The organism is Micromonospora sp. NPDC005161 (assembly GCF_053599855.1).
The window spans coordinates 1-57671 of the sequence record NZ_JBSFYQ010000041.1 but is presented as its reverse complement, the minus strand read 5'-3'; the positions used below and the strand labels follow the sequence as shown (position 1 = coordinate 57671).

Sequence of the window (57671 nt, the reverse complement as noted above, 5' to 3'; positions counted from 1 at the left end):
TGCTCCAGGCCGAGGCCGAGCGGGCCGACGCCGCTCCACCCGCCGACGCGGACCGCGACCTGCCCGACGACCGGTTGGCGCTCTTCTTCACCTGCGCCCACCCGGCCCTGCCCGCCCAGGACCGCGGCGCGCTCACCCTGCGCTTCCTCGCCGACCTCACCACGGCCGAGGTCGCGCGGGCGTTCCTGGTGCCGCCCGCGACCATGGCCCAGCGACTCGTCCGGGCCAAACGGAAGATCCGCGACGCCCGCATCCCGTTCCGGGTGCCGGGCGCCGACGAACTACCCGAACGCCTGCCCACGGTGCTCCAGGCGGTCTACTCGGTCTTCACCGAGGGGTACGCCGCCAGCTCCGGCCCGGATCTCCAGCGGACCGACCTCGCCGAGGAGGCCATCCGGCTGGCCCGGATCCTGCGCCGGCTGCTGCCCGCCGAGCGGGAGGTCGCCGGGCTGCTCGGGCTGATGCTGCTCATCCACGCCCGACGTGCCGCGCGTACCGGGCCTGACGGCGGGATGGTCCTCCTCGACGACCAGGACCGCGGGCAGTGGGACCACCGCATGATCGACGAGGGGCGCCGGCTGGTGCTGGTCGCGCTGACCGGCGGACCACCCGGGCCGTACGGATTGCAGGCCGCCATCGCCGCGCTGCACGACGAGGCCGCCGACGTGGCCAGCACCGACTGGGCCCAGGTGGTGGCGCTCTACGACGTACTGCTCGGCCTGGTCCCCTCGCCGGTCGTCGCGCTCAACCGGGCCGCAGCGGTGGCCATGCGGGACGGGCCGGAGGCCGGCCTCGCCCTGCTGGACGAGTTGGCCGATGATCTGCGGCTGCGGGGCTACCACCTCTATCCGGCCACCCGGGCCGATCTGCTGCGCCGGCTCGGCCGGTACGGCGAGGCCGCGGCGGCGTACCGCAGCGCGCTGACGCTGGTCGGCACCGAGCCGGAACGGGCGCACCTGCTCCGCCGGCTGGAATCCGTCACCGCCGAGGAGCCGGCCGACTGAGCGGATCCGCTGGTTGGACGGCGTCCGCTGTAGCCTGCTCGGGTGAGTCTGCCTCTGCCCCCCGGCCAGTTCGCGGCGTACCTGTTCGACTGCGACGGCACCATCATCGACTCGATGCCGCTGCACTACCTGGCCTGGCAGCGGGCTCTGGACGAGTGGGGCTGCGAGTTCCCCGAGGATCTCTTCTACGCGTGGGGCGGCCGGCCGGCCGTCGACATCATCGTCACGCTGAACGAGCAGTACGGCCTGGCCATGCCGGTGGCGACCGTCGACGAGCGCCGGGAGAGCTACTACCAGGAGTTGCTGCCGCAGCTCGCCGCCGTGCCCGAGGTGCTGGCGCACATCCACGACGCGCACCGGCGGGTTCCGTTCGCTGTCGTCTCCGGCGGCACCCGGGCCTCGGTCACCGCCTCGCTCGGCGCGCTCGACCTGCTCGACCGGTTCGACGTGCTGGTCTGCGCCGGCGACTACACGCGGGCCAAGCCCGACCCGGAAGCCTTCCTGCTCGCGGCGGAGCAGCTCGGCGTACCCCCGGGCGCCTGCCTGGTCTTCGAGGACACCGACCTGGGCATCCAGGCCGCCACCGCGGCGGGCATGGCATCGGTACGCGTCCCGCGACCCCGGGACCGATCCGAGAGGTGACGCGGCCGGCCGGCGCCGGGATCAGTCCGGGCGGTGCTGGCGGTCGAGCGAGCGTCGGTGCCGCCGCAGCGCCCGGTGATGCGCGTGCGCGAGCAACCGGTCGACCTCGGCCAGGCTGCGCGGACCCGGGTTGAGCACGCAGGCCCACCCGTGGGTGCCGTACGCGGGATGGGGGACGACCTGGTCGAGGGCGGTGAAGTCGACCGCGTAACGATGCTCGGCGGACTGCGCCGGCGGGTAGCCGAACCGGCGCTCGAACTCCTCGCGGCCGAGGTCCAGGCTGAGCCGGAAGACGCCGGGCCGGTCGAGTTTCGAGTCCTCGTCGAAGCCGGCGGTGTCCTGGCCGACGAGGGTGGCGAACGGCCGGCGACGGTCCGGCCCGACGAAGAAGAACCGATCGCCCCAGCTGGACCGCGGGGCGCCGGACGCCTCGTCGGCCTGCACGACGGCCACCTCGGGCAGCGCGAGGATGAGCTCGGCGACGTCGTCGGGGCCGAGGTCGAACGACCAGGCGGCGGGCAGTGATGAAGAAGCCATGACCTTCACCGTATCGTTGAACCACCCGTTGAGACTTCTGCGTCGATCGCCTGAGGAGTGACAGCTGAACCCTCAAACCGCAGGACGTGCCTACCGGCCGGTGGACCTGGCTCGCGCGCACGGCATCTCCAGCCAGGCCGTCCGCAACTACGAGCGCGACGGCGTCATCCCGTCCGTCCGGCGCACGCCGAGCGGCTATCGCGCGTACACCGAGGTACACGCCGCGGCGCTGCGCGCCTACCTTGCCCTCGTCGCGGCGCACGGATACGCGACGGGCGGCGAGATCATGCGGGCCGCCGTTCGCAGCGACCTGGACACCGCCCTGCGCGCCGTCGACACCAGTCACGCGCAACTGCTGCGCGACCGCGAAACGCTCGACGCCGTCGAGACGACCATCGGGGTGCTCACCGCCGCACCGACGCCGACCCCGCCGGGCCGGCCGCTGGCCGTCGGCGACCTCGCCCGCCGGCTCGGCGTGACACCGGCGACGCTACGGAAGTGGGAACGGGCCGGCGTCCTGTCCCCGGCGCGCGACCGCCCCTCAGGGCAGCGGCAGTACGGCCCCGAGGACGTCCGCGACGCCGAGCTGGCCCATCTCCTGCGTCGGGGCGGTTACCTGTTGGACCACATCGCGACCGTGATGCGGCAGGTACGCGCGGCCGACGGCCCGGGGCCGTTGGCGGCGTCCCTGCACACCTGGCGGCAGCGCCTGGCCACGCGCGGACACGCGATGCTGGTGGCCGCCGGTCACCTCGCGAGCTACCTGGCGACGACCGAGCCGAGATCGCCCTAGCGAACCGTCAGCAGCAGCTTGCCGGAAAAGGACGTTTTGAGCCGCCGGTGCGCCTCCACCACCTTGCCCAGCGGGAACGTCTCGGCGACGTGCACCTCGAACGGTCCCGCCTCGATGAGCTCGTTGAGGCGCTGCAACTGCTCGGGGTTGGCGACGCCGTCGTACGCCCGGACCGGCGCGCCCGGCCGCTCGCGCGGCTCCGGCTGCACGCCATGGGGGTACGCGACCACGCCACCGTCGGACAGCGTTTCGGTGAGCCGGTCGAGCGTCCCGCCGCCGGCCATCGCCAGGATCCCGTTCACGCCAGCGGGGGCCGCTTCCCTGATCCGCGCGATCACCTCGGTCGGGTCGCCGTGACCTTCGAGGGACACGTCGGCGCCGAGTCGGGTCACCAGCGCCACTCCCTCCGGTCCGGAGGCCACGGCGACCACGTTCAGACCCTGCCGCTTGGCCAACTGCACGGCCAGGTGGCCCTGACCGCCGCTCGCGCCGAAGATCAACAGCCAGGCGCCCGCCGACAGGCTGAGGGCGTCCAGCCCGGCCAACGCGGTCAGCGCGTCGGTGGGCATGGCGCCCGCGTGCTGCGCCGACACACCCTCGGGCAGCTTCGCGGCGTACTGCGCCTTCGTCACCGCGTACTCGGCGTAGAAACCGCCCTTCGGCCGGGTGGTGGCGGCGACGTAGACCAGGTCACCGACCGCCACGTTGGTCACCTTGCTGCCGATCGCGGCGACGGTTCCGGCACCGTCGGAGCCGGGCACGATCGGGAACGCCGCGCCCTCGGGCACCAGCACGCCCTCCCGCTCGTACACGTCCCACACCCCGACGCCGGCGTTCCACACTTTGATCAGCACCTCGTCGGCGGCGACCTCCGGCACCGGCAGGATCCGCAGGGTGATCACCTCCGGCCCGCCGAACTCGTCGAAGGCCGCGGCCTGCATCTGCTCGGGCACATCCCCGTCAACCATGTGGATTCCCTCTCCGTGCCGGCGTCACCGTCGCAGCATGCCGGCTCCGGGACGGGCCGGGTCCGGGGCTGAGCCGCGTTCACCCACAAGGGCGACCGACGGCGCTCGGTCACCTCGGCGCCCTGGCGCCGCGCCTGCACGGGACGGCTGGTGACGCTCAGGACGTCTGGGGCTCCTGGCCGCGGAGCGCCTGCTCGACGGCGTCGCGCACCCGGGCCTCCTCACGCGTGCTGCGCCGGACCCGGTTGCGGCGTCGGTACCGCAGCGCCGCGACGAGTGCGGCGACCAGTACGAGGAGCACCAGCGCCAGCATCCACGGCAGGGCCCAGCCGTGCGTCGTGGCCTGGACCGGCTTGAGGGAGGTGGTGGAACCCGACGCGTCGGTGAGCCGGGGCGTGAGGGTCGCGGTTGCCGCCAACCACACGGCGGGCGCCACGCCACGTACGGGCACCGTCACGGTCCAGCTCTCACCGGGAAGCAGCTCCGGCGGAGCCGCGACATCGCCCGCCCCGACCCGCAGCGAACCGAACGGGCCCGAGACCGACACCGCCTGCTGGCCGGAAAGGGCCGCGTTGCCGGAGTTGTGGATCTTGTAGGTGACCGTGGCGTCGCCCCTGCGGAACGGGTTGAGCGTTCCGCCGTACGTCACGTGCAGATCCTCGATCGCGAGGTTCGGCTTCAGTTCGCCGCCGACCCGCAACTTGATCCGGATACCGAGGCGCCGATCCACGTTGATGCCCTCGGCCTGGTCCGCCTGTGTCAGCGAGGTGAGGATGCCGCCGACGTAGTCGCCGGGCGTGGCGTTGTCGGGAACGCTGATCTTGAAGGGGACCTGGGCGGTCTTCCCCGGCTGGATCGTGACGCTGCCGCGATCGGCGTGGACCCAGGCGCCGACCGCCACGGACTTCCCGTCCCTGGCGAGCAGGTCGAGCTGGCCCGCGCCGGTGGTGAAGCCGTCGGCGGTGTACACGGCCAGGTTGAGCGGGACCGGGCCGCGGTTGGCGACGACCATCGCGTCCTCGACCCGTCCACCGGGGTTCACGGCGTAGCTGAAGCTGGACCGGGCTGCGCCGTAGCTGTTGGAGGCCGTCCGGACCGTCCAGGCGACGTCACCTTCCGCCGCCAGCGCGGGGCCTGAAGCCAGGCCGGCGACGGCGGAGGTGGCGAGCAGAGCCACGGCGGCGGTACGGAGGAGGGCGGCGACGGTCGTTTTCCGGCGTGTTGGGGTCGTAGACATCTCGGGGTCCTCAGGCGGTCTGGGTTTTTCCGGAACGAGCGGCGGGGTAAACGCCCGAAGGTGCCTACCCCGCCAGCTCAGGCAGGTCTGATCAGCTGCTCAGCGCAGTGATCGTGAGGGTGGTGCGGTAGCTACCCTTGGCGATGCTGTCCGGGATCTTCAGGTCCAGGTCAGCGCCGAGCTTGGCGCCACCCCGGGGGTGACCCTGCGCGGCAGCACCGAGGCCGCTGGAAACCGAGAGGCCCTTGCCCTGGTCGTCGAGGGACGACAGGACGGGAGCACCGGCCTCGGCGCCAGCGCCGCCGTCGAGCACGTACGGAGTCCAGCCCAGGTAGGAGCCGGAGAACGTCTTGTCGCCGTCCTGGAAGTCACCCACGTTGGCCGAGATCGACCACGGAGCGAGCGAGCGGCGGCTGTCCGACACGAGGATCGGGTTGATCTTGCCGGTCGCTTCGAAGTAGGTGCCGTTGCGCTCCTGCGCGACACCGAGGTCCACCAGGCCGTTGTAGCCGTCGATCGTCCAGCCGAACTCACCCGGGGCCGGGTTCGGCACGTTGACCTGGATGGCCTGACCGTCGCCGTGGTACGGGTGCACCGTCACCTTGTCGGTGACCGAGCCGATCGGCTGACCGTCCGGGGTGTTGACGCAGGAGAGGCCGTTCTCGACAGCCGCGTTCGGCGCCGCGCAGGTGCCGCTGCGGACGTTCGCCAGAACCAGCTTGTCGCCGCGCACCTGCACCTTGACGTAGCTGCGGACGTGCTCCTGGTTCTGCGTCGAGTTGTACCAGTACTTGGCCGGGTCCAGCGGGTCCGGGCCGTTGCCGCGGATGCCGGTGCCGGTGTCGTCCGGCTTCTTGATGTCGTAGTACTTCGAGCCGGAGGCCGAGTTCGCCGTCACGTAGATGACGCCACCCGGGCCGGGGAAGACGTCGGCAGCACCGGGCTGCTCGGCCGGGTTCTCCTTCTGGCCGTTCTTGATGGAGTAGCTGCGGGAGTAGCTGTGGTCGTGACCCTGCAGCACCATGTCGACGCCCAGGTTCGAGAAGGCCGTGGTGAAGTCTTCCCGCCGCTGCTTGTTGTCGTTGTCGGTCGCGTGGCTGGCCGGCGAGTAGATGGAGTGGTGGTAGACCAGCACCTTCCACTTGGCCTCGGAGCCGTGCTTGTTGATCACGTCGGTGACGTACGCGACGTGCGCCGCGTCGCCACCGGCGGAGCCGTCCGCCGGGTTGGCGTAGCTGTTGCTGTTGAGGTCGATGAACAGCACATCCTTGTGGATGAACCAGTAGTCACCGCCGGACCGGGTCGCCTGGTCCCCGCTGTAGTACTGGGACGAGCGGTCGGTGTTCGGGGTGAAGTGGTGCTGCTCGTAGGACTTGCCGCCGACGTCGTGGTTACCGATGGTGGCGACGAGGGGGTACTGGCGCAGCTGCTCAGGGGCCAGGAACGAGGTCCACTGCCCCTCGTCGTTGGCGCTCTCGACGTGGTCGCCGGCGGACACCAGCAGCTCGGCGTTCGGGTTGGCCGCGGTGGCGACCTTCAGGGTCTCCTCCCAGCCGGCCTGGTCCTTCAGCCGGTCGCCGGAGGAGCCGATCTGCGGGTCGCCGAAGAACAGGAAGTCGTAGTCGCCCTCGAAGTCCTGCGTCTTGAAGGCGTACGCCGGGGACCAGCTGCCCTCGGCACCGACCCGGTACGAGTACGCCGTGTTCTCACGCAGGTTGGTGATCGTGGCGTGCCGGTTGAAGCCGGTGGTGGAGGTGTTCGCCGCGCCGACGGCGTCGAAGCTGAGCGCGCTGGCCGGGAACTCGCCGTTGACGATCTCGGTGGTCGGGGCGAGCTGGATCTTCTGCGCGGTGTCGGCGGAGGAGTACCAGGTCACCACGCGCTGGGTCTCGTTGGCGCCGACGCCGAGGATGACGCCCGTGATCGTGGTGGACTCGGCCGCGCTGGCGATGGCCGTCAGGCCGCTGCCGATGGCTGCGGTCATTCCGAGGAGTCCCGCTGCGACCCCGGCGACCACACGCCGCCGCACGAGCCCGGGGGCTCGTGTCGAGGTGCTCAATGTCATTGACATTGTTCCCTTTTCGAATAGAGAAATGGATGGTCTTCCCCCGACGTTGGGGAAGCGAATCCAAGCTTTCGTCGCGTGATGAACCAACCGTGAACGTGATCTTGCGGATGGCTGCACTTCGCGCATTACTTAGCCGTGCTCAGGATCCCGACACACGTTGCGCGAACCAAACGATCCCCATAATGGACACGCAGGCGGAAATGGCTCCGGTCGCCCAGAGTCCCGTTTTCGGCGCTCGTCGCCGCAGCACGATCAGCAACGGGAAGACGATCGCGATGATCGCCAACTGCACGACCTCGATGCCGACGTTGAACACCAGCAGGGACCACAACAGGGTCCACGACCACGCCTCGTCGATGCCCAGCGCGCCCGCGAATCCCAGGCCGTGCACGAGGCCGAAGCAGAACACGACACCGAGGCGGATCCAGCCGGAGCGGTCCAGGCTGAAGTGGCCGCGGCCCGCCGGATCGAGGTCGGTGGCGTGGTCGCCGCGCCGCCAGATGCCCCACAGGTGCCAGCCGGCGACCACGGCGATCGACAGCGCGATGATCGGTTCCACGATCCTCGCCGGTACGTCGACCAGACCGAGGGCGGCCAGCATGAACGTGACCGAGTGCGCCAGGGTGAAGCTCGTCGCCGCGAGCACGATCTCCCGCAGGCGCCGCGACCCGGCGATGAGCGCCAGCAGGAACAGGATGTGGTCGATCCCGGACAGCAGGTGCTCGGCGCCCAGTAGGAAGAACTCCCCGAACCGCTCGTGCCAGGACTGGCCGGTCGAGAAGGAGGGGTTGCCGGCGTCGAGCGCAGCGCTGCCCGAACGGCCGTCGATCTCGTAGGTGACGATCGTCTTCGTGCCCTTGACGTAGCCCTCGTCGTCCGGGAACAGGCCGCTGCGCACCTCGTGCTCGCCGGTCCGCTGGGGACACGCCCAGTCGAGCAGCAGGTCCGCGTACGGCACGCCCTCACGCTCACCGATCGTCGCGTCGCCCACCCGCGTGGGCTGGCACGCCGCACCCTGCGCGGTCACCGCGAAGCGATCGGCGACATATCTGAGGGTCGTCTCGGCATGCTTGTTCAACGCTGCGGCCTGCGCCTCGGAGTCACCCGCGTCGAACGCGGCGGTGCCCTCCTGGAAGAGCGGATCGTTGTGACCGGCATCGGCGGCGGACACGACCAGGAGGTCGTATTCGAGCTCCACCGCAGTGCCAATGTGACCCTCGTCTCCCGGTGTGATTTTTGCGTAGACGGTCGACGAGAAGCCGTGCGCGGAGGCCGGCCCGGTTCCTAAAAAGGGGATAACCGCCGCAGCGATCCCGACAACAATGACGATAACGGTGCGGCGGACGCGCCCGAACATGCGACTCCCTCGGTTGGCCAGTGCACGCTGCATGCCGTGGGTGAACAGGAGCCCGCCCTCCGACGAACCGGTGGAAAACAAAATCCTGGAGCGACGACGCACGCATCGGCAGTGGCTGGAATTGGGATAGGAATACGCAGAAGTACGAGCACCTTTTCCACCACCACTCGGAGGACGATCGCCTTGCGCCCCCCGCTTCGGGCGGTTGCCATGCTGGCCGCCGCCGCCGCGCTGGTCACCGGATGCAGCTCCGGCGACGACTGGTCAGAGCCGCACCCCAGACCCACCGCCGTCGGCTCCCTCGGCCCGGGGTTCGTCGACCCCTCCGCCCCGCCCGCTCCGGAGGGGACGGTCCGGCCGCGGCCCGGTTCGTGGACTGGTGTCCACCCGTCCCGGGAATACCGGGTGGTGCTGCTCACCGCCGGCGACGACCAGCCGACCAAGACTCTCGTGACGGCCGTCGAGGGCTGGGCCGACGACGAACACCTCGATCTAAGGAAGGCCGTCGTGGGTGACACCCACGATGCCGTTCCGAGCATCACCAAGGCCATGGGGATGCACCCCGACCTCATCGTCAGCGCGGGCAACGACCTCATCGACGCCCTTGCGCTGGTCACCCCGAACCACCTGGACCAGCAGTTCCTCGTGGTCGGGGCGGAGCTGGCCGAGCCCACCCACAACGTGACGGCGGTCGACTGGGCCGGCGCGTCGTTCCGTGGTGAGGGGCTCGGCGCGTCGTCGACCTACGACCCCGCCTCGTTCACGGCCGAGCGCTGCGCGGCGGCCATCCGGGCGGGCGTGGCGGCCGTGCTCAACGACCTGACCGGGATCGTGGTCTGGCTCGACCAGCCCGAGTGATCGGGGTAAGCGACGTCCAGGGGCCCGGTGTGGAGACTGATGCCTCCACACCGGGCCCGGGAGATCGCCGAGCGGATCTAGGTCGCGGAGCAGGTGGGGGTCATTCCCCCACCGGTTCCGGTGCCCTGGTAGCCGAACTCGGTGAACTGGCCGGGGGCGATCGAGCCGTTGTGACCGACGTTGGTGAACCGCACCGCTCCGGTGTCCCCGCTCCGGTTGGCGTTCCAGGCGTTGGTGACGCTGGCGCCCGGCGGCAGGGTCATGGCGACCGTCCAGCCGTTGACCGGCGATGATCCCGCGGTCACCCGAACCGTGGCGACGAAACCGCCCGTCCACTGGTTGATCGACACCGTCGCCGAGCAGCCGGCGCCGGTCGGAGGCGGCGTGGTCGGCGGAGGGGTGGTCGGCGGCGGCGTGGTGGTGGGCGGGGTGGTCGGGCCGTCGGTGAGGGTCGGCGTCTGCCAGTCCCGCCAGTCGGCCAACCTGCCCAGCGCCCTGCTCGAAATCCTGATCACACCCGGATCGGTCCCCGTCTTCAGCAGGAACTTCCTGATGTTCTTCTGCAACGGGTCGCGCCACTCGGGCCGGTTGGCGCAGTGGCTGCCGTCCTGGACGTCGGACCAGTAGGTGATGTTGTCGCCCGCACCGAGCGCCCGGTAGACCTCCGCGCCGCCCAGGGCCGCCACACTCGCGGACCGGGGACCAAGGTTGGCGATGTGCGGGTTGTCCATGATGAACAGCCCTCGCGGCGCCACCATGGCCACCATCTCGTGCGTGTCCACCGGAAGCCTGGTCGGGCTGCCCGTGAACGAGCCGAACGCGTCCCCGAGCCACGGCTGCTCGCCGTACGCGCTGCTCAGACTCTGGGCGCCCTCACCGGGGATCCCTCGGAAGATGGGCACACCGGCGCTACCCGACTCGATCGGCATGGTCAGAGCGATGCGCTGGTCGAACACACCGATCGCGAACGCGCCCTTGCCGTACCGCGAGCAACCCGTGACGCCCATCGCGTCGGCCTTGAGAATTCTGCCGTCCGACTGCTCGATGACGTCGATGATCCGGCTCACGCCCCAGCCCCAGGCGGCGAGCAGCCCGGTGCTGCTCGAGGAGCCGTAGATGCTGTAGAAGGCGCCCTGCTTGTTGTTCCGGGGCGTACCCTCTCGCCCGACCGCCAGGGGGTCGTAGCTGATGACGGCGGCGCCGGCGGCCTTGATGGTGGCCGTGTCCGCGCCGAACCCGCCCACGACCACGACGGCCGGGAAGGGTCCGGAACCACTCGGCAGCTCGACCCTCGCCGAGAAGCTGGCGCTCCTGCCGTTGTGATTCACATTCACCGTGATGGTGGTGTTCGAGACCGTCCCCGTGACGGTCGCCGGCTTCGCGGGCTTCTCGCCGTAGACGAACTTCTCCGCCAGTTCCCTGATCTCCGCCCGGCGGCACCGCCAGTCGGCCTTGGTGGAGATGGTCGTACCGTTCAGCTTCCTGAAGGGTTCGGGAAGCTTGGCGTTGGTGGGCAGGGATCCCAGGTCAGGCAGGCCCGACACCGCGCAGTCGGCGCCCTCATCCTCCACTGACGCCGCGGCGACGAGGCTGTCGACGGCGGCCTCTGCCGTGGGGGTTCTCGCAACTACCGTCACCGATCCAGCGACCGTGAGCGCTGTTATCGCCAGCGCGACGACCACGGAACGGGTCCTGGAACGGCCCCTGGTGCCACCAACCAGGACGCCACCACACCCCGGATGTCGTTGATCGCTGCGGATGGAGCCGGCCGGACACTCCCGGATATCGAAAGTTTTCGAAGCAGATGGGTGCCGGCCCCGACGCCCCCGTTCGGCCCGACCGTCAGTAGGCCCGGTGCCAGAGGGGGAGGAGCCCGGCGAGGATCAGCGCGGCGCCGACCGGCAGCAGGTCCAGGTTGATGGCGATGGACACGAAGCCGAGCAGTACCAGCGGCGGGCCCCAGCCTGGAATGAGTCGCGGACGGCCGACAGCGGCCCGCACCAGCAGGGTGAGTAGCCCGAACTGAAACAGCAGCGGGCCCACCGCCAGCACCGGATCCGGAAGTGGCACGGCATCGCCCAGCCGGGGAAAGAGGTCGCCGAGGATCACCCAGAGGAACGCGGCCACGCCGACCAGCCCGGCGGCCGTCGCCACATCCAGAAGCACCCGGAGCCCGGTGCCCGGCGTGGTGCTCGAACCAGCGGCACCGGCGGACCCGAGCAGCCGCCGCAGACCGACGACCAGACCCGCGAAGAGTACGAACGCGACCAGGAACAGGGCGTGGCCCAGGTCCCACGCCCAGCCCGGGCCGTGGTCGCCGTCCAGGCCGTCGATGATCCGCAGGATGCCGTAGAGCAGCAGGAGCACGGGGGCGCCGACGGCCGCCGTCCGCACCAGGTGGAACGGCTGACGGGAGACCCGTACATCGGTGTCGGTCATCGCCTCAGCCTGGCAGGGCGCCGCCCGACCCTCCATCGGGATGTTCCTGTATCGGTCCCGGAGATGCCCACCCTGAGGTCTCTCGTCCACGGTCAGCATCCGTGTCATCCTGCTCGCATGGTGATCAAAGACGAAGACGTGGCGATCAGGGCAGCGCAGGCGGGAGCCGCTGTTGTGCGGGCCATGTACGGGGCCTCGCTGGCGCGCTTCGACAAATCCGGCGGAGATTTCGCCACTGCCGCGGACCTCGAAGCGGAGAAGGTCATCCTCGACGTCCTTCGTTCCACCCGCCCGCAGGATGCCGTCACAGGTGAGGAGAGCGGACGTACGGGCGACAGCGCCGCCGAGCGGATGTGGCTGGTCGACCCCCTGTGCGGCACGCTGAACTACGCCGCGCGCACCATGCTGGTCGGAGTGAACGTCGCGCTGCGGACGGGTTCGACAGTCACTGCGGCTGCCTCAGCCGACCCGTTCGCCGATGAGGTGTTCTGGACTGACGGCACCCGTGCGTACCTGCGCCGCGACGAAGTGGACGAGCAGCTCAGGCCGTCGGCCGAGTCGGCGTTGGTGGACGTCACTCGATCCGCCGTTCCCGAACGCTCCAGAGTTCCGGGCTGTGCGGCTGCTCGCCGACGCGGGGTTCGTCGAGCGGTTCCGCCCACGCGTGGTCTCCACCAGCCTGGCGTTGGCGTGGGTGGCAGCCGGCCGGCGAGCGGCGTACGTGACCGACGGCGACATGCGGGACAGCGTGCACTTCGCCGCTGGAATCGGCCTGTGCCGGGCAGCGGGATGCGTGGTGACCGACATCCAGGGGCAACCGCTGCACAGCGGCGCGGGCGGGCTCATCGTGGCGGCAGATCAGGAGACGCACGCCGCCCTGCTGGCGCTGGTCGAACATCAGGGGGAAGGGGTCGCGCGGTGACCAGCCGGGCCGGTGAAGCGTTCGAGACCGACCGTGCCGTGTCCGACATCGAGGTGCTGCTCGCCGCGGACCTACCCACCGGTGGCGCGACGGTCAGCGAGGGGGACCCGGTCACCGGGGAGTGGACCGCCACCAGGGGCGAGGGCTTCCACATCAGCCCGCTCTGGGAGAGCGACGACCTCGTTGGGGTGTACGGGACGGAGTGGAACAAGGCGGAGGAGGCCGCGGCGGAGAACCTGGCCCTCGTCGTACGCGACTTGGACAGCCGGTGGGGACCGCACCGGCGGGTTTCCATGCGCGTGCCGCTCTTTCGGAATCAGGCGGGCGAACCCATGCCGGCGATGTTCCAGGCGTTGTGCGATGTGGACTGTTACGGCGATCTGGCCGTCTGGGGGCCGCTGACGGTGAGCGGGCGATGGATCGCGGTCTCCGTCAACCAGTGCGACGGAGACGCCCCGATGATCCTGACGGCGGTCGTCAGCGACCGGCCCATCATCGAACTGGCGGACTGACTCCTGCCGCCTTGCGGGCAGCGATGCCCGAGGCCATCAGCTAGGGTGCGGACCCACCATCCCTCACCGGAGAGCACATGAATCGCAAGAAGGCCACCTGGCCTCGTGTCGCGACAGTGGCAGCAGTGCTGGCGACGGCCACGCTGTTCAGCACCCCGCCGGCAGCTCTTGCCGCCGAGGCACTGCCCGACTTGTTCGTCTCCTTCGACCGCGAGCCCGTTGCTGAGATCGACAACAACGGAGCCACCGTCGGCATGTTCGTCTACAACGACGGTGAAGCCACCGCCACCGGGGTAACCGTCACCCTCGACCTGAGCAAGGTCTCCGATCGGGTCACCGCATCCGTGCCCGAGTGGACCGACATCTGCAAGCTGGCCGGCACCAAGGTCACCTGCACCGTTGGAGTGCTCGAGGCTGGTCAAACCACCACCCTGCAACCCCTCTCGCTGGCCAGCAAGACAGGTGCCGCCCCCGGCGACGCGGGGTCGGTGACCGTGACCATCGACGGCGCCGAAGACGACATGTCCCCGGGCAACGACACCGAGTCGTTCCCGGTCACGGTGGTCGCGTCCGGCCCGGATCTGGTGGCCGCCGCGCAGGCCCTGAACGACAAGGGCAACCCGGTCGGCCCCGGCGACACCGTTCCGCTGTACGCGGGCGTCGGGAACGAGGGCGACACCGCCGCGACCGACTTCACGGTGCGGGTCAGTGTCCCCACCGGTGCGACCTTCGCCGAGCGGTACAGCGACTGCACCTACACCGACTACTACCCGAAGGACACCGGCCTGCCGTACGTGTACGGCCCGGGCGAGGTCAGCTGCGTCGTCCCGCTGACCCTCGAACCCGGCAAAGGCCTGCTGTTCTTGGACGACGAGACCGGCTCGTCGCTGTTCAACGTCACGTTCGGCCGCAACCTGAGGGGTCCGGACGAGATCTACGGCTCGGTCGACGTCGCACTGGCCGGCGAAGGACGCTCGGCGAAGAACAGCACCCGCGCCAAGGGCACGGGACCATCGTTCGCCGATGCCGTTCGTAAGCTGCAGGCGAAGGGCGCGAAGGGCGACCTCGCCAAGCAGCGCTCCGCACAACGCGAACTCGACGAGTCTGACAACTACGCCGACTTCGCGTTCTGGACCAAGAAGAACACCCTCGACGTCGCTGTGACGGCACCGGCTGTCCGGGGCGCCGTCGGGCAGACCGTCGACCTCGCCTACGAGGTCGTCAACAACGGTCCCTCCGACGGTGGCGGCCCGTCGGTGCTCATCACCGCGCCGACCGGCACGGTGCTGCTGCCCGCCAAGTGGTGCTACACCGACGGCACCGAGCACGAGATATTGCCGGAATCGGCGAAGCTCCGCTGCAGCTTCGAGAGCGAGTTCCCGACCACGGCGTCCGGCTACGGCCGGATCAAGGCAACCGTGCAGGTGAAGATCAAGTCTGCTCCGGGCACCGACGGCACGATCGTCGCCCGCAGCGTCACCTCAGCGGCCGAGTCGAAGCCGGAGAACAACACCGCCCGGATCGTCATCACCACCGGCACCAACGGTGGCGGGGGCGACAACGGTGACGGGGACGACGACGGTGGCTCTGGTGGCGGCCTGCCCGTCACCGGCGCCCCGGCCGCCGCCCTCGCCGGTACCGGTGCGGCAGTGCTCGCGCTCGGTGCCGTGCTGCTCGTGCTGTTCCGCCGTCGCCGCGTCGTGCTCCAGGCTCCGCGCGACTGACCAGCATCACTAACACCGACAGGGGCGGGCCGAACCAGGCCCGCCCCTGTCGCTTTCGTCGATCTGGAGCGGTTCGGTGACTGCACGACGTGGTGTGCCGGACCCGCCCGCCTCACCCGGCGCTGATGGCGTTCAGCTCGGCCAGCGCGTCCTCGGAAAGGGTCAGCGCGGTGGCGGAGAAGTTCTGGCGCAGGTGCGCGACGGATGAGGTGCCGGGGATGAGCAGGATGTTCGGGGAGCGCTGGAGCAGCCACGCCAGCGCGACCGCCATCGGTGTGTTGCCGAGACGCGTGGCGACGCCGTTCAGCACGTCGGACTGAAGCGGGGAGAAGCCGCCGAGCGGAAAGTAGGGCACGTAGGCGATGCCCTGTGCGGCGAGGGCGTCGACCATGTCGTCGTCGTCCCGGTTCGCGATGTTGTAGAAGTTCTGCACGCACACGATCGGGGCGATGGCCTGCGCCTCGGCGATCTGTTCGGCGTTGACCGTGCTGAGGCCGAGGTGCTTGATCAACCCCTCCTGCTGCAAGTGCGCGAGCACGGCGAACGGCTCGGAGATGGAGCCGGGGATGGGCCGGTCGAAGCCGCCGACGCGCAGGTTGACCACGTCGAGCACGTCGAGCCCGAGGTGATCCAGGTTGTCGTGCACGGCCTCGCGCAGCTGCTCGGGAGCCGGCGCCTTCACCCAGTTCCCCTCGGCATCCCGCAGCGACCCGACCTTCGTCACGACGTGCACGTCGTTCGGATACGGGTGCAGAGCCTCCTTGATGATCTCGTTCGTGACGTACGGGCCGTAGAAGTCGGCCGTGTCGATGTGGTTGATTCCCAGGTCGACGGCCTCACGCAGTACGGCCACCGCGGCGTCGCGGTCGGCCGGCGGACCGAAGGCGTGCGGGCCGGCCAACTGCATCGCGCCGTACCCCATCCGGGCGACCACCAGGTCCCCCATGGTGAATGTTCCGCCGGAAGGTGTGCTTGACGTCATGCCGAATTCCTCTCACTGTTGCCGCAAATCGGACGAGCTTCCCGCCGGCTCGGGCGCCAGACGGCGGCGCCAGCGGGTGACTGCTCCACACTCCGCCCACCGGGGTGAAACAGGATGAGCCCCGGTGATCCTGGGAGTGGCAGGGACAGGCAGACCGCGACCCACGCGGTTAACCTGGGGAGGGTGCGCGACAACAATCTGCTCGGCGGCTACCTGCGGGCACGCCGCGAGCTCGTCCAGCCCGACAGCGTCGGCCTGCCCGCCGACGGGGTGCGGCGCGTAGCCGGGCTACGGCGTGAAGAGGTCGCCATGCTCGCCGGCATCAGCGCCGACTACTACCTGCGACTCGAGCAGGGCCGCGACCGCAATCCGTCGATGCAGGTCCTCGAGGCACTCGCCCGCGTCCTGCGCCTCGACGACGCGGCGACCGACTACCTGCTGAGCCTGGCCACACCACAGCCCCGGCACCGGCGACGTCGTCCACGGCGAGAAACCGTACCGGCCAGCATCCGTCAACTGCTCGATGTCGTGGGCATACCCGCGTTCGTCGAGGACCGCTATTTCGACGTGCTCGCCGCCAACAGCCTCGCCCGCGCGCTGTCGCCCAACCTGCAGGCCGGCCAGAACCGACTCACCGCCATGTTCCTCGACCCAGCCGAACGCGCGATGTACCCCGACTGGGACGTGGCCACGGCCAACCTGGTCGGCAGCTTCCGCAGGGCCGTGGGCACCGACACCGACGACCCGCGATTCGTCCAGCTCGTCGGCGAACTGTCCCTGGCCAGCCCACGATTCCGACAGCTCTGGGCCCGGCACGACGTCCGGACCTGCGAGGGCATGCCCACCCGCATGCAGCACCCTCAGGTCGGCGAACTCATTCTCAACCGCGAGAAGCTCAGCGTCGGCGGCGCCAAAGGTCAACTGCTCGTTGTCTACCACGCTCAACCGGGCACGAGCAGCGCCGAGAAGATGGCCCTACTCGCCTCCCTGACGATCCCCGCCGCTCCGGTCACCCACGCTCCGGCCGCCGACATCGCCGCAGCCTGACAACCCCGCGCGACCGGCCGAGGCCCTGACGACGGGCGGCAGCCGCCTGAGGCGCCGGCTCAGCGTGCTGCCGGCGTCAGCCGCACACAGCACTGGCCCGGGCTCGGATCGAGCACCACAAGGTGCGGTTCCTCCGCACCGTCGGCGACGCCCCGCAGCAGCTGAAGGTTGACCCCGCACACGAGTGCCGTGAACTGCTGGGCGAGCCGATGGAACGGACAGTTCCCCAACGCCAGGGCGCCTCCGTTCTGATCCTGGCGCCGCGGCTCGTAGCCGGCCTCCTCGAGCGCCGCCACGACATCGTCCGCCGCCGCGCCGATCGATCTCCCGGCCTCGTACGCCGTTCGATCAAGCACCTCCTTGACGGGCGTCCCGGTGTCGATCGACTCTGCCACGGCCGCCGCGAGCAACCCGCCGACGAGGTCGTAGTGCCGCTCGGGCACTGACACCGCCACCTCGCCCGCCATCCGTCGGTACAGCTTCGCGGGACGACCCGCGCCGGGCCCCGTGCGGCCTGCTGGCCGGCGGTACTCGACGGCCAGCAGGCCCTGGTCCGCCAGCCGGTCGAGATGGAATGCGGCGATCCGCCGGCTGACCCCCAGAGCGTTGGCCGCAGCGTCACGGCTGATCGCGTCCGCGCTGCGGGCGACGAAGTCGAACACGGCTCGGCGTGTCGGGTCGTCGAGGGCGGCCAGGGCGGCGATGCGGTCGGGCCGGGGGCGAGGAGCCATGACCGAAGTGTAAAACACGCGCTTATTGACTTTAGAAGGGAGCGCCCCTAGCGTCTCTAAAAGACAGACAATGCGTTTCTAGAAGATTGGGGACTCTCGTGGCCACCACCGCATCGAGCTCATCAACGATCGCTGGACTGACTGCACGCACAGGAGGCCCTGCCCAGCAAGCGTTCCTGTTGCTGCGCACCGTCTTCACGGTGGCGCCGATCGCGTTCGGCCTGGACAAGTTCTTCAACCTGTTGACCGAATGGCCGGGCTACCTGGCGCCCTTCGTCGACCGGCTCGTCCCGGGCACCGGGCAGCAGGCGATGTACGCCGTCGGCGTGATCGAGATCGTGGCCGGCCTCCTCGTGGCGGCGCGGCCCAAGTACGGCGCTGTCGTGGTGGCCGCCTGGCTGGCCGGGATCATCGTGAACCTTCTGCTGCTCGGCGAGTACTACGACGTGGCCCTGCGCGACTTCGGCCTGCTCGTCGGCGCACTGGCGCTGTGGCGGCTGGCCAGCGATCGCCGCACCGCAGATCCGTCCGCGCCCCGCCGATAGCGACCAACGACGGACGGCAAGAGGCGTCTGACTGCCTTCCGGCAGGTCAGACGCCTCTCATCTTGTGCGCCGGTCCGGGCGAGTGCGTCGTGGGTGAAGCTCCGTCGCGCAGCCACCTTGCGGGGTAGCGCGACGACGCATATCGTGCCGATGTATCGGAGTGATATATCGAGGCGACGCTCACGGTCGCCGCCCAAGCGGGAGGTGCGATGAGGTCGATCGACTACGACACGGAGCAGCACCAGGACTACGCGCGCGGGCGCGCGGTCACCCAGCAGCAACTGCGGGTGTGGATCAACGCCTTTGCAGCGGTACTGCCCGAGCGGCGCCCGCTGGCGGGGCTGGACATCGGCTCGGGGACCGGCAGATACACCCCCGCGCTGGCAGAAGCGTTCGGGCCAGTCACCGGCATCGAGCCGTCGGTCCGCATGCGCGAGGTCGCGCAGACGCAGTCCCAGCATCCCGGAGTGCGATATCTGGCAGGCGCCGCCGAGGACATGCCGGTGCCGTCCAACAGTGCCGACTACGCACTCATGTTCCTGTCGTGGCACCACGTCCAGGACAAGCCCCGGGCTGCCCGGGAACTGGCCAGGGTGCTCAGGCCCGGCGGGCGGCTGCTCCTGCGCGCGAATTTCAGCGACCACCATCCGCGGCCGTGGTGGCTGGAACACTTCCCCAACGGTTACGACGTGGACGCCTCGCTGTTTCAGCCGCTGCACGAGGCCATCGCGATGTTCACATCGGTGGGCTGGCGCGTTGCCAGCTTCGGGACGGTCACCGAGCCGTCCTCGGGCACCTACGGCGACGTGCTCGAACGGCTGCGCCTGCGTACCCTCTCGTTCTTCGCGCAGCTCAGCCCCGACGACCTGGAGACTGGCTTCCGCCGACTGGAGCAGGCGGTTGCCGCACACCCCGACGCACCAGCGCCCGTGTTCGCTGAGCCGCTGCTCACACTCGAACTGGGCTGATGGGCAAAGGCCGGTCGTTCTGATCCCAAGCCCCGGCCGGGCTGTCCGAAACGGTCCCGTTGCTGTCAACGATTGCGCCCGGTGCCCGAGACTCAGCGGTTTACGAAGCAGGGGTACGCATCGACTCGCCCATCGAGCCGCTGCACCAGGAGCCGGTCGCCTGCACGCCAGATCGTCTCACCCGGATGTACGAGAACCGGTTGATCCGGCACGAGGTAGCCCCAACGATCAATCAGCGTGAGGCGATCGGCCTGCTCGTGCAACGCGCGGCCCTTCCTCTTGGCCCTACTCATGCTCAGGAGCATCGGCCAGGCGGTAGACAAACTGCAACGGATTGCCGCGAGCTACCCGCGTTGCTGATGCCGTCGGGCCTGCTCCTCATCGGGGTGGTGACGGCGGCTCGGGTGGACGTTTCTTGACGCGGATCGCGTCGGAGGTGGCGATGCCGGTGAGGACGACAGGTGCGGTGATCGCGAACGCCAGTGGCGGTAGCAGGATCATCGCTGGCGAAGTGACTACGAGCGCCGGCACCCCGATCAGCCGAGAGCGCGACACCGCGCGAGTACGGCGTACTCGAAAAGGGCGCGTCCTACGAGGAACAGGATCGGACCGCCGCTAATGACCGCGACCCATGCCGTGTCGGTGTGCCCTGAGGGATGCGCGATGACAAGCTTTCGCGCGTCGCCCGCTGGTCCTTCGTCGCGTCCGGCTCACCGTTTGCCGGCAACGCAGCAGCCTCGTTGGAGAAATGCTGCAAATGCGCGCCGGCCCGCGGCCGCTTTGGCCCATGTGGCCCGGGCTCAAGCCGGGCCGGGCATGTGGCGGGTCCGACCCTGCCCTGGAAGAAGGCGGAGGACGGATCGTGGCCGGAGAAGACTCTGTCGCGGAAGATGTCGCGCGCGGAGCTGGATGAGCGGTCGCGGCGGCACAGCGAGGAGTACGGCGACCAGAGCTGACAGACGCACGCTGGGTCCCGGACCGTTGGCGGTCCGGGCCTCAGCCGCGTTCTATCCGCGCCGTGCGGCCCCCGCGACCGCACCGGGGAGCACGCCCGCCCCACGCGATCGCCGATACTGGTCACCTCTCGGTGGGCGGGTTCTGCGGGCCGACGATCCATGCGATCTGGGCGCGCCGGCCTTCATGCTCGATCCAGAACTTCGGCAGAGGCCCTTGGTCCAGGTGTCTGCCCTCGGCGGCCGCGAGGGCGTGAACCTCGTTCAGGACGGTGTCGGGGATGACGATGATGTTGTCGAAGCCCTCGACCCGCTGCGCTTCGTTGGTGTCCCAGGCCTCGTAGGCCGCCTGCATCAACGCGTACTGGATGTCGGTCTCCACTGGTCGCCGTTCCCGGGTTGGCGTTGAGGGTGGTGCAGCAGGCATTCCCTCAGGGTCGCCCGTGCCCGGAACTTCGCTGCGAGGTAGGCGTGCAGGAGCCGGGCATGGGCCGAACAGCCGATCCGCTCTGTCGTCCAGCGTGCATGCTGCGGGCCGCGCGACCGACCGTCCCCGGCCAAACAGGTGACCGTCGCGGATTGACGACTGATAGTAGTGATCCTCGCGTTGTGCCTGGTCTGGGCGGTCGTTGATCCAGTCGGACTGCCCAGGTCCCGCCGGCGAGCGGGAACCGACACTCAGCCAAGGAGTTCTATGCGCACGCTCAAGATTGTCGGCGCCGCGGTCGGCGCGTTCGTTCTCTCGTCCCTGGCTCTGGCCGGTCCCGCTCAGGCCGCGCCCAGTGATGCGGTGTGGACGGCCAACGGTGACTCGTCGATCACCAGCAAGCACTCCGTCACCCTGGTCGGCAACAACACGTCGGTCGAGGCCGCGAACCTCGGCGTTGACGTCGAGGCCGGCGACGAGGTCCGCTTCTCCATCGCGCTGTCCGACGGGGCGGCGTGCAGCGGCGGCGCGCCCCGTGTCTTCGTGGTCGTGAACGGCACCAACACCAACTCGTGGGACCAGAACATCACCGCCGGCACACAGTGCGGCGAGGAAGGCACGATCACGTTCAAGATTCCGGCGGCCGGGACCATCGGGCAGGCCGGCGTGGTGTACGACAACGTCGCCGCCCCCGGCACGGTTGTGGTGTCGGACCTGCGGATCTCCGACGAGCTGGTCGACTTCCAGGCGGTCGGGCCGGGCGCCGAACCAACGAAGACGCCGACCACCCCGCCGACCAGCCAGCCCGAGCAGCCGCGCGACTGCGAGGCGTACGTCTACACCGGCACTGAGCAGAACCTGTGCGCCGACTTCCCCAACCCTCCCGGCACGGTTAACTGCTCTGACGTGAAGTACCGGGTCACGTTGGTGGACGTGAACAACGACCCGTGGGGCCTGGACGGCACCAGGGGCACGCCGGGGATTGGCTGCGAGTCCAACCCCCTCAAGCCGAACACCGCCCCGCCGACCACCAGCCCCGCGCCGGGCGCGGGCGGCGGCCTTCCCGTCACCGGTGTCAACGCCACTGCGCTCGGCGCCGTCGGTGTGATCGCGGTGCTGGCTGGCGTGGCGCTGGTGGTGGCGCGCCGCCGTCGGGTCCGCTTCGACGCCTGACCTTCACCGGAACGCCCCCGCTGCCGTGAGGTGGTGGGGGCGTTCGTGTTTGCCGGACCCGGCTACTGGGTCGGTGCGGCCCCCGCGACCGCACCGAGGACGGCGGGGCGCGGCCAGATGTGGGCGACGCTCTCCACCGCCCCGGGCATCCCACACGGGCAGCCCTCGCCCTCGACGAGGCCGACGCCGGCGCAGAGCCGGTTGGTGGCGCAGACGACGGTCCAGGACGGCACAGGGCCCGCGGTCTGGACGTAGAGCTGCCGTTCGCCGCACTCACTGACTCCGGCAAGGGCACGGCGATCCGGGCCTCGGTCGAGCCGCGCATCCTGAACGGCGCCGTTGCGTTGTGGGATTGGAAGACGCGTTAAGCCCATTGCCGGGTGGGCGGTCAGATCGCTTGGGCGAGTTCGCCAACGCCGCTGCGACCCGCAGAGCGGGCGGTGTGTCGAGCAACGGCGGCACGTCGTACACCGAATGTCGCCGGCCCGGCTCGTACCAGCCGCCCAGCCGTTAGCCCACACGGACCGCCCCGGACGAGCGGCCGAGCCCGGGATTGAGTCGGCGAAGTTGTCGTTGGTCGGCGGCAGTATCTCTTTGACGGAGAACCAGAGCGAATTGCCCCCGTCGCGGCCGTTGCCGCAGCATTGTCGTGGCTGCCACGAACCATCAGTCGATCCTTGACCATGCGCTGTCCGCCTCTGCAGGTGTCGCGGCCTACCGGCGCCACGGCACCCATCGCCGATGCTGACCGCCGTCGTCGAGCGGCAGGACAACCGTTACCACCGTGCCGGCCCCCGGCGCGCTGGTGACGGAGAGCGTGCCCCGGACCTCCCGGACCGCCTCGCCGAGAAGCCGCATTCCGAGGTGATCTGGCTGGGGCGGATTGGTCGTGTCGAAGCCGACGCCGTTGTCGTCAACGGTCAACCGCACCTGATCGCCGGAGGTCTCGACCGTGAGGTCGATCCGGTCGGCGTGGGCGTGCTTGTCTATGTTGCGCAGCGCTTCGCGGGCGCTGCGGTAGAGCAGTTGGCGGACGTTGACCGGCAGCTCGGACGTCTCGACGACCCGCACGTGGCAGACCTTGCCCGCCGCGCGCATCGGTTCCGCCAGCTCGTCCAGAGCGGTCGGGAGTCCGGTGACGGACAGGTCTGGCGGATGGATGTCGACCATAGCCCGCCGCAGCGCCCGTACATCCCGTTGCACGGTGGCGGAGAGCCGACGGACGGTCTCCCGGAGCCGCTCGCCCCCACCGGACAGGTGCAGCTCCACCGCCCCCAGGGAGTAGCCCACCCCCGCCAGGTCCTGGATGACCTCGTCGTGCAGGTCGCGGGCGATCCTTCGCCGTTCCAGCTCGGATGCCGCGATGGCGCGCTCCAGCAGACGGCCCCGTTCGCGATGGGCTTGGTCCAGCCGGCGGGCGAGCGCCAGCGCCAGCGGAAGCTGGAACAGCTGCAGGACGACAATGGCCAGCAGCGCCAGCGGCGCGAGCCGCCAACCGACGTACCGCGCGTCGTCCTCCAGCCGGTCCGCCGGGAAGGACGCCTCGAACAACACCGGCTCCCCGTCGGTCCCCGACAGGCTCAGGTAGACCTCAACCAACCGCTCGACCTGTTGTTCGTACTCGTGCTCGGCCCGGTCCAGCTCGCTGATCTCGGCCGTCACCCGGTTGGTCCCGGCGAGTGCACGGTCCTCGGCGGCGAGCTCGTAGCGGCGCCCGATCAGCTCCGCCTGGTCGGAATAGAGCACCCGTCCGTCGAAACTCCACACCTTGACCCGGACCACCGAGCCGTCCCGCATCCGGGCCCGCACCGCCTCGTCGAGCGCCCGCAGCGCCATTGGATCTCCGGCCCGCAGCCTCGGCGCAGTGGGGCGAGATCAGCCACTCGGCCATACCACGCGCGCTGTGCTCGGCGAAGTGCACCGCCTGTTCCCGAGCCAGATGGACGCTCGCCAGGGACACTGCGACCGCTACCCCGATGATGGCCAGCGCGTTGAGGCAGAGGAAGTAGCGGACCGCCCGACGGAGTTCGGGACGCGGCGTGGATCGGCGCACAGCGCGGCGCACGATCAGGAAACCGCGGAGAGCGGGGTACGGGCGGGCGTGTCGGCCAGCTCGGTCGCCTGGGTCAGCAGTTGCGCCAACCGCCGCGCCGAGGTGCCGGCGCCCTCGCCGACCGCGCGCAGGTCGCCCACCGCGGCGAGTTCGCGGGCCATGGCCCGGATGGCGGCCACCACCCCGTCCACGCAGCCGGCGGACACTTCCTGCCGGAGCAGGTCGAGGAAGAGGTGCCGCAGCTCCGCCGACGGCTCGACACCGAGCTCATGACTGAGCAGCCGCCGGCACTCGTCGTACGCCCGGAGCGCCGCGGCCCGGTCGCCGGCCGCCCGGTGGGCGGCGACCCGCAGGTACCAGCCGCGCTCCGCTAGCGGGTCCCACCGCAGGGCCCGCGCGGCGAACTCCAGCGCCACCGGGGCATCGCCGACGGCGAGGGTGTGAGCGGCGGCGCCGACCAACGCGTCGACGATTCGCTTGCGGTAACGCTCGCGGGCATCGACCGCCCAGTTGGCGAACGGCTCGTCGACCAGCAACGGCTCATTCGCCAACGTCAGGGCCGCGCGCCCCGGTGGCTCCCACGTGTGGCTCCCAGGCTGTCAATTTGGGAATCGCACAGATCGGGCTCTGGTACCGCGTTTCGCCGGGTCGGCACAGCCCCGGTTGGCCTGGTTCACTCTGAGGTCACACCAGCCTATGGCTCGTGGGTGGCCCGCCGGCTTGTGCAAACGGATCGGCAAGTGACTACTACACCCCCCAAGCCTTGCCAAACATGAGCGTTGGCAAAGAACATCGACCCATGGGCGGATGTGGTGATTGCCGGATGTGGACCGGTCGGAGCGGTGCTCGCCGCACTGCTCGGCGACCGTGGCATCCGCGTCGTCGTCGTGGACCCGGCGTCCGACGCCCGGTCTGGGCCGCACGCCCACCCGCGGGCGGCGGTCCTCGACTCGCACGTGCAGCGGATCCTCCGCCGCATTGACGGCCTAGACGACTGGGACGAGTGGGCGACGCCGTTGCGCCGTTCGCAACTGCTCGGGCCCGATCGCCGCCCGCTGCTGACGCTTCGCCTGGCGGATGGCGTCCCGGCTGGCGTCATGCTCGACCAGCCCCGCCTGGAGCGGGCACTACGCGACCGACTGGCGCGGATGCCCACGGTGCACCTCCACACCGGTCGGTCGGTGACGGCGCTCGAGCAGTCGGGCGACATCGTCGCCGTCACGCTCGACGACGGCTCGACGCTGACCGCCTCGTGGCTCGTCGGCTGCGACGGGGCGTCGAGCACCGTGCGGGGCCTCATCGGGGCCTCCTATGACGGCGTCAGCTACCCGGAGCCGTGGCTGGTGGTCGACGCCCGCACCGATGAGCCCAACACTGGCGAGCCGACGTTCTCCCACGTGCTCGACCCGGCCCGGCCGATGGTGACGTTCGAGCGACCGGGCGTTCGGAGGTGGGAGTGGATGCTGCTGCCCGACGAGGACCCGGTCGGCATGGTGGCGCGGATTGACGAGCTAATCCAGCCATGGGCGGATCCTGCGGCGCTGCGGGTCGAGCGGGCCGCGGTGTTCACGTTCCATGCCCGTACGGCCTCGGCATGGCGCCGCGGCCGCGTGCTGCTCGCCGGCGACGCCGCGCACTCGATGCCGCCGTTCACCGGTCAGGGCCTCGGCGCCGGCCTACGCGATGTCGCGACCCTGTCCTGGCTGCTGGCCGACGCGCCCGGCGACGTGGACCGCTACGAGCGCGAGCGGCGGCCGGCCGTGGCGCGGATGACCCGCACGGCGTTACTCACCGGCCGGGTCATGCTCGGCCGCAACCGTTTCACGGCAGCCGCGCTGCGCGGGTTGGTGCGGACCGCAGGGATGCTCCCAGGCCTCGACGCGCGCGTAGCCAGGGCAGCCGCAGCGCCTGAGCGCCTCCCCGACGGCACCCGGCAGCTGCCCGATGCCCCGCTCGTCGTTGACGGCCGGCGCACCAACCTCGACGCGCTGCTGGGCAACCGGTGGGGCGTTATCTGCGGCAAGGCCGGCAGCCTCGACCCCGGCACCAGGGCGTGGCTCACCACGCACGGCGCCGTCTTCGCCGACGTGGATAGGTTTGCAAAAGGGCAAGCGACGATCGTGCGCCCCGACCGCTTCATCACGACCACCGTCCCGTTCGCCTGAGGGGCATCGTCACCTCAGGTCGGAGTCCTGCGGGCCGTCGAGGACGGCGACGAAACCGTACGCCGGGCAGATCGTCCGCCGCCCATGACCGTGACTATGAACCACGATGCTCGGCTATTTCATCCTCGGACCGGGCGAGCAGCCACAGATCGCCTCCTTCGAGGGCTGACGATGCCGCTCGTCGCGCACGAGCCGTCAGGTGGACCAACAGGTCGTCTCCCTGAGTGAGCGTTGCCGCCAGGTAGTAGCTGGTCACCGCTACGACGAGCAGGACGGCGGCGCCCAGAGCCGGGCGCACCCAGCCCGATCGGACCCGGCACCCGAAGGCGAAGGCGGCAACTGCCCACGTGGCCGTGGAGTTGCCGAGTTAGGCAAAGGGGTACGGCACCAACTTCATTCACAAGAAGTCGAGGAAGCCGAGGAGCAGGAAACCTCCCACCACGGCGGTGAGCGCCAATGGTCGACGATCAGGTCGCATGGTGGGCAGCAAGCATATTGAGTATGCCCCACGACGATTGTCAGTCCCTTGGCGCAGCCAGGCGACAGTGCCAGCGCTGCTCGCAGTTGCATCAGCGCCTCTGGGTCATGCTGGTCAGCGAGGACCGGACGACGGTTGCGCCGCTTGCGAGTTGGTTCACCCGGCCCGGTTGAGTCGATGACCTGGACGCGAGTCGTGCTGTCCAAGGTCTCGGCCACTTCAGCAAGAAGATCGCTGATCACGCTCGTCATTCTTGTCGCACGGTGACGCGACAGCCACCAGAAGCCAACGAACCTTCGGATCATCGATGGTTTGCGAGGACACCGAGCATCGTGCGGTGGCCGTGAGCCACAGCCTAGACCTTGACCGATGGCGGGTCATTCTGGACGAAGCGGTGACGCGTGTCGCTGCCCGGTTCGCTCGGGCGGAGCCACGTGCGACAGCGGCGCAGTTTGTGGAAGGGCTGCTGTCGAACACAGAACGCAAGACCTGCTGGTCGTTGGCCGAACGGGCTGGTCACGCCGATCCGCAGGCGATGCAGCGGCTGCTGCGTACGGCCGTGTGGGACCCGGACGCCGTCCGCGATGACGTGCGTGACTGGCTGGTCGAGCAGCTCGGCCACCCCCGACGCGGTGCTAGTCACCGACGAGACGGTCATCGTCACGTCGACCGGGGCCACCGAGTCGGGGGTCTCCCTGATCCTGATGCCGGCGGAGCAGGCCGCTCAGGTCCGTTCGATGACCGACGGCGACCCGGCCACCTGGATGGTGACCGGGCCGCCGTCGTACAGGACGCGCGCTACGGGACGCGCGCTACGGCGCGCCCCGTGTACGCGCTACTGGAGCGGGTCGAGCGAGAAATCCGTCGTGACCGTCTTGCCCGCCTTGAGCTTGACCTTCGCCGTTTCAGGCACGTAGCCCTCGGCCGCGACGATCAGCGTGAGCGGGCTCACCCTCGAGTCGATCCAGTACTCGTACGTGCCGTCCTCCTCGGTGACCAGCGTCGTGTGGTACCCCTTGCCGCCGTTCACCTGGACGATGACCCCACCGAGCGGCTGGCCGCCGGCCTCGGTGACGGTGCCGGTGATCTTGCCCCACGACTTCGGGGCGGTGACGTTCATCGACACCGGCACCTCACCCACGTTATACGGCGTGTTGGTGCTGGCACCGATCGCGGCGGAGTACGCGCCCGGCTGGTCGACGTCGGCCGACATGGTCGCCTCCACCGTGACCGACTCGCCCGGCTCGAGCGTGACGGACGGGTTGTCGAAGGACACCCAGTCCGCCGGAGCGCCGCCCGTGCTACCCGTCACGTTCATCACGATGTGCATGCCCGGGAAGCCGATCGACGACGTGTCGGCCGGTTCGGAAATGCCGCAGTCCACCGAGGCGATGTACGACGGAGCCGTCTGGCCGGCGTTGTTCGAGCCGATGAAGAAGTAGCCATCCGCAGGGACGCTCACCTCGACCACCAGGGTGCCACCGGACGGAACCGCGCCCTCGACCGGGACCGTCACCAGAGTGCCGTTACCGGCCGGGACCGTGGCGTCGGCCGAGCCGATGAGCGTCATGTTGGCGTACCGCAGCTCGCCCTCGAGCGCGTAGAGGTTGACCGTGAGCGGCTGGCTCCCCTGGTTCACCTCCACCCCGAACGACACGCTCGACACGTCCAGGCCGTTGAGCCCGAAGTCGGCCAGCGTGAATGTCCGCAGGTACGAGTTGTTCCGGGTGGTGAGGCCGTTGTTGCACGACGCCGAGTTGCCGGTCATGATCGCCTGCGACGCGGAGTGCGTGATGGTGATCTCGTCGGCCGGGATCGGCGCCGCCTGAGGCGTCACCGTCTCGCCCTTGACGTTCGAACGCGACATCGACGAGCCGGCCGCCGACAGCTTCCCCTTCGGGGCCACCGACGCCGGGACGGTCGCCTTACCCTTCACCGCCGTGAGAGCACCCGTGGCGAGCGGCGCGAACTCGCCGCTGCGGGCTTCCAGCTCGACCGACGCCGGGGCGGTGCCCTCGTTGGTGATCGTGAGCTCCTCGGTGTGCGAACCGCCCATCGGCAGCTCGGCGTGCGTGTCGCCGTCCGAAGCGATGGTCACCATGCCCGCGGCCAGCGCGGCGTCGAACCTCACGGTGCTGTCCTCGGTAACCATGACCGAGCCGGTGGCAGCCTCATACTTCGGCGCCGTGATCTCGACCGAGTAGCCACCGGTGAGGACCGACGTCGAGTACGTGCCGTCCGCTCCAGTGGTCACGGTCTTGCTCTGGGCCTCGGAGGAGACCGCCACGGTCGCGCCGGAGATCGGCGTACCCGTGTTCCGGTCGGTCACCGTGCCGGCCACCGTGCCTCGTGGCGCGGAGTCGTAGTGGATCGACATTCCGGCATTGATCGTCGGGGTGTTGTAGGAGAACTGATGGGCGATGGTGCCGTTCTCGTTCTCGATACCCACCGTGGCCGAGCTGCCGGCCGCCGCTCCGCCCGAGTTCGCCCCGTAGCCGAGCTCGATCTCACCGTTCTCCAGGAGGGTCACGGAGAAGTTCGTCCGCTCGGCGCGGTTGGCGTAGAACGTGACGTTCCGGAACTCGAGGACGAACGCGTCCACGCCGTCGACCTGGGTGGCCGCGGTGTAGAGACCCGACGAGGCGTCGAAGTACAGGTCGTCCCACAGCCCGTAGATCGCCGCGTTGGGTTCGGAACTGTTCGGGATCGCGGTGTTGCTGTATGCGGTCGAGAGCCCGGCGAAGTTCACGTGGCCGTTGGTGGTCACGTACGCCGTCGTGTAGTCGCCCTCGTAGTACGGGAACGAGAACGGCAGCGGGACCGTGGTCGCCGCGTCGTCACCGGTCAGGTTCACCGGGGTGTCACCCGTGGCGGCCCCGTCGCTGCCGACCGTGCAGAAGTACCCGAAGTCGTCGTATCGACGGGCGATCTCGGCGGTGACCGTCTCGTCACCGTCGACGACGACCTCCTCCGAGAACACGCTCGTGCAGGTGCCGCCCTCGATCGAGATCGTGTAGGTGCCCTCGGGCACGTCGGCGAACGCGAACGCGCCGTTGGCGTCGGTGGTGACCGGGTCGATCGGTGCGGAGATGCTCACCGTGGTGCCGACGAACGGGTTGCCCGTGGCGACGTCCGTGACGGTGCCGGACACGGTGTGGCGTGGCGCGGCCTCGAGGTCGATGTCCACCGTGGTGGTCGCGTCGACGGTGACCGTGGCGCCGGTCGGGGCAGACGGCAGGTAGCCGAACGCCGAGGCCGAGACCTGGTAGTCGCCCACGGCGACGCGGACGGAGTACGTGCCGTCCGTGCCGGTGGTGACGGTACGGTCGTGCTCGCCGTCGACCGTCACGCGCGCCCCGCTGATCGGGTCGCCGTCGGTCTCGGTGACGGTGCCGGCAACGGTGCCCATGTCACCGATCGGCGCAGCGTCGATCAGCGCGGCCAGGTCGAGCGTGCCCTCGCCGTAGACGTTGTTGTTCTCGGCGGTGCCGCCGCACGAGGTGTCGTCGACGTTGTGGGCGGTCTGGTTCAGCAGTTCCCAGGTGCCCGGAATGTCGCCGATCAGTGCCGGTGCGGCGCTCCACAGTACGGCGACGGCGCCCGCGAGGTGCGGGGCGGCCATTGAGGTGCCGTTGTAGAGCGCGTACCCATCACCGGGGACCGAGGAGCGAACGGCCACGCCCGGGGCCGAGATGTTCGGCTTGATCCCGCCGCCCTCACCCGGACCGCGCGAGGAGAAGGACGCGATGCGGCCCGAGGAGTCGACCGCGCCCGTCGAGTAGTTCGTAGTGTTCGCGCCCGGCGAGGAGGTCGTCTGGCAACCGGGACCGCTGTTGCCCGCCGACCAGGCGCCGAAGATGCCGGCGGCAGCCCACGCGTCGGTGATGTCCTGGTACCAGTCGTCGATGGCCCCGGCGGCGACCGCGCCCCACGAGTTGTTGACGACGTGCGGCCGCATCGCCGGGTCGGCGTCGGTGCCGTCCGTGCGGGTCGGCGCGGTGATCCACTGACCGGACTCGAGCAGGTCGGCGTCCGAGCAGGTGTCGCAGCCGTTGGCCTCGATCCACTGCGCGTCGGGCGCGACACCGATCTGGTTGCCCTGGCCGTCGTCGCCCATCATGGTGCCCATGGTGTGGGTGCCGTGCCCGTTCACGTCGCACGGATTGCCGGCGCCGCACCGCCCGGAGGAGTCGAAGAAGTTGTAGTTGTTGACGATTGTCCCGTCGGGCTGCCGACCGCGGTAACCGTCGGCGAGCGCCGGATGGTCAAACTGGACGCCGGTGTCGACGCTCGACACGACGATGCCCTCGCCCGTGAAGCCCTGGGCCCAGACCTCAGGGGCGTTGATGAAGTCGAGGCCCCACTCGACCGTGGCCGGGGCGTTCGCCGGCGCCTTCTCGCGCTTGACCGGTTCGACGAGGTCAAACTTCGTGGTCTCGGTGATCTGGCTGACCTCGGACTGCGCGGCGAGCTCCTTGGCGAGCTCCAGCGTGCCGTCCTCGACGAGGATGCGGTTGCTGATCCAGAAGCTCTCGTAGTCGGCGTTGTTCGCCTCGAGCTGCTGGATCACGTCGGCCTGGGACGTCTTGGCCGTGCTGGTGAGCGCGTCGTAGACGTACTGGCCGCGCTTGCCCCAGTCGGCGTTGTTCGGCGCCGCGTCCAGGTTGGCCTTCGCCGACAGCTTCACCCAGAAGTCCGCCGAGTCGTGCGTGGTGAGCGTCTTCTCGACGGCCGAGGTGAGCTTGTCGGCCGGGTTGGCTGACGGTGCTGTGGTCGACGGCGCGGCGAACGCGGGTACTGCGCTCGCCATCGCTGTCGCGAGAACCGCGAAAGCCGCTGTCACGACTGACGCGCGTCTCACATGCCTGGTTCGTGTGTGCACGGAACCTCCATGTACTAGCGCGCCGCAGAGACAGGACGCGCACGACACCCCACGGTCGTGGGCTATAGACCAACATGGATGATGCGGCACAGGTGGGTCTACCCGGCGGCATGGGCAACTCGGGAGCACTCCGGTCAACTCGCGGCTAACTGATGGTCAGCGCGTCATAACCATGCGACGTTTCCGGGTCCTCGTCCCAAACCCACGAAATGGCGGGTTCTCCGACATGGCATGACTCCGACAGGGGCGACCGATGAGTAAGTCACGAGGCTGCACGCACAGCACATATCGACTCCGGCCGTTGGATGCTCGGAAGCGGCCCGCCGGCAGGGAAGGACCACGTGGCCCGAACGACCAAACCGCTAGTACCTGGCAGCAGCGGACAACCGCGCCGGTTGCGCTGGGCGTAGTGCCCATGGGACTCACCATCGTGCCGGGAACCAGCACCGCGAGTGCCAGCCCACAGCCGACCGAGACCTACGTGGTGCAGATGGCACTCGACCCGGTCGTGGCCTACGAGGGCGGAGTTGCCGGCCTTGCCGTGCCCAAGCCCGCCCCCGGGCACAAGGTCGACCCGCGGTCGGCAGGGTCGTGTCGTACGTCGACCACCAGGAGGCCCGGCACGCCGCCGCCCTCAGCCGAGTCGGCGGCGGCAGGAAGCTCTACGACTTCAGTTACTCCTTCGACGGTTCGCCGCTCGGCTGACCGCCGATCAAGGAGAGTGTTCTCGACCCCGGCGACCGGGCGGTGCTGTGGATGGCAGACGACCACCTCGTGGCTCTCACGTCGCTGCTCCCGACCGACTCAGGATGGATCCTGTAACGCCATGGGCATCACCGACTCCGGCTGGGTCACGGGCATCGGCCTCTAAGACCCCGACGGTGTAGCGCCAGGAGGGGTTCCTCGTCGGCGAGTCGCCTGATCAGATCGGCGAGGTCACTGTTCCGACGGCCTGCCGTGTCGCTGCTGGTCAACGCCACACCAGCGTAATGAGCCCCTACACCCCACCCGGAACCGATGGGCAATTTCTGCCCAACTTCGTCATCGCCCTGACGATAACTGTCGATCTCGTCGACTGTTAGTGCCAAGTTGCTCACGTGCTGTGCTTGATCGTCCATTCACATAGTTCATATCATCCTTTCGGGTAGCCGACGTGACCCGCGCGGCGCCCAGAGGGCTTGGGGGGTCGTTCCGGGTCCTACCAGCGTCTGCTCCTGTTCCATATCGGGTCCGCGACGCAGGCGGAACGCAGTAGGCCACAGGTAAGGAGAAAGATGACTCTCGCTCGGGGGGAGACGTCCATCAAGGACGTCCGGATGGAACGTCCACCGGGAGCCGACGACGCGGCCGTGGTCATCGCGATCGCCTCCTCGACGGAGGAGAGAGTGCGCCTGGCGTCGCTGGTGACCGGCCATGCTCCGGTACTGCTGGTCTCGTCGCCGGAGGAGCTCCTGTCGCTACTTGTCGGCAGCGCCCCGCCCGCCGAAGCACCGTCAGTCCATCCACGCGTCGTCGAGCCGCTCTCGCGAGCCCTCATAGGAACGGCTGATGTCGTCCCGGAGGTCGACTCGGACAGGCGGGTGGCAACCTGGTCCGGGCGCACCGTGCCCCTGTCACCCCTCGAGCACGACCTGCTTCGGTACCTTCTGCTGGCACGACTCGGCCGCACCTGCACCTTCGAGTCACTGCACCGCGCGGTCTGGGGCAACGACCACCTCGGCGGCCGGGGCGACGTGTGGTCGGTGGTGAAGCGACTCCGCCGCAAGCTCGACGAATTGGACTGCCCGCTGCGGATCCAGGCGGTGCGCGGCGTCGGCCTGCGTCTTGTCGACCCAGGCGCGGTGCTGTCAACGAACGCCGAAGAAGCCCGAGAGAGCCGAAACCAGATCTGAAAGTGATGCGCCTTCCGGGTCCTCCAGATCGATATGTTCGGGTCCGACCCGGGCTACATAGTGCCGGAGCCGACCCTTGAGTTCTGCTGGATCGGAACTGATCCGAGGATCCGCACGGATCCAAACTGAATCGCCGTCGCAATGATGCTCAGCCGTCGCTTGCGGGCGGTTGCGCCAACAGTTCGGCAGCGACAGACCGCATACCTTGATCAGGAACGCCGGCCTAGACCTGGGGAGCCGCCCAGGACGATTGCAGTCACCCTTAGTGGCAGCGCACGACCATCAAGGCGTGAACGTTCGGATTGCGACTTCATCGCCGACGAGCACACGCTCACCCCGGCTGAGGTCCTAGCCGAACGAGAAGCCATCGCCGAACGACGCAGGGACCAGGCCAGGGCGATCGCCCAGATCCTGCGCCGGCAGCGGGTGACCCGCCGCGTCGTGATGACCGGCGACTGAACGACCTGCCAGACGCCGCGACCCTCACCGCGCTGCGCCAAGCGAACCTCGCTGAACAGGTTCACCAGGGCCGCGCCGCCGCCGGGCCCAACCGTAACGGCACCCTGATCGGCGACCAGTTCGCCGACCTGTCCCCCATCACCTGGACGCACCGTCACCGCGCCAAGGGCGTCACCACCTTCGCCCTTTACGATCAGATTTGGACCAGCCCAGACCTGATAGTCACCGCGGCGCACGTCATGCGCCGTACCCAGATCAGCGGCGACGGCTCCGACCACGACCCCGCCTACATCGACATCGACCTCGGCTGACGCTGACGCCACCACCGTGCTAACCGGCGAGGTCACGGCCGTCCCCGGGCACGCCTTGTTCCGCCTCGGGCGTGCCACCCGAAATTCTGAGGCGGCGGCGATTGCATCGTCAGGCGGTGCTGCGGAGGCGGCATACCACAGCGTCGGGCTGGCGCGGCTCAGTCGTCTCCCATCGGCGCTGCAGCACGTTGACGAGATTCTGTTGCGTGGCTTCCGTGACGTGGCTGTGGATGCCGCGCAAGCCCGCAAGGCGGTGACCCAGGCGGCGAGCTTGCATGATTCGGGGATACCGTCCTCGATCAGCCGGGTCTTGTGAATGTGTGGCAGATCGCGGAAGTACATCCCAGGAAAATGCGGGCGGCCACCTGTCGGATCGCCATACACCCGCGGAAGGTGCCTTGCTCGAGATCCGCCCTGGGCTGCGCAATCTTGAGCGGGCACCAGACGGGCTGACGTTGAGGGCGGGACTCCAGCCGAAGCGCGCTCGACCGCGACCTCGCCGAGCTCGCGCGCGAGATTCGTGGGTGGACGGCTTGGAACCGGTCGGCACGAACAGTATGGACGGCTGCGGAGGCCATCGACGGCAGGGCGTTCAGACGGGAGAAGGCACCGTGCGAATGCCAGGGTTCAACTGGGGTGTGCGTTGATAAGGGTTCCGGCGGGCGTAGCCGGAGCGCACAGCAACTCACCCGTGGCGGAGTCCTCGCAGAGGTAACGAGCGCCCTCGTGCATCCAGCCCCACAACCACTCCTGAAACAGCGGCTGCCCACAGTTACGGCACGTCGCAGATCGTTGGTCCTCCGGCGCTGGCGATGGCACCTGAGCGCCCTCTCGTGAGGCGGTGTCCGTCATAGTCTCCCCTTGGTTGGCGACTCCGGCACCTGGACGGAACCGGCAGTTCGGCCGAGTGATGGCTGGCCCCGCCGGGCCTCGTCGTGTTTGTCCGACGAGGCGGACGGGAGTTGGGGGTTGGGGAACGCCCGCCACCAAGGCCACACACTCCGGCCTCTATAGCAGACGTCGAGGACTGTTGAGCTGTTACAGGAGATCCATAGCTGCTCACAAGGTGGGATTGCCTGTCCGACTGCTCCCGCAAAGGCGGCCATCGTCTGGCAATCGAACCGAGCCGTGGTGACGGCCGCGATGAAGTGCTGGGAGGGACGTCGCGCGCCCGCGCTCCAGACGGCGCTAGCTGCGACCAGAGCCGGAGCCTTGACGCGCTCGCGGCAAAGCGCACTTTCGCTAGCTCCCACGGGCGATTAGGAAAGCAGGTCGGCGAGCGTGGCGGGTCGAGGCGGCGTTGATTGGACGGTGATGCGTTTGATGGTCACCCGCCGGGATGGCATCGCGCGGTCGGCTGCGAAGCGTACGGCCCGGCCGGCGGCGATGGGCGCAGTCGTGATGTCGTCGGCCTTGACGTTTAACGCCACTTCACAGGTGTCTGTGTCGGTATTGCCCTTGACGTTTGGTGTGATGACGCCGTCCCACTGCTGCTGTAGCTCCATGAGCTGGTCGCGCAGGCGGTCGACGAACATCGGGAGCGACGTGTCGCCCGGTGGAGTGATCCAGAGGGTGAGGCTGACGTGGAAGACTTGCACCTCGGCTTACCAATGTTGTCGATGGGCGAGGAGCTGACGGGCGTCGGCCGGGATTAGACTCAGCAGCTGCGGTCTGCCGATGTGGGGCTCCGTGCCACCGCAGGCGGCGCTGGCCGTCAGGCCGTAGAACTCCCTGCGGTGCAAGCAATCCGGGTCAAGGTTCATGGTTGCTCGCCTGCTCCTTCCCGTACCAGTCCGGATCCGGGCGCCGTCATTGGCAGCTCGTGTGGGCGTAGGCGGGGACCGTGGCGCATCGCATCGCGGCGAGCGGGCTCTTCGGCTGCCGAACCGGGGCCGGGAGCCGAACCTGGCCCGAGCCCGACCGAGCGGGTCCGTGCCCGTTGGCGCCAACCCAGGATCACAAGACACCACTCGCGCCTACAGCACGTGCACCTAGTTCACTAGGTCAGTCGGAGGTTGAGTGGAGCTAGTGCCCGTGATCTCATCGGGGCGCCAACCCAGGAGTGACATGCCCCGACGAATGACCTACCGCCAAATCGCGGACGACATCGCCGCCCGCATCGCCACCGGCGAGTACCCACCCGAATCCAAGATTCCTTCCTACAGTCAGCTCTCAGAGCTCTACAGCGTTTCCGTTGCAACCGTGCAGCGTGCACTTCTGGTGCTGCACTCCAGAGGCGTCGTGTATGGAGAGCCTGGGCGGGGCGTCTACGTCAAGGGGCATGACGACTCATGAAGTAAGGCGAACCAGGAGACGTGGACGTTACGCCGACTGCGTGGAGCCGACCCGATGGACGCCCGCGGGGGCGTACCAAGTCCGGTGCTATCAGTGTTCGTCCACGAACTCGTGCAGGTGGGGGCAGTTATGGGAATCATCTTCATGTTGCGTCATTTGCACAAACCGGCACCCGGCGTGTCCGGGCGCTTAAGACGCCGCAAAGCAGACGCAACCCGAGCCCTGTTCCCCTCGCCCCGCTCGGCCCGGCTGCGGCTGGCCACCCTGCACGCCATCGACGCCGTGCACCGCTTCGTCGACGTCACCACCGGCGACAACCAGCACCTTTCGCCGAGACCGGCCCACTCCTCCGCCTCATCTGGCCGCCTCGGCGCCGATGGTGTTTCGCGTAACGTTTTCGCACTTCGGAGCGCCCTTTGGTCGGCGGGCCGGGGTCCGATTCCGGCCCACGCGACGTACCGGATCAGAACGGGGAACGATGAGCCGAAGAGCACACAGGGGCCGGCGCGCACGGATCTGGATGGTGGGGGCCGGCGTGCTCGCCCTCCTGGCCGTCGGCGGGGGCACCGCCGTGGCGGGCAGCGACCGGTCCGCCGACGACACCGCGGCGAAAGCGCACCTCGTCGCCGACAGCACCAGGTCCAAGGCCGACAAGACGCCGGAGTCCCCGCGGCCGGGACGAAAGCCACATCCCAGCCCTTCGCCGACGTTCAGCCCGACGTCGAACCCCACCGTCAGCCCGACACCGACTCCGACCACCACCACCTCTCCTCCGAGCACCGACGTGAACGCCCAGATCCCGATCCCGGGCTACGTCACCGGCTTCCGGTTCGGCGACATCCTGATGGACGAGGCACGCGGCCGGGTCTACATCACCGGGGGCAAGGGCACCGACGGTCTGATCGTCACCGACCTGAACGGCAGCGTCCTTCGCACCCTTCCAGGCATCGCACCGGGGGCCGCCGGGATGACGCTGAGCCCGGACGGCAGCAAGCTCTACATCGCCGCCGGCGATCAGGACTGGCTCAGGATCGTGGACCTGGACACGTGGGAACTGGACGGGCAGTTCACCGGGAAGACCGACGGGACCATGACGTGCCCGAAGGACATGGCCTTCGCGGCCGGCCAGCTCTGGGTCTCGTGGGGGTGCGAGAACGAGCCCACGGCGGGCATCGGCCGGGTCGACCTCGCGACCGGCAGGTTCAACGTGAACGCGGTCGACGCCATCGACGAGCGGATCAGCTCGGCGATGCAGCTGGCCACCTCACCCGCTCAGCCCGACATGCTGATCGCCGGAGCGACGGGCTCCAGCCCTGCCCTGCTGGTCCGCTTCGAGGCCACCGCGACGGGGCTGGTCCAGCGGGCGATCAGCCGGACCGACGGTGGCTCGGTCGCGCAGTTGGCTGTCACCCCCGACGGCACCGAGGTGATCGTCCCCTCGGGCGCGCCGTACTACCACCCGGTCCTGCGCACGTCCGACCTCGTCGAGGTGCACCAGTACCCGACCGTGACGTACCCGAACGCCGTAGCGATCCGGCCCGACGGCCTCGTCGTCGCCGGCACCAACTCGTCGTACGACAAGGACGTCTGGGTCTTCGAGCCGGGCAGCACCACCCCGATCGCCACGTACGAGTTCGGGCACCTACCGAACCAGGAGACGTGGGCGCACAACCTGGTCGACGGGGGGCTGGCCGTGTCCGGCAACAAGATCTACGCGGTCACTGACCAGTTGGCCGAGCCGGAGATGGTGACCTTGCGGATCCGTACGCTGCCGTGACACCCGACGCCCGGCCCGTCACCGACGGGCCGGGCGATCGACGGTCGTCACCGGCTGCGGCACCGCGGTGAGGAGCCGGAGGCCACTTTCGGCGAAGGCCGCCGTGTCGAAAAGCTCGTGGACGCGCGCCGGCCTCGCGGACCACCTCGGCGATTCCCAGGCGGAGCGTGGCGTGCACCTAGATGAAACGCGCTCGGCCCACCACACCCACCCTCTACCGCGATCGACCCACGGTTTGGCACCGTAGCCCGCACGAGTGGACCTCGTCGTTACCACGGCATCCATGCCACGGCTCGCCGGCGTTGCGCTTGATCACTGCGCGCATCTTCCGGCTCTTGTTGCGCTGGTCGGGGCCAACAAGCTGCGGGCGGCCTATCGGCCGTTCGCTGGATGCGCTGGGTGGACTTTTGGCCGATGGCGAGTAAGGTCAGCTAGCTGTCCGCACCTGTGCTCCCCGAGGAGGCCGGCGACCGTGGCCGAGAGATCGACTTCTCGTTCCGTCGATGGGGCTACCCGACATCACGACGATCCGGCGAGTGTCATAGACAGCTGGATCTCTCGACAGTCATGGTTGGAAGCAGGCGATTCCGACTCGTCCTACCAGCGGCAGGAAGCTGCCGCGCCACAGTGGCGTGACGACGTGTCGGACCAAGATGGGGAGGCGTACGAACCTGCGGATGCCCACCAGGAGCACGAAGGGCAACACGCGAGGCACCGGACGCACCCGCAGTACGAGGACGAAGATGAGCAGTACGACCGGGCCTACCCTCAGCACGAGCACAAATACCCATCGTTCGACTCACCGGTCGATCCCGAACCCGCGTACTACCAGCCCGACCAGACCTATACGGACGACGCTCGCGACCAGGCCTACCGGGAGGAACGTCGGGCCCAGGACCGGTACGGACCGAGCGATGCCAGTTCGGTCCACGACAACGCGTACGGCGCGCAGCAGGAGAGGTACGCCCAACCCGAGGCGGGCTACGCCCACGAGGAGTACCCCCACGACGATTACGCCAGCCGCAACCAGTACCGCCACGAGGAGCCGGGCGCGCGGAACCCCGAGGCGCCCGAGGTGCGGCCACGGAGGAAGCACAACCGGGACGTTGCTGCCCGCCCACGGCCGGCCAGCCGGCGGCGGCGCTGGCTGATCCCGGTCGGCCTACTCGCGCTGGGGGCGCTTGTCTGCGCTCTGGCGTTCATGCGGGGGTCAGGCCGGCCGCCGGAAGACGGGCTCCCGCTGTCGGCGGCCACCACCCCGCCGTACCCGTCTGAGCAACCGATTGCCCTCCCCGAGATACCGTCAACGCCGCCCGATTCCGCGGCACTGCGCAACTCCTCAACCACGCCAAGCGCCACACCGTCGGGAACACGCTCCGCCACGCCCAGCGCCACACCGTCGGTCACGCCTTCCGTCACTCCGACCCCGACGTCCACCGTGGGCACGCCGACACCGACTCAGAGCTCGGGCCCGGTCCTGCTCGGCCCATCAAGCGGCCGGGAGGTGGGGAACATGGTCCGGCGGTACTGTGACCGGCACACCGGGGGCTCAGCGGACTCCCGCAATGACGGCCGTTGGCAATGTACGAGGCTTCTCTCCGCGTCCATCGTCGACATGGACGTCGCCTGCCGCGACACATATGAGTCGGGCGCATACGCCCGGACATCCAACCCCGACGATCCGTATGCCTGGCGGTGCTACCGCTGATCACCCGCGCTCCAAGACTGATACCCGATCTTGTCCGGCCCCGGTCATGACTGGACGGATCAGCGGACCTGACGGAAGGCAGGCACCGGACCTGTGGGACCGGCGAGCCTCGCCCCCTTGTCAGCGATTGCGATATGCCTCCAGAACCGACGTCGGGATGCGTCCCCGTTCGGAGACCTCGTAGCCGTTCTGGGCGGCCCATTCACGGACCGACCGGTCCGCGCCCGGTCGGTCGCCCTGGAAGTCGCGGGGCTCGCCGACCATTGTGCGGATCGGCGGGCGTCGACACCGCCTCGACCGATCCGCCTGCCAGCGGAGATATAGTCGTCGAGGGCCTTGCGAAGGGTACCGATGTTCTCGTCCGACAGGTCGATGGCGTATGAAACGCCGTCCAGGCTGAACTCGACCGTACGGTCCGCCTTCCCCCCATCGAGGTCGTCTGTCAACACCGTGATCACTTTGCGAGCCATGACAATTGCTCCTCGCGACGACATGTGGTGGGTGCGGCTCAATTCGAGCAACAAGAAACAGTATGTGCCCCTGCCGGCGGGGTCGGAGGCGGGGTGTTCAAATGGAACCGAATCCGGTGGATTGAAGCCGGGAGGCAACCCAGCCCCGCCCCCTTGGAGGCCATCTCCCGGCCGAGCACTTCAACCCGGGTTTGCCGGCCGCGCTGAGACCGCCCAACTCTCTCTCCTTCAGGAACAACGGAGGGACCGGTCCCACGCGTTCACTTGTCGAACGCGAGCGGTTGTACCAGGCAGTTCTGCGAGATGGGGCTCTCTTCCGGTTCAAGGAAGGCTTCCGCGTTGGGTGCTCAAGCGGGGCCCGGCCCGTTGGCGCCGAGGCAACTCAACGAGGGCGACAACGCCAATGCGGAGGCCAGGAACGGCACGATAGAACGCGATCCCGGCCTCCGCATGAAGCAGAGGTGCAGCTCGAGCGGGCCTTCGGTCAGGCCCCAGGAGCCCGCCTTCCACGCTGGCGTACGCGTCGCCGTGAACACCGACGTCGCCAGCGGCACTGCCAACGTCGTGCACGGCGCCGCCCAAATCGCCGGTCACGCCAGCGACGCCGAGACCGCCGGCGGTGCCGTCCAGCGTGCCGCCAACCTCACCGCTCACAACGCCAGTCAGGCCGGTGACACCGCGCACCGTTCCGCCCAGGTCGCCAACGTCACGGGCCACGCCGCCAGCCAAAGCCGGCGACACCATCCACCCTGCCACCCAGGTCGCCAGTGACGCCGAGCCGACCAACAGCGAGCGGGTCCCGTGGGCACCCGCGGAGTATGGGCCGCTGGTGAGCTACTGCCGGATGAGAGGACGTCCAGAACGCCGGTGATACCCAGGACCCGACGGGCGTTCCTACCGGGATTGGTGATGACAAGCTGCCTGCCTGCCGCCTTCGCCTTGTTCCTAGCCGTAACGAGTGCACCGACCGCGCCGGCGGGCGGCCGGGGCGGATGTCGGCGCGGGTGTCCTTCCTGATCGGTGTGGTGGCGTCGATCGTCGCGAATGTTCTGGCGGCGCCGGACAACCTGGTGGCCCGGGTCATCTCCGCCTGGCCAGCCCTGGCGCTGCTGCTGGTGGTGGAGATGCTGACCGGCGGTCGACCGGCAGGCACTCCGGCCGACAGCGGCAAGGAGGTGGAAGAGTCTCCCACCAGCGCTCCGGAGGCCCCAGGCCGGGTCATCGCAGCGCCGACTTCGCAACCGCGTGCCGACCACCGGCAGGGCCGGCCGGTGAAGACTCCGCCAGCTGGCAACGGCACCCGGCCGTCCGCTGCCGCCCGCGTGCTCGCCGCGCGCGCCGCCGACCCCACCGCCACCGTGGCGGACATCGCCCGGCGAGCTGGCGTCGCCGACCGGACGGCGCGACGACACCTCAACGGAACGCCGGTCGGTTAGCGGCCCTCGCCTGCCTCGGACAACCGACCGCATCAGCCGGCGCCTGAGCTGTCAGTCGTCGTCTTCCTCGCCCCGCGCCTGCGAGTACCCGGCGAGCAGGTCCTGAAGGCGGGTGGCGGCGTCGGCGCTGATCCGGCCCCCGTCGGCCGCGTCGGCGACCCGCTCGCTCAGTTCCCGTATCCGCTTGGCGCGGTCCTTGGGCTTGCCCCGGTCCAGATCGGCGAGCTTGTCCCGCAGCTCCTCGGCCGTCTTTGGGTCGATCTCGCTCCGGCTCTCCGCGTTGTCGATCACCGCCGTCAGCTGGGCGGCCAGCTGCCGCAGAGTGACCGGCGTGAGCCCGCCGGTCGTTGGCGGAGCGCTACCCGGATCGGACGAATCGCCCGGCGCCTCCGACGCCGGCTGCTCGACGGGTGTGACGGCGACCGGTGGCGCGGCGGGCGGACTGTCCGGTTCGCCGCCGAGGGTAAGCATTCCGACCACCCCGACGACGAGGGCAAGGCCGGCCGCGACGAGCATCGCGAGCAGCCGATTCGACCGGCGCGACGGGCCTGCCGGCGATGCGGCGCGCACCGGTCGCGCCGTGGGCAGCGACCGGTCGATCAGCGTGGGCGGTTGCGCGGGCGCGACGGCCGCCCGTCCGGCCGGCAGGGTGGGCAGGACCGCGGTGGGCGGATCGGCCGGCTGGCCAGCGCCGAACCGGGTGGCGAGCTGTGCCGCCGTGGGCCGGCGGGCCGGGTCGGCCGCCAGGCAGGCGAGGCTGAGCTCGGCGATGTCGGTGGGCAGGCCGGGGATGCGCAGCGGCGGCAGCGGGGTGCGCCCGGCGTGCACCTCCATCGCGTCCTCCCAGGTCTGCACGGGCAGCGGCGCCCGGCCGGCCAGGGAGCGGTAGAGCAGCGCACCGAGGGCGTAGACGTCGCTGGCCGGGTTGGGCGGGCCGACGGCCAGCCGCTCCGGGGCGAAGTAGGCCGGGGTGCCCATCAGCAGTTCGCCTGTCTGGCCGGCGAGCGGGTGGTGCGGGCCGGCGAGCGCGGCGATGCCGAAGTCGAGCACCTTGGCGCCGGTGTCGGTGAGCATCACGTTGCCCGGCTTGATGTCGCGGTGCACCACCCCGATCCGGTGTGCGGCGGCGAGCGCCGCGGCGACCTGGCCGGCGATCCGGACCGCCTCGGGCCAGGCGAGCGGGCCGCCGGTGAGCCGGTCGGCGAGGTTGCGCCCGTCGACCAGCTCCATCACCAGGTACGGCACCACCGTGCCGCCGGCCAGGCTCGCCTCGCCGTAGTCGTACACCTGGGTGATGTGGGGGTGGGTCAGCCGGGCGGCGGCGCGGGCCTCGCGCTGGATGGTGGCCCGCAGCTGCGGGTCGACGGCGAACTCACCGGCGAGCGCCTTCACGGCGACGGGCCGGCCGAGCACCTCGTCGTCGGCGCGCCACACCTCGGACATCCCGCCGAGGCCGATGCGCTCGCGCAGGACGTACCGATCGTGCAACCGGAGGGTGGGCGTGAACGGCGACATGGCCATCCAGTTTGCCCGCCCGGCGGCACCAGCCATCAACCGCCCTGCCGCCGCCGGGCTGAGCGCGCCGAGGAGACAGCGCTGGGGTACGGCGGCGGCGCTGAAAGGAGCCACCCATTCGCCCCTGCCCCGCGCGCAAGGCGATCGGGCGTGGTGATGTCGGTGACCGCGCCGAGGGCGCGGATCCGTTCCACCGTCCTCACCTGGGGTGCGTCGTCGTTGGTTGCGGCGGTCGTCGGAGTGGATGGGTTCATGAGGGCAGTTCTCCTGAATGCGGTCGAGGTGTTGACGGCGGACAACTGGGCCGGCAGGTCGGTTCGTTGCGTTCGGCGGGTGGCGGACAACCTGCCGGTATCGGGTAGGCCTCCCAGGTGAACGCGCTCAGGTGCGCTGGTCATCACGGTTGCCGGCGGTGGATGCAGCGGCGCTTCCGCTGGTGAGGATGGGCTGGGTGTTGGCGAACACGAGGACGTCTTCGTGTGCGATGAGGTGCATGGGGGTGCCTGCGGTGCGGGCTCGGCGGACCTGCTGGAGCTGAAAGAAGCTGGGCCGGGCGACGAGGTGCCCGCTGCGGACGGCCGCCAGGAGGGCGACGCATCGGTCCACCGGTGTCAGGCCGGCGCGGATTCCGGCGCCGATGACGGCAGACGGCAGGTCGACCAGCTGGCCGTGCTTGCGCCAGGGCCGGGCGGTGACCACGACGACGCCGCCGGGACGCAGCAGGGTGTGGCAGCCGGCCAGGATCTGGGCGAACCCGTCGGCGAGGCCGGTGAGGTCTCGGTAGGCGAGGTTTCCGCGGTCGGTGCCGTCGTTGTAGGCGTTGTCGAACTTCGCGACCCCGTCGGTGCCGGGGCGGACCAGGCCGTGGACGGTCGGCCCGTACGGAGGAGAGGTCACCACCAGGGCGACCTGGCCGGCGAGGTCGGCGGGGACGAGGGACCGGATGCGGGTTGCGTCGCCGCGCATCACCGCAGCCCTGCCGGTCGCTCCCTGACGCTGGGCGTGGGTGATGTTGGCGTCGGCGATGTCGGACCAGCGGGACTCGTATTCGACGCCGATGGCGTCGCGGCCGGCGTGGGTGGCCTCAACGAGGGTGGTGCCGATGCCGCACATCGGGTCGAGGACCAGGTCCCCGGGCTTGGTGTAGGCGGCGACGGCATGGGCGGCGATCGCCGGCAGCATCCGGGCGGGGTGCTTCACCGACTCGGGAACGTACCGGCCTCGCCGCTGCACCGGCCCGGTGCGCTGGGCGGTCGCCCACACCGACAGGCCCTCTGGCCCCGTCGGCACCGGGTGGCGTCCGTCGTAATCCCGGTGGCGATCCTCGTGGGCGCGGTGCATGCCGCCGGCGCCCTCCGGCCGGCCCGGCTCATCCGCTCCGTGGGTGGTGGGGTGCTCAGCCACGTCGGTCACCGCCCTCGCGGCTCCGCCGCCGCTGTGGCGGGGTGACCGGTGGAGGGCTGAACACCAGCAGGTCGGCGTGGACGCGGTGGTGCGTGAGCATCCACTGCTGCCCGGCCATCTCGTGGGCGAGGGCGAGGAGTTCTGCGTCGGTGCCGTGGTAGACGAAGGTGTCCGCGTCGGTGTCGGCGGTGACCGCGACGATGTGCTGCAGATACCCCAGCCCGACGCTCGCCGCCACGGAGGCGAGAGGGCTGAAGTCCTCCGGCAGGGCGATGGTGCCGGCGGGAACCGCGACGATGAGCACGAGGCACCCGCCGGCGCGCAGCAGCCGGGCGCCCCCGGTCAGTAGACACGCCAGGCGTACCCGGTTCGTGGCCTCGTTCGCGTCGAGGGGCCAGGAGGCGACCAGCAGGCCGGTCGCCTGCGGCGAGCCACCGGGGTCGGGCGGGTCGGTGAGGTCGTCACCGAACCAGGCGCTTACCTCCTGAACGTCGCCGTCGTCAGACTGCTGCTGGGCGGACGGGTGGGGCTCGGCCGGTTCGCTGGCAGGGCCGATGAGGAGGCTGGGCCCGTCGGTGAACCAGCCAGGGTGGTGCTGGCGCCGCCCGGCGAGGCAGGCGGTGGACAGGGCGTGGTCGTCGGTGCAGTCGATGACCGTGTCGCCGGGCCGGCTGTAGGCGGACACGAGGCGGTAGGCCAAGCGAGCGCCGACGATGCGACCGGTGTCGGCGGAGGTGCGGGCGGTGCGCCACACGGTGATCGGCACCGGCGGGTCGCCGGCCACGAGGTCGGTCAAAGTTGGGTCGGCGCGGAAGTGGTCCGGGTCGACGGGGCGGGTGGGGCCGTGGTGCTGCGGCGTGTGCTCGCTCATGTGGTGTCGGCTCCGCGCCGCGCGGGCAGTGCGCTGACACCCTCAAACCCGTGTTTGTGTGCTCTGGCGAACGCCCCCCGTTCTCACAGCGGCTCACAGCCACTCACAACCAGCCCGATAGACTGTCATCTATGTCAAAGCGCTGTCGGTCCCAGCGGTGATAGGTGCAGGCATCGTCGCCGGCCGTGTCATGACAACAGCCTCGGCGACATGGGGCTGCCACGTCCGATGCCTACACCGTCGTTACGGGGGTCGACGCCGCGATGACATCGGCGGCGTCCGGTGCGACATTGCGGCCTGCGACCGTGCCACCGGCTGGACCCTAGTCGTTGTGAGCGCTCGTAAGCGGCTGTGAGTGTCATCGCCGCCGTTGTCATCGTCGCCGACGCCGGTCGGACGGACACCTCGCCCGCTGGGGCGCGGAGAGTCGATGCCGCGGCGGGGTGGCGGTGTCACAGTGCCGGTCACGGGCTGTGTCACACACCGCTGTCATCGATGATGATCGGGGTCAGGGATCGCGTGTCAGAGATTGTGTCATTGTCGGCGCGGAGGTGCCAGAGGCGGCGCAACCTGCGCTGTGAGGGCCTTGTGAGGCGCTCGTGTCGTAATCGGCGCCTGCCTGGTGCCGCGACACCACCGCAATGTCAATCGACGATCTCCGTTGCCCTCGGGAGTGTGACATGACCGCATCTGACATCGACTGGCCCGCCTCGCCGCTGGACGCCGCCGACGCCGCGTTCGCGTCACTGACCTGCCAGCCCGTACCGATGACACTCGACCTCGACTCGTTCGACCCCGACACCGGCCTGCCCGGCGATGTCATGACACTGCCGGCGCTGCGGGACTGGCTCCTCGCGCACCCCCGCGCCTTCACCGCGCGCGACGAGGTGTGGGGGGAGCTGATCCGCCGCGCCCGCCTCGACGGGCCGGCGTGGGTGATCGCCGCGGTCGGCATGGCGATGCCGGCGCTGCGCCGCTACGCCAGCCACCTGTGCGCCGGCTACGGCGGCGACCCGGACGACATCGGCGCTGAGGTCCTCACCGGCTTCCTGGCCGCGCTGCGCGACCGGGTCGACCTGTCCCGCGACGCCCCCTACGCGGCGCTGTGCCGGGCCGCGTTCCGGGCCGGCTACGCCCTACGCCAGCAGGCCGGCGAGTACATGCCGGTGGACAACGTCGACCACGTCACCGGTCCCCGTACCCCCACCGTGCCCTACGGGCACCCGGACCTCCTCGTCCAACGGGCGGTCGGCCTGGGCATCCTCGACCGGGAGGACGAGCAGCCCTACATCGACATCCGGCTCGGGCGGCGGGCGATCGAACCGGTCGCCGCCCGCCTCGGCATCACCGTCGACGCGTTGCGCATGCGGCTGGCACGTATCGACACCCGTCTCGCCGACGCCCTCGCCAGAGGGCTGCTCACCGGCGTGACCAGCCAGCAGACGGCCGACGAACTCGCCCATCAAGCCGTGCACCGCTCGGCCACCCGCACCGGCTTCGCCGCGGTTGGCCGCCGCATCGCCGATCAGGGGCCCGTGTCCGCGACGGCGGCGCGCGCCGCCTGAGTCACACCCGCGCACCGCGTCAATCCGGTGCCGCCACACGCGAACCCCGTGAACGTCCTCGCCGGTCTCACCGATCCACTGGCGAGGACGTTCGGCTGTGCCGGCCCTGCACCCGCAGTGGACCCCGACACGCGAGGCTAAGCGGGTTGATCGCTGGTTACCGGGTGCGCTCGTCCGCCTCAACGAGCTGGGCAAGGTTTGCCAGGGCCATGCGGGTGCCCGTCTCGTTGTCAGCCGCGGGCACACCATCGGGGATGCCGTCGTGCACGACGAGGACCTCAGTGCCGCCATCTGCATCGGTGAGCGTGGTCGTCATCGTCATCGTGCCCTGAAGCGCGGGGTCTGCTGTCTCAAACTCGAGCACTTCCACCAGCTGCTCGTTCGGCACGAGCTTCAGAAAGTGGCCGTGGTAAGTGTCGGTATGTGGTGCCGACTTGCCGGCGCCATCCGGCGCGTCGTATGTGAGCGAGACGCGGAAGGAGCCACCTTCGCAGGCATCGAATTCATGCACGTAGCTGCTCATGCCGGCCGGCACCCGCCATCTCGCGATCGCGTCCGGGTCCAAAAGCGCCCTGTAGACGGCTGGACGCGAGGCACTCACGTGATGAGAGACCTGCATCGAGTACATCGAGCGAACATACCCCTCGTGTGACCTGCGGTGGGAGTCATCTGGGTGGCGCTGTGAGCCGCTGTGAGCGGGGACCGTGTTCGCCAGAGCACACAAACGCGGGTTTGAGGGTGCGGAACTCATCCCGCCCGGCCCGTGCCGGGCACCCGGGAGGTTCCACCCGCCGCCGGGCCCGGACATCCTCGGGCCGCCACGAGCTGGACGCCTCGGGTGCCGCGCAGTGCTTGGTGCGCTGACACCTCATCGAACACCGCAACCCGCGAGGGAGGACGAGCTCCTCCCGAGGCTAGTGCGGCTCATGACGCGTCCCGTTTTCCGCGCCCGGCGGCGGTCCCCGTGACCGCCCGCTAGCGCCCCGCCGCCCCGCCCCTGGTGACGGCGACGGGGCCGGAGGTGACCCACTCATGTCCCGCATCCCGGCACGCCTGCGTGCCCTCACCCACCACCGCACCATCCGCCCCGCCGGCCGGTCCGCCATCGTCGCGGCCCAGGTCGCCCTTTTCCTGTCCGTTCCGGCGGCGGCGTTCGCCGACACGGGCGAGCCGGTGTACCTGGCGGTGAACTCGCTGCCGGTCGTGATCGGCAACCTGCAGACGTGGCTAATGGGCATCCTCGCCGCCGTCGCCACCCTGTTCCTCGTCCTGGCCGGCGTGTACTGGGCTACCGCCGGGGGTGACCCGGCCCAGGTCGACAGGGCCAAGGGCGCGCTGAAGAACGCCCTGGTCGGCTACGGCCTGGCGGTTCTCGCGCCGGTGCTGCTGCAGGTCGTCCATGGCATCGTCGGGGGCTGACATGGGTTGGCTTCTCGATCAGATCCTGGACTGGCTGGCGGCGGCGATCCTGGCCTGTCTGGACGCGCTGATCGGGGTGATCAGCAGCGCGCTGCTGGTCACCCCGAACGTCACCGCGCTGCCGCAGGTGCAGGCGTTGACCGGCCGTTCGGTCCTCGTCGTGGACACCGTGTTCGTCCTGGCGTTCGTCGCCGTCGGCGTGCTCACCATGACCGCTGGCGGCAGCGAGGGCTCCCGCTACACGGTCAAGGACCTCATCCCCCGCTTGATCGTCGGGTTCGTCGCCGCTCACTTCTCGCAGCTGTGGTGCGGCATGCTCATCGACCTCGCCAACGCCCTCACCGCCGCCCTGACTACGCCCGAGGGTGACAGCGACGGAGCGCTGCGAGGGATCAAGGCTCACGTCGCCGCCGGTCAGGACAAAACCGCGGTGCTGCTGTTCGTCGTGTGCGTGGCCATCATCGCGGTCCTTCTGGCCAGCACCGCGTTCAGCGTGATCGTCCGGTTCGCCGTCGTGTTGGTGCTGACCGCGTTCGCTCCCCTGGCCCTCGCTTGCCACGCCCTGCCGCAGACCGATCCGATGGCCCGGCTGTGGTGGCGCTCCTACACCGGCACCCTCGCGGTGCCGGTCGTGCAGGGGTTCACCCTCTACGCCGGGCAGTGGATGCTCACCGACCCCGACAATCTGCTGCCCGTGCTCGGGCTGCCGGTGGATCCGGGCGGGGTGATCAACCTGTTCGTGGTCATGGTCATGCTGTGGACCACGCTGCGGGTGCCCGCCCTGATGCGCCGCTTCGTCTCCACTAGCGGCGGTGGCGGGGGCGCGAACATGCTCGGCGCGGCGGTGCGGGTGATCGTGGTGCAGCAGGTCACCCGGTCGATACCCGGCCTGGGCCGGATCCGGGCGGTGACCCGATGAGCCGCCTCGACCGGGACGCCGAGCCGGGGCGGGCGTGGATGCCCGCCGACGTTGACGCACCCGACAAGGTGCTCTACGGGCTCACGTTCCGGCAGCTGGCCATCCTCGCCGTAGCCGCCCTCGCCTTCTACGGCGCATGGCGGGCCCTGCACGACCTGCTGCCGGCGCCGGTGCTGCTCGGCGCGGCTGTCGTCATGAGTGGGCTGGTGTTCGGCATCGCCGTGGGCCGCCGCGACGGGCTGTCCCTGGACGTGTGGCTACTCGCCGCCGTGCGGCACTCGCGGGCACCGCGGGGGCTGTCGACCACCGACACGACGTCGAAGACACCGGACTGGGTGCAAGCCCCGAAGAGCCCCGTGGTGCTGCCCGCGCCGTTGAAGCTGCCCGCCGACGCCATTGACGACAGCGGGGAGATCCGACTCGGCAGCACCCGGGCGGCGATGGTCGCCGCCACCAACGTCAACCTCGCCCTGCGCACCCCGGACGAGCAGGCCGCGCTGGTCGACACGTTCGGCCGGTGGCTCAACTCGCTGTCCACGCCGACGCAGATCGTCGTGTCCGCGCAGCCGGTCGACCTGCGCTCTCACGCACGGAAGCTGGCGCAGGCGGCCGACGACCTCCCGCACCCGGCGCTGGCCGACGCGGCGGCGGATCACGCCCGGTTCCTCGACACCCTCGCGACTCGGCGGGATCCGCTGCGGCGGCAGGTCCTCATCGTCACCCGCGCCCGCGCCGGAGAACGGGGTGAGCACGCCGCCCGCCGCCGCGCTGACGACACCGTCCGCGCCCTGTCCGGCCTCGGCGTCGCCACCCGCGCCCTCGACGGGGCGGCGGTCACCGCCGCGATCGCCGCGGCGGCCGACCCCTATCGGCCGCCCTGTCCTGGTGGCTTAGCCGCACCCGACACCGTCATCAGCTCACCCCGCCCTGTTGAGCGGGGACCGCGCAGAAAGAAGCGACGGACATGAGGATTCCCAGAAAGTCCACCACAATCGACCGAGCCGCCTTATCCACCGGGCTGGCGGCCGCGGTTGCTCCCACCTCGGTGGAGGTCACTCCGCGGATGCTGCGGGTCGGCGACGGCTACGCCGCCACCCTCGTGGTCACCGGCTACCCGGCCGAAGTCGGCCCCGCCTGGCTGGAGCCGCTGCTGTCCTGGCCGGGTCGGCTCGACCTGGCCTTGCACATCGACCCGCTACCGGCACCGGTCGCGGCATCACGGTTGCGCACCCAGCGGGCCCGGTTCGAATCATCCCGGCGGGCTGACAGCGAACGGGGCAAGCTGCCCGACCCTGCCGTCGAGGCGGCAGCGGACGACGCCGCGGACCTCGCCGAGCGTCTCGCCCGCGGGGCGGCGAAGCTGTTCCGCGTCGGCCTGTACCTGACCGTGCACGCCCGCACCGAGGACGAACTCCTCGAGGCGTGCGCGCAGGTCAAGGCCGCCGCCGCGTCGACCTTGATCGAGGTGCAACCCGCCACGTGGCGGCACCTGGCCGGGTGGACCACCACCCTGCCCCTCGCGACGGACTCGCTGCAGATGCGGCGCACCATGGACACCGCTGCCCTAGCTGCCGCGTTTCCCCTCGCCAGCGCCGACCTGCCCGCGCCGCTGCCCGGCGACCCGCCGATCGAGGGCGGAGTGCTGTACGGGGTCAACCCGGACTCCGGGGGCGTCGTGTGGTGGGACCGGTGGGCACAGGAGAACCACAACTCGGTCGTCCTCGCTCGCTCCGGCGCCGGCAAGAGCTACTTCGTCAAACTCGAGCTCCTGCGGAACCTGTACCAAGGGGTTCAGATCGCGGTCATCGACCCCGAGGACGAGTACCTGCGACTCGCCGACGCCGTCGGCGGGGCCGTCGTGCGCCTCGGCGTCGCGGGAGTGAGAGTCAATCCGCTCGACCTGCCCGCCGGGGACACCCGCCCGGACGTGCTCACCCGCCGCGGCCTGTTCCTGCACACCCTCACCGCAGTGCTGCTCGGGCAGCAGCCGCCGCCGGCCGAACGCGCCGCCCTGGACCGGGCGATCCTGGCCGTCTACCGGCAGGCCGGCATCACCGCCGACCCGGCCACCCACCACCGCTCAGCCCCGCTGTTGCGCGACCTCGCCGTCACGCTCGACGGCGACACCGACCCCGCGGCGCGGCAGCTCGCCGCCCGGCTCGCCCCCTGGGTCGAAGGGTCGTTCTCCGACCTGTTCGACGGGCCGACCACCACCCACCCGCAGGGGCATCTGGTGGTGTGGTCGCTGCGGCACCTGCCCGACGAGCTGCGCACCGTCGGCACGCTGCTCGCCCTCGACTCCATCTGGCGGGACGTTGACGCCCCCGGCCGGGCCCGCCTGGCCACCCGCCGGCTCGTCGTCGTCGACGAGGCGTGGCTGCTCATGCGCGACGGCGAGGGAGCCCGGTTCCTGTTCCGCATGTCCAAGGCCGCGCGCAAGCGCAATGCCGGGCTGACGGTCATCACCCAGGACGTCGCCGACGTCCTCGGCACCGACCTCGGCCGGGCCGTGGTCGCCAACGCCGCCACCCAGGTGCTGCTCAAGCAGGCCCCCCAGGCCATCGACGCCATCGGCGACGCGTTCGGTCTCACCGCCGGGGAACGGCGGCTGCTGCTCGCCGCCCGCACCGGTCAGGGGCTGCTCATTTCTGGCACCAACCGCAGCAGCTTCGAGGCCATCTCCTCCGACGGAGAGCACCCGCTGTGCACGACGCGGCCGGCAGAGCTGGCCGCCCTCGACGACGAGGAGGCAGACGACCTATGAGAGCACTAGAGATGACCATGCCGGCCCCATCGGCACCGGCGCCCAGCCCTTGGGGGCCGGGCGCCGGGTTCGTGGCGCCCCCGACCGGCCCGGGTCGATGGGTCGTCGACGGCGCGCAGTGGGCCACACAGCGGCCGTGGCTGCTCGCCGTAGCGGCCGCCGGGCTCGTCGCCTACGTCGCGGCACGCAACCTGCTCCAGGTGTGGCGGCACCGCCGGCACGCCGACGGCGCTCGGCTGGTCACGATCGCCCCGCCACCTGAAGTCGATCCGCACGGCGCCGCCGCCCTGTGGGCGAACCTCGCGGGAACGCTGACCCCGTCACGGCGGCGGCGTCTGCTCTACGGCAGCCCGCACGTGGCATGGCAGTACACCTGGACCGGCCGGCAACTGCTCATCACGGTATGGGTGCCCGGCACCGTCCCGCCCGGCGCCGTCGAGGCCGCGATCCGCGCCGCGTGGCCCGGCGCCGTCACCACCACCGACGACGCCGCCACCCCCCCGATCCCTTTCGACGTACCAGCCGCGGTCGGCGGGCACCTGTTGCCCACCGCCGCCGAGTGGCTCCCCCTGAACACCGACCACGACAACGACCCCCTGCGGGCGCTGATGTCCGCCGGGTCCGGACTGCGGGCCGACGAGTACTCCTGCGTGCAGGTCCTCGCCCGCCCCGCCACACCCCGACGCGCCCTGCGCGCTCGTCGCGCCGCCGCACGGCTGCGCGACGGCAAGACCGCCGTACCGGCGATCAACCCCGCCGCCCCACTGCTGTGGCTCATCGAGCTGTTCCTGCCGGCGCGCACCGGCGGGGCGAGCCGTCCTGCCCAGCCAGCCGGGCGGCGGGACCCGGGCGTGGAGCGGGACGTGCGGGCGATCCTCGACAAGACCTCCCACCTGCTGTGGCAGACCGCGATCCGCTATGCCGTGGCCAAGGACAGCCAGCGCAGCGGCTCCAGCCCGATGGAACGGCTCCGTGGGGTGGCCGACACGATCGCCTCGTCGTTCGCGGTCTACTCCGGCCGCAACCGCCTCACCCACCGCACCCGCATATCCGCACCCCTGGAAGTCATCGCCGGGCGGCGCCTCGGCTCAGGGTTCCTGGCGTCCACGCCCGAGCTGGCGGCGCTCGCGGCGCTCCCCCGCGACCTCGCCGTCCCCGGCCTCGACAGGGCCCGCGCGAAGTCCATGCCCACCCCCGTCGCCGTCCCCACCGGCGGACGCGGCACGAAGGTCCTCGGCACCGCCGAGATCGGCGGCCACGGCGTAGCCCTGTCCGTGCCGGATTCGCGCTATCACCTGCACGTGATCGGATCCACCGGCTCTGGGAAGACCACGCTGCTGGTCAACATGGCCGTCGACGACATCAAAGCCGGTCGCGGCACCGTCGTCATCGACCCGCACGGCGACATGGTCCTCGACATCCTCGACCGGCTCCCTGCGAGCGTGGCCGACCGGGTAGTGCTGTTCGATCCTGACCAGCCCAACCCGCCCACCCTCAACCCGCTGTCCGGCGATGACCCCGACCTGGTCGTGGACAACCTCGTGTCGATCTTCGGGAACATCTTCGCCAAGGCCTGGGGGCCGCGGATGGACGACGTGATGCGGGTGGCCTGCCTGACACTGCTCCGCCACGCCAACGTCACCCTCCAACACATCCCACCGCTTCTGAACTCGGCGCAGTTCCGGTCGGCGATGACGGTCAACCTCGACGACCCAGCCGGGCTTTCCGGGTTCTGGCAGTGGTACGACGAACTCAACCCCGCCCTACGCTCACAGGTCATCGGCCCCGTCCTCGCCCGCCTGCGCGCGTTCCTGCTCCGAGACTTCGTCAAACGCACCATGCGCTACCCGCACTCCAGCTTCGACATGGGCAAGGTCCTCGACGGCGGAGCGCTGCTCGTACGCATCCCGAAGGGGCAGCTGGGCGAGGACACCAGCAAGCTCCTCGGCTCCCTCGTCCTGGCGCAGGTGTGGCAGGCCGCCACCGCCCGCGCCCGAATCAACCCCGACAAGCGCCGCGACGCCACCCTGATCATCGACGAGGCCCAAAACTTCCTGACCCTCGCCAACTCGCTGGACACGATGCTCGCCGAGGCCCGCAAGTACCGGCTGTCGCTGGTCCTGTCCCACCAGGACCTGGCCCAATTCCCCAGGGACCTCCTCGCAGCGGCCTCGGCGAACGCCCGCAACAAGATCTACTTCTCCTGTGCGCCGGAAGACGCCCGAGTGCTCGCCCGCCACACGCTGCCGGAACTCGACGAGCACGACCTGACCCACCTCGACGCCTACACCGCCGCCACCCGCCTCGTCGCCGACGGACGGCAAACACCGGCGTTCACCATGAAAACGCGCCCGCCCAAGCCGGTCGTCGGCGAGGCGACCGCGATCCGCCAGGTCGCCGCGGCAGCCATCACGCCGCAGGACGCCAGCGCCATCGACGCCCTCGTCGACCGGCTCTCCCGCGGGGAGCGGACCAGCACCAGCACCGACGCGGGCAGCGCTGGCGACATCGCCAGCACCAAGGGCGGCAGCCGCAGGGCACGTAAAGCCTGACCCCGTCCCGCCCGCCTACCAGGCGATGGCGGTGCCGCGACGAATCTCGGCCTTCCGTGACGCCTTCCGCTGAGGCTTCACCGCTCCTTCACCACCTCCCACCACCTCACGTCGCTGCCAGGTGCCCGGATGGGTCTGTCAGCGCAGCACACCGCCCGTGAGTGCCCATCGTCATCGGCGTCGACAGTTCCAGACTCCCTCCCCATGGGAGGGATCCACTCCTTCTACTTCCTGAGGAGATCCCCTCATGTCCAGCGAATCCTCCACTCCCGCATCTCGTCCGTCCTCCTCCCGTTCCCCCGCCAGCAAGCGACAGCGCCTGGCCTACTTGCGTCGCCTGACCCTGCGCGACCGGCAGCTTCTGGCCTGGCTCGCGGAGCACTACGTACTGTCCACCGACCAGATCACCCAAGCCCTGTTCCCGTCGGCTCGCTCAGCCCGGCTGCGGCTGGCCACCCTGCACACCATCGATGCCGTACACCGCTTCGTCGACGTCACCACCGGCGACAACCAGCACCTCTACACCCTCGGACCGCTCGGCATGCTCGTACACCCCACCACCTACACCGACCCGCAACGGGCGGATGCCCGGCCACCGCGCAGCAGCATCGAACGCACCGAACGAATCATCGGCAGCCCCCGGCTGCGGCACCTGCTCGGCACCAACCAACTGTTCGTCGACCTGCTCGCCTACGCCCGCACCGACGACAACGCCCGCCTCGCGCGGTGGTGGTCCGAGCAGCACGCCACCACCGCCTACGCCCTCGCCGAGATCCGACCCGACGCCCACGGCATCTGGCAGGCCGGCGGCCGAACCGTGGGGTTCTTCCTCGAACACGACAACGGCACCGAGCCCCTCGCCACCGTGGTGCGCAAGCTGCGCGCCTACGAGCGCCTCGCCGAGTTCGGTCCCCGCTACCCGGTTCTGCTGCGCGTACCGAACCGCCGCCGTGAGACCAACCTGGTCGACGCCCTCACCGGCGTGCCCACCGTCATGCCCATCGCCACCGGCCTGCACGGCGAGCACCCCGCCGGACCCGCGTGGACCCTCACCGCCAACCCCGGCTCCCGCCGGTGGCTGCACGAGCTGCCCAGCGACCACGGGCCCCACAACACCGCCACCAACCCCCACCGCTACATCGGCGACGGGGACGAGGTCTAACAGTCAGCCACGCGTCTCGCTGCCCTACACCGGGCAACCTTTAGCACACCCTTAGCGATCTCTTAACCCTCTCACGCAGAGACTTCGGATTCCTTCGTTCGCGCGCCGCCGACGTGAAAAAGAGAGGCCCTTCTTTGTATCCGTACCACCGGTATCCCTCCGCTGGCGACAGCGCCAGACGTGGCGGGATACGGGAACTAGGAGGATTTGCAGTGGTCAGACGGAATGTGGCACGGCTCGTGGTCGCGTTCACGGGGGTGATCGCTCTGCTGCTCGGGGGGCAGACCGCCGCCTTCGCTGCGCCGACCAACGACGACTACTCCGCCGCCATCGCGGTGGAGTCCGTTCCCTTCACCACCACCATCGACACCAGCGACGCCACGTCGGACCCTACCGATCCGACCGGGTGCTACAACAACGGATCGGTGTGGTTCAGCTTCACGCCGACGCGGGACATGTGGATCCAGGCCGACACCATCGGCAGCAACTACAACACGGTGCTCTCCGCCTGGACCGGTGACCAGGGGGCACTGACCTTGGTCGGCTGCAACGACAATTACTACAGCCAGGACGCGCGGCTCGCCTTCACCGTCAACGCTGGCACCACCTATCGCTTCATGGCCGGTTACTGCTGCGGCAACGGCCGCGACGGGGGCGGTTCGCTTCGGTTCTCGGTCAAGGAGGTCCTGCCGCCGGCGAACGACAACTTCGCCGACGCGATTCCGGTCGGCGCGCTGCCCTACGCGGAGGCGCAGGACTACCAGGGTGCCACCCGGGAGACGGGCGAGCCCTCGTCCTGTTTCACCCCGACCCGTACGGCCTGGTACTCGTACACACCGACGACCACCGAGTCGATCACGGCCCGAACGAGCCCGGGCTATGCAGGCATGGCCGTGTACACGGGCTCCTCGCTCACCGACCTGGTCATGTCGGAATGCAGCACCCTCTACAGCTATCGACCGCTGACCTTCCGTGCGGAGGCGGGTAAGACATACCTGTTCCAGGTGGCGGCGGACGGAATCAACGTGCACACCTTCCAACTGGAGGTCGCGAAGCAACCCACGGCGGAGTTCTCCTACTGGCCGGGCGAGCCCAGCTCCTACGACCGGATCAGTCTCAGCAGCTCCGTCAATGACCCGGCGGGTGCGGGCATCTCCTCCTACGCCTGGGACTTCGGTGACGGGACGACGTCGGCCGACCCGAATCCGGTCCACCAGATAACAGCCGATGGCGATCACACCGTCAGATTGACGGTACGGACGCCTGACGGGCGGACCGCGTCCGCCGCCCACGTGATCCAGGTGCGCACCCACGACGTCGCAATCGTGCGGATGACGGTGCCCACGACGGCGCGGGTGGGGCAGACCATCGGAGTCGACGTCCACATCCGGAACACCCGGTACGACGAGAGCGTACGGGTCGAGCTCGCACGGAGCACTCCAACGTCGGGCTACCAACCGGTCGGGGCGTTGACCCAGCCGGTCCCGGCCACGAGCAGCAACAAGACCACCCGATTCTCGTTCACCTACACCGTCACCAGCGACGACCTGGCCTACGGGAAGCTCACCTTCCGGGCCTCGGCCGACCCGAGCCCGAGCCGCGACGCGCTCCCAGCGGACAACGAACTGCTCTCGACCCCGGTCATCATCAAATAAGTCGGCGGCGCCCCGGGTCGTCAAGACCCGGG

Annotated in this window: 48 protein-coding genes and 4 pseudogenes (1 of these 52 running past the window's edge); 28 read left to right on the top strand and 24 right to left on the bottom strand. The window is 69.8% G+C overall.

The window, feature by feature from the left end; all coding sequences use genetic code 11:
• Window positions 1-1004, top strand: partial view of an RNA polymerase sigma factor gene (locus ACWD5O_RS29770; RefSeq protein WP_450087335.1) — the 3' portion only. It extends 277 nt beyond the left edge of the window; 1004 of the gene's 1281 nt are visible here — the last part of the coding sequence; its start codon lies beyond the left edge, outside the window; the stop codon is at window positions 1002-1004.
• 42 nt (window positions 1005-1046) lie between these two features.
• On the top strand, window positions 1047-1646 hold the full coding sequence (locus tag ACWD5O_RS29765) for an HAD family hydrolase (protein ID WP_450087334.1): 600 nt from the start codon (window positions 1047-1049) through the stop codon (window positions 1644-1646).
• Window positions 1647-1667: 21 nt separating this feature from the next.
• Here the strand turns inward: ACWD5O_RS29765 and ACWD5O_RS29760 are convergent, their stop codons facing one another.
• Complete coding sequence (locus tag ACWD5O_RS29760) at window positions 1668-2183, bottom strand: DUF6194 family protein (protein WP_450087333.1); 516 nt, start codon at window positions 2181-2183, stop codon at window positions 1668-1670.
• 100 nt (window positions 2184-2283) lie between these two features.
• Between ACWD5O_RS29760 and ACWD5O_RS29755 the strand changes: the two genes are divergently transcribed.
• Window positions 2284-2976, top strand: a complete 693-nt coding sequence (locus ACWD5O_RS29755) for a TioE family transcriptional regulator (RefSeq protein WP_450087332.1) — start codon at window positions 2284-2286, stop codon at window positions 2974-2976.
• Here the strand turns inward: ACWD5O_RS29755 and ACWD5O_RS29750 are convergent.
• The 4 genes from ACWD5O_RS29750 to ACWD5O_RS29735 all read right to left on the bottom strand — a co-directional run bounded on the left by ACWD5O_RS29750 (window position 2973) and on the right by ACWD5O_RS29735 (window position 8606).
• Window positions 2973-3944: a quinone oxidoreductase family protein gene (locus ACWD5O_RS29750; RefSeq protein ID WP_387330133.1), complete on the bottom strand. Its 972-nt coding sequence runs from the start codon at window positions 3942-3944 to the stop codon at window positions 2973-2975. The genes ACWD5O_RS29755 and ACWD5O_RS29750 overlap by 4 nt on opposite strands.
• 157 nt (window positions 3945-4101) lie before the next feature.
• Window positions 4102-5181, bottom strand: coding sequence for a WxL protein peptidoglycan domain-containing protein (locus ACWD5O_RS29745; protein WP_450087331.1), 1080 nt, complete (start codon window positions 5179-5181; stop codon window positions 4102-4104).
• A gap of 91 nt (window positions 5182-5272) precedes the next feature.
• Window positions 5273-7165, bottom strand: coding sequence for a fibronectin type III domain-containing protein (locus tag ACWD5O_RS29740; protein WP_450087330.1), 1893 nt, complete (start codon window positions 7163-7165; stop codon window positions 5273-5275).
• Between the two features lie 223 nt (window positions 7166-7388).
• On the bottom strand, window positions 7389-8606 hold the full coding sequence (locus ACWD5O_RS29735) for a HupE/UreJ family protein (protein WP_450087329.1): 1218 nt from the start codon (window positions 8604-8606) through the stop codon (window positions 7389-7391).
• Window positions 8607-8789: 183 nt separating this feature from the next.
• Here ACWD5O_RS29735 and ACWD5O_RS29730 point away from each other — a divergent pair, with 183 nt between their 5' ends.
• A complete protein-coding gene (locus ACWD5O_RS29730; RefSeq protein ID WP_450087328.1) occupies window positions 8790-9464 on the top strand; it encodes a hypothetical protein in 675 nt (224 codons plus the stop codon).
• Window positions 9465-9541: 77 nt separating this feature from the next.
• Here the strand turns inward: ACWD5O_RS29730 and ACWD5O_RS29725 are convergent, their stop codons facing one another.
• Entirely contained in the window at window positions 9542-11101 is a 1560-nt protein-coding gene (locus ACWD5O_RS29725) for a glucuronyl esterase domain-containing protein (protein ID WP_450087327.1), read from the bottom strand.
• A 205-nt stretch (window positions 11102-11306) separates the two neighbouring features.
• Window positions 11307-11903, bottom strand: coding sequence for a hypothetical protein (locus ACWD5O_RS29720; protein ID WP_450087326.1), 597 nt, complete (start codon window positions 11901-11903; stop codon window positions 11307-11309).
• Between the two features lie 117 nt (window positions 11904-12020).
• Here ACWD5O_RS29720 and ACWD5O_RS29715 point away from each other — a divergent pair.
• From ACWD5O_RS29715 to ACWD5O_RS29705, 3 genes and pseudogenes are all read left to right on the top strand, one after another.
• A pseudogene (locus ACWD5O_RS29715) lies at window positions 12021-12825 on the top strand (inositol monophosphatase family protein).
• Complete coding sequence (locus tag ACWD5O_RS29710; protein WP_450087325.1) at window positions 12822-13337, top strand: hypothetical protein; 516 nt, start codon at window positions 12822-12824, stop codon at window positions 13335-13337. Before ACWD5O_RS29715 ends, ACWD5O_RS29710 begins: the two are co-directional and overlap by 4 nt.
• A 77-nt stretch (window positions 13338-13414) precedes the next feature.
• Window positions 13415-15061 (top strand): peptidase, encoded by a 1647-nt coding sequence (locus ACWD5O_RS29705; RefSeq protein WP_450087324.1) that lies wholly within the window; start codon window positions 13415-13417, stop codon window positions 15059-15061.
• Between the two features lie 112 nt (window positions 15062-15173).
• Here the strand turns inward: ACWD5O_RS29705 and ACWD5O_RS29700 are convergent, their stop codons facing one another.
• Window positions 15174-16043 (bottom strand): aldo/keto reductase family oxidoreductase, encoded by an 870-nt coding sequence (locus ACWD5O_RS29700; RefSeq protein WP_450087323.1) that lies wholly within the window; start codon window positions 16041-16043, stop codon window positions 15174-15176.
• Between the two features lie 183 nt (window positions 16044-16226).
• Between ACWD5O_RS29700 and ACWD5O_RS29695 the strand changes: the two genes are divergently transcribed.
• A complete protein-coding gene (locus ACWD5O_RS29695; RefSeq protein WP_387330164.1) occupies window positions 16227-17090 on the top strand; it encodes a helix-turn-helix transcriptional regulator in 864 nt (287 codons plus the stop codon).
• Between the two features lie 59 nt (window positions 17091-17149).
• Here the strand turns inward: ACWD5O_RS29695 and ACWD5O_RS29690 are convergent, their stop codons facing one another.
• Window positions 17150-17821, bottom strand: coding sequence for a helix-turn-helix transcriptional regulator (locus ACWD5O_RS29690; RefSeq protein ID WP_387330167.1), 672 nt, complete (start codon window positions 17819-17821; stop codon window positions 17150-17152).
• 200 nt (window positions 17822-18021) lie between these two features.
• Here ACWD5O_RS29690 and ACWD5O_RS29685 point away from each other — a divergent pair, with 200 nt between their 5' ends.
• Together ACWD5O_RS29685 and ACWD5O_RS29680 are read left to right on the top strand one after the other, a co-directional pair.
• A complete protein-coding gene (locus tag ACWD5O_RS29685; protein WP_450087322.1) occupies window positions 18022-18366 on the top strand; it encodes a hypothetical protein in 345 nt (114 codons plus the stop codon).
• Window positions 18367-18575: 209 nt separating this feature from the next.
• Complete coding sequence (locus tag ACWD5O_RS29680) at window positions 18576-19334, top strand: class I SAM-dependent methyltransferase (RefSeq protein ID WP_450087321.1); 759 nt, start codon at window positions 18576-18578, stop codon at window positions 19332-19334.
• A 92-nt stretch (window positions 19335-19426) separates the two neighbouring features.
• On the opposite strand, the gene ACWD5O_RS29675 is transcribed toward ACWD5O_RS29680, so the two are convergent.
• Window positions 19427-19627, bottom strand: a complete 201-nt coding sequence (locus ACWD5O_RS29675; RefSeq protein ID WP_354968457.1) for a hypothetical protein — start codon at window positions 19625-19627, stop codon at window positions 19427-19429.
• 363 nt (window positions 19628-19990) lie between these two features.
• Here ACWD5O_RS29675 and ACWD5O_RS29670 point away from each other — a divergent pair, with 363 nt between their 5' ends.
• Window positions 19991-20290 (top strand): hypothetical protein, encoded by a 300-nt coding sequence (locus ACWD5O_RS29670; protein WP_450087320.1) that lies wholly within the window; start codon window positions 19991-19993, stop codon window positions 20288-20290.
• 121 nt (window positions 20291-20411) lie between these two features.
• Here the strand turns inward: ACWD5O_RS29670 and ACWD5O_RS29665 are convergent, their stop codons facing one another.
• Window positions 20412-20669: a hypothetical protein gene (locus ACWD5O_RS29665; RefSeq protein ID WP_354968455.1), complete on the bottom strand. Its 258-nt coding sequence runs from the start codon at window positions 20667-20669 to the stop codon at window positions 20412-20414.
• Window positions 20670-20981: 312 nt separating this feature from the next.
• Between ACWD5O_RS29665 and ACWD5O_RS29660 the strand changes: the two genes are divergently transcribed.
• A complete protein-coding gene (locus ACWD5O_RS29660) occupies window positions 20982-21887 on the top strand; it encodes an LPXTG cell wall anchor domain-containing protein (RefSeq protein WP_450087319.1) in 906 nt (301 codons plus the stop codon).
• 62 nt (window positions 21888-21949) lie between these two features.
• Here ACWD5O_RS29660 and ACWD5O_RS29655 read toward each other — a convergent pair whose 3' ends face one another.
• From ACWD5O_RS29655 to ACWD5O_RS29645, 3 genes are all read right to left on the bottom strand, one after another.
• Window positions 21950-22120, bottom strand: a complete 171-nt coding sequence (locus ACWD5O_RS29655; protein WP_450087318.1) for a hypothetical protein — start codon at window positions 22118-22120, stop codon at window positions 21950-21952.
• Between the two features lie 481 nt (window positions 22121-22601).
• On the bottom strand, window positions 22602-23723 hold the full coding sequence (locus ACWD5O_RS29650; RefSeq protein ID WP_450087317.1) for a sensor histidine kinase: 1122 nt from the start codon (window positions 23721-23723) through the stop codon (window positions 22602-22604).
• A 231-nt stretch (window positions 23724-23954) separates the two neighbouring features.
• The gene (locus ACWD5O_RS29645) at window positions 23955-24497 is read right to left on the bottom strand and encodes an AfsR/SARP family transcriptional regulator (protein WP_450087341.1); all 543 of its coding nucleotides are present in this window, start codon (window positions 24495-24497) and stop codon (window positions 23955-23957) included.
• A gap of 252 nt (window positions 24498-24749) precedes the next feature.
• On the opposite strand from ACWD5O_RS29645, the gene ACWD5O_RS29640 reads away from it, so the two are divergent.
• Window positions 24750-26105 carry an FAD-dependent monooxygenase gene (locus tag ACWD5O_RS29640; protein WP_450087340.1) on the top strand — a complete coding sequence of 452 codons (1356 nt, stop codon included), beginning with the start codon at window positions 24750-24752 and terminating at the stop codon, window positions 26103-26105.
• 94 nt (window positions 26106-26199) lie between these two features.
• Here the strand turns inward: ACWD5O_RS29640 and ACWD5O_RS29635 are convergent.
• Window positions 26200-26460 (bottom strand): annotated as a pseudogene (locus ACWD5O_RS29635) (hypothetical protein); the annotation flags it as partial.
• A 38-nt stretch (window positions 26461-26498) separates the two neighbouring features.
• Window positions 26499-26825, bottom strand: coding sequence for a hypothetical protein (locus ACWD5O_RS29630; protein WP_450087316.1), 327 nt, complete (start codon window positions 26823-26825; stop codon window positions 26499-26501).
• A 95-nt stretch (window positions 26826-26920) separates the two neighbouring features.
• Here ACWD5O_RS29630 and ACWD5O_RS29625 point away from each other — a divergent pair.
• Window positions 26921-27236, top strand: a pseudogene (locus tag ACWD5O_RS29625) (transposase); the annotation flags it as partial.
• A gap of 182 nt (window positions 27237-27418) precedes the next feature.
• On the opposite strand, the gene ACWD5O_RS29620 reads toward ACWD5O_RS29625, so the two are convergent.
• Window positions 27419-31393: a carboxypeptidase regulatory-like domain-containing protein gene (locus ACWD5O_RS29620; protein WP_450087315.1), complete on the bottom strand. Its 3975-nt coding sequence runs from the start codon at window positions 31391-31393 to the stop codon at window positions 27419-27421.
• Between the two features lie 1421 nt (window positions 31394-32814).
• Between ACWD5O_RS29620 and ACWD5O_RS29615 the strand changes: the two genes are divergently transcribed.
• The gene (locus ACWD5O_RS29615; protein WP_449939741.1) at window positions 32815-33357 is read left to right on the top strand and encodes a winged helix-turn-helix domain-containing protein; all 543 of its coding nucleotides are present in this window, start codon (window positions 32815-32817) and stop codon (window positions 33355-33357) included.
• A gap of 209 nt (window positions 33358-33566) precedes the next feature.
• On the opposite strand, the gene ACWD5O_RS29610 is transcribed toward ACWD5O_RS29615, so the two are convergent.
• Both ACWD5O_RS29610 and ACWD5O_RS29605 read right to left on the bottom strand, forming a co-directional pair.
• Window positions 33567-34469, bottom strand: a complete 903-nt coding sequence (locus ACWD5O_RS29610; RefSeq protein ID WP_450087314.1) for a hypothetical protein — start codon at window positions 34467-34469, stop codon at window positions 33567-33569.
• 917 nt (window positions 34470-35386) lie between these two features.
• Window positions 35387-35725 (bottom strand): hypothetical protein, encoded by a 339-nt coding sequence (locus ACWD5O_RS29605; RefSeq protein WP_450087313.1) that lies wholly within the window; start codon window positions 35723-35725, stop codon window positions 35387-35389.
• A gap of 469 nt (window positions 35726-36194) precedes the next feature.
• Between ACWD5O_RS29605 and ACWD5O_RS29600 the strand changes: the two genes are divergently transcribed.
• The 3 genes from ACWD5O_RS29600 (at window position 36195) to ACWD5O_RS29590 (ending at window position 39907) form a co-directional block, all read left to right on the top strand.
• On the top strand, window positions 36195-36422 hold the full coding sequence (locus tag ACWD5O_RS29600; RefSeq protein WP_449939734.1) for a winged helix-turn-helix domain-containing protein: 228 nt from the start codon (window positions 36195-36197) through the stop codon (window positions 36420-36422).
• Between the two features lie 520 nt (window positions 36423-36942).
• Complete coding sequence (locus tag ACWD5O_RS29595) at window positions 36943-38199, top strand: hypothetical protein (RefSeq protein WP_450087312.1); 1257 nt, start codon at window positions 36943-36945, stop codon at window positions 38197-38199.
• Between the two features lie 472 nt (window positions 38200-38671).
• A complete protein-coding gene (locus ACWD5O_RS29590; RefSeq protein WP_449939730.1) occupies window positions 38672-39907 on the top strand; it encodes a hypothetical protein in 1236 nt (411 codons plus the stop codon).
• Between the two features lie 120 nt (window positions 39908-40027).
• Here the strand turns inward: ACWD5O_RS29590 and ACWD5O_RS29585 are convergent.
• Window positions 40028-40377 (bottom strand): annotated as a pseudogene (locus tag ACWD5O_RS29585) (histone-like nucleoid-structuring protein Lsr2).
• A 528-nt stretch (window positions 40378-40905) separates the two neighbouring features.
• Here ACWD5O_RS29585 and ACWD5O_RS29580 point away from each other — a divergent pair.
• Both ACWD5O_RS29580 and ACWD5O_RS29575 read left to right on the top strand, forming a co-directional pair.
• Window positions 40906-41148 carry a hypothetical protein gene (locus ACWD5O_RS29580; RefSeq protein ID WP_449939726.1) on the top strand — a complete coding sequence of 81 codons (243 nt, stop codon included), beginning with the start codon at window positions 40906-40908 and terminating at the stop codon, window positions 41146-41148.
• Between the two features lie 233 nt (window positions 41149-41381).
• On the top strand, window positions 41382-41813 hold the full coding sequence (locus ACWD5O_RS29575; RefSeq protein ID WP_450087311.1) for a hypothetical protein: 432 nt from the start codon (window positions 41382-41384) through the stop codon (window positions 41811-41813).
• Window positions 41814-41864: 51 nt separating this feature from the next.
• Here the strand turns inward: ACWD5O_RS29575 and ACWD5O_RS29570 are convergent, their stop codons facing one another.
• The 3 genes from ACWD5O_RS29570 to ACWD5O_RS29560 form a co-directional block, all read right to left on the bottom strand.
• Window positions 41865-43442 carry a protein kinase domain-containing protein gene (locus tag ACWD5O_RS29570; RefSeq protein ID WP_450087310.1) on the bottom strand — a complete coding sequence of 526 codons (1578 nt, stop codon included), beginning with the start codon at window positions 43440-43442 and terminating at the stop codon, window positions 41865-41867.
• Between the two features lie 267 nt (window positions 43443-43709).
• Complete coding sequence (locus ACWD5O_RS29565; protein ID WP_450087339.1) at window positions 43710-44669, bottom strand: DNA methyltransferase; 960 nt, start codon at window positions 44667-44669, stop codon at window positions 43710-43712.
• A gap of 55 nt (window positions 44670-44724) precedes the next feature.
• Complete coding sequence (locus ACWD5O_RS29560) at window positions 44725-45603, bottom strand: hypothetical protein (protein WP_450087309.1); 879 nt, start codon at window positions 45601-45603, stop codon at window positions 44725-44727.
• 680 nt (window positions 45604-46283) lie between these two features.
• On the opposite strand from ACWD5O_RS29560, the gene ACWD5O_RS29555 reads away from it, so the two are divergent.
• On the top strand, window positions 46284-47168 hold the full coding sequence (locus ACWD5O_RS29555) for a hypothetical protein (protein WP_450087308.1): 885 nt from the start codon (window positions 46284-46286) through the stop codon (window positions 47166-47168).
• A gap of 157 nt (window positions 47169-47325) precedes the next feature.
• Here ACWD5O_RS29555 and ACWD5O_RS29550 read toward each other — a convergent pair whose 3' ends face one another.
• Window positions 47326-47796: an SRPBCC domain-containing protein gene (locus tag ACWD5O_RS29550; RefSeq protein WP_450087307.1), complete on the bottom strand. Its 471-nt coding sequence runs from the start codon at window positions 47794-47796 to the stop codon at window positions 47326-47328.
• Between the two features lie 404 nt (window positions 47797-48200).
• Between ACWD5O_RS29550 and ACWD5O_RS29545 the strand changes: the two genes are divergently transcribed.
• From ACWD5O_RS29545 to ACWD5O_RS29515, 7 genes are all read left to right on the top strand, one after another.
• Complete coding sequence (locus ACWD5O_RS29545; RefSeq protein WP_450087306.1) at window positions 48201-48587, top strand: pilin; 387 nt, start codon at window positions 48201-48203, stop codon at window positions 48585-48587.
• A 1-nt stretch (window position 48588) separates the two neighbouring features.
• Window positions 48589-49506 carry a conjugal transfer protein TrbL family protein gene (locus ACWD5O_RS29540; RefSeq protein WP_450087305.1) on the top strand — a complete coding sequence of 306 codons (918 nt, stop codon included), beginning with the start codon at window positions 48589-48591 and terminating at the stop codon, window positions 49504-49506.
• Entirely contained in the window at window positions 49503-50474 is a 972-nt protein-coding gene (locus ACWD5O_RS29535) for a PrgI family protein (protein ID WP_450087304.1), read from the top strand. The genes ACWD5O_RS29540 and ACWD5O_RS29535 overlap by 4 nt, the downstream gene beginning before the upstream one ends.
• A complete protein-coding gene (locus ACWD5O_RS29530) occupies window positions 50471-52270 on the top strand; it encodes a VirB4 family type IV secretion system protein (protein WP_450087303.1) in 1800 nt (599 codons plus the stop codon). Before ACWD5O_RS29535 ends, ACWD5O_RS29530 begins: the two co-directional genes overlap by 4 nt.
• Window positions 52271-52281: 11 nt before the next feature.
• A complete protein-coding gene (locus ACWD5O_RS29525; protein WP_450087338.1) occupies window positions 52282-54822 on the top strand; it encodes a type IV secretory system conjugative DNA transfer family protein in 2541 nt (846 codons plus the stop codon).
• A 247-nt stretch (window positions 54823-55069) separates the two neighbouring features.
• Entirely contained in the window at window positions 55070-55984 is a 915-nt protein-coding gene (locus tag ACWD5O_RS29520; RefSeq protein ID WP_450087302.1) for a replication-relaxation family protein, read from the top strand.
• A 212-nt stretch (window positions 55985-56196) separates the two neighbouring features.
• Window positions 56197-57639, top strand: coding sequence for a PKD domain-containing protein (locus tag ACWD5O_RS29515; protein WP_450087301.1), 1443 nt, complete (start codon window positions 56197-56199; stop codon window positions 57637-57639).
• Window positions 57640-57671 lie beyond the last annotated feature (32 nt).

Excerpts from the sequence above, each read along its gene's own strand:
- ACWD5O_RS29760 (WP_450087333.1), bottom strand. The coding sequence starts at position 2,183 with ATGGCTTCTTCATCACTGCCCGCCGCCTGGTCGTTCGACCTCGGCCCC.
- ACWD5O_RS29750 (WP_387330133.1), bottom strand. The coding sequence starts at position 3,944 with ATGGTTGACGGGGATGTGCCCGAGCAGATGCAGGCCGCGGCCTTCGAC.
- ACWD5O_RS29745 (WP_450087331.1), bottom strand. The coding sequence starts at position 5,181 with ATGTCTACGACCCCAACACGCCGGAAAACGACCGTCGCCGCCCTCCTC.
- ACWD5O_RS29740 (WP_450087330.1), bottom strand. The coding sequence starts at position 7,165 with ATGACCGCAGCCATCGGCAGCGGCCTGACGGCCATCGCCAGCGCGGCC.
- ACWD5O_RS29735 (WP_450087329.1), bottom strand. The coding sequence starts at position 8,606 with ATGTTCGGGCGCGTCCGCCGCACCGTTATCGTCATTGTTGTCGGGATC.
- ACWD5O_RS29720 (WP_450087326.1), bottom strand. The coding sequence starts at position 11,903 with ATGACCGACACCGATGTACGGGTCTCCCGTCAGCCGTTCCACCTGGTG.
- ACWD5O_RS29705 (WP_450087324.1), top strand. The coding sequence starts at position 13,415 with ATGAATCGCAAGAAGGCCACCTGGCCTCGTGTCGCGACAGTGGCAGCA.
- ACWD5O_RS29700 (WP_450087323.1), bottom strand. The coding sequence starts at position 16,043 with ATGACGTCAAGCACACCTTCCGGCGGAACATTCACCATGGGGGACCTG.
- ACWD5O_RS29690 (WP_387330167.1), bottom strand. The coding sequence starts at position 17,821 with ATGGCTCCTCGCCCCCGGCCCGACCGCATCGCCGCCCTGGCCGCCCTC.
- ACWD5O_RS29680 (WP_450087321.1), top strand. The coding sequence starts at position 18,576 with ATGAGGTCGATCGACTACGACACGGAGCAGCACCAGGACTACGCGCGC.
- ACWD5O_RS29675 (WP_354968457.1), bottom strand. The coding sequence starts at position 19,627 with ATGAGTAGGGCCAAGAGGAAGGGCCGCGCGTTGCACGAGCAGGCCGAT.
- ACWD5O_RS29670 (WP_450087320.1), top strand. The coding sequence starts at position 19,991 with ATGCGCGATGACAAGCTTTCGCGCGTCGCCCGCTGGTCCTTCGTCGCG.
- ACWD5O_RS29660 (WP_450087319.1), top strand. The coding sequence starts at position 20,982 with ATGCGCACGCTCAAGATTGTCGGCGCCGCGGTCGGCGCGTTCGTTCTC.
- ACWD5O_RS29650 (WP_450087317.1), bottom strand. The coding sequence starts at position 23,723 with ATGGCGCTGCGGGCGCTCGACGAGGCGGTGCGGGCCCGGATGCGGGAC.
- ACWD5O_RS29620 (WP_450087315.1), bottom strand. The coding sequence starts at position 31,393 with ATGGCGAGCGCAGTACCCGCGTTCGCCGCGCCGTCGACCACAGCACCG.
- ACWD5O_RS29610 (WP_450087314.1), bottom strand. The coding sequence starts at position 34,469 with ATGTACTTCCGCGATCTGCCACACATTCACAAGACCCGGCTGATCGAG.
- ACWD5O_RS29600 (WP_449939734.1), top strand. The coding sequence starts at position 36,195 with ATGCCCCGACGAATGACCTACCGCCAAATCGCGGACGACATCGCCGCC.
- ACWD5O_RS29595 (WP_450087312.1), top strand. The coding sequence starts at position 36,943 with ATGGTGGGGGCCGGCGTGCTCGCCCTCCTGGCCGTCGGCGGGGGCACC.
- ACWD5O_RS29565 (WP_450087339.1), bottom strand. The coding sequence starts at position 44,669 with ATGCACCGCGCCCACGAGGATCGCCACCGGGATTACGACGGACGCCAC.
- ACWD5O_RS29560 (WP_450087309.1), bottom strand. The coding sequence starts at position 45,603 with ATGAGCGAGCACACGCCGCAGCACCACGGCCCCACCCGCCCCGTCGAC.
- ACWD5O_RS29555 (WP_450087308.1), top strand. The coding sequence starts at position 46,284 with ATGACCGCATCTGACATCGACTGGCCCGCCTCGCCGCTGGACGCCGCC.
- ACWD5O_RS29550 (WP_450087307.1), bottom strand. The coding sequence starts at position 47,796 with ATGTACTCGATGCAGGTCTCTCATCACGTGAGTGCCTCGCGTCCAGCC.
- ACWD5O_RS29545 (WP_450087306.1), top strand. The coding sequence starts at position 48,201 with ATGTCCCGCATCCCGGCACGCCTGCGTGCCCTCACCCACCACCGCACC.
- ACWD5O_RS29540 (WP_450087305.1), top strand. The coding sequence starts at position 48,589 with ATGGGTTGGCTTCTCGATCAGATCCTGGACTGGCTGGCGGCGGCGATC.
- ACWD5O_RS29535 (WP_450087304.1), top strand. The coding sequence starts at position 49,503 with ATGAGCCGCCTCGACCGGGACGCCGAGCCGGGGCGGGCGTGGATGCCC.
- ACWD5O_RS29530 (WP_450087303.1), top strand. The coding sequence starts at position 50,471 with ATGAGGATTCCCAGAAAGTCCACCACAATCGACCGAGCCGCCTTATCC.
- ACWD5O_RS29525 (WP_450087338.1), top strand. The coding sequence starts at position 52,282 with ATGACCATGCCGGCCCCATCGGCACCGGCGCCCAGCCCTTGGGGGCCG.
- ACWD5O_RS29520 (WP_450087302.1), top strand. The coding sequence starts at position 55,070 with ATGTCCAGCGAATCCTCCACTCCCGCATCTCGTCCGTCCTCCTCCCGT.